Here is a 57,671-nt window from a genome sequence, read left to right as displayed (position 1 = left end):
TCTAAAATTAACATCTGCTCAAGATTCTCCAGTTGTGAGCCTATCTCGTATTGAGCAAATTGGCGTAGACCAGTTCGATGCTATTTATATTCCAGGTGGGCATGCGCCTATGCAAGATCTATTAAAAGATAAACAACTTGGAAAAGTACTTACTGCTTTCCATAAAGCTGGTAAACCTACTGCGTTGGTCTGTCATGGTCCAATTGCATTAATGTCTACTTTACCTAATGCTTCGGAAGCTATTAATCAACTTGAACAAGGCAAGCCAGTAAAAACCGGTTCATGGATATATAAAAATTATCGAATGACGGTGATTAGTAATCAGGAAGAAGAACAGGCTAAAGCTTTATTAAAAGGAGGAGAAATGAAGTTTTATCCTCAAACTGCATTACAGTCACTTGGAGGTAAGTATCAAAGTAATACCACTGCATGGACTCCAAACGTAGTAGTGGACCGTGAACTTATTACAGGGCAAAATCCAGCGTCGGCTATTTTGGTGGGCAAAACATTATTAGAAAAATTAAAATAACTAGGCTGAGCAAAGAGGTTTTTAAACAAAGCCTCTATTGTCCTATAGAGTAAAAAAGATGACTTATTATTTTCTACAGAACAGCCAAATTATAGGCAAGTAAATAAATCTTATTCGAAATCATTATATTTATACGCCTCTAGTTATTGGGAAAGTTGATGAATTGGCTGATTATATATGTCATTTAAGCAGCATAATCTGTAAACTATGCGCTATTTTTACGATTTTGCTTATCTTCTATACTTACATAGCGTTCGATAAGCTTTTTGGACTTTTGAGATATTTCCTCTTATGAAAGCGTCACTCCGTTTACGACTTGATCAACTCTGTGATCGACATGAAGAACTTACTGCATTGCTTGCAGATGCTGAAGTGATCTCCGATAACAAACGTTTCCGTAAATTGTCTCGTGAACATAGTGATTTATCTGAAATTACCGAAGTTTGGGGCAAATACCGTCAAGCAGAAGAAGATATTGAAACTGCTGAAATGATGAAGTCGGACCCAGACTTTAAAGATATGGCAGAAGAAGAAATTCAAGCGAATAAAGCATTGCTTGAAGAACTAGAAAGCCAGCTCAATATCTTGATGATTCCAAAAGATCCAAATGACTCTAATGCGGCTTATTTAGAAATCCGTGCTGGAACAGGTGGTGATGAGGCTGCAATTTTCTCTGGTGATTTGTTCCGTATGTACAGCAAATATGCCGAGACACAAGGTTGGCGTATTGAAGTCCTTTCTGAAAATGAAGGCGAACATGGTGGCTTTAAAGAAGTCATTTGCCGTGTAGATGGTGATGGCGTGTATGGCCGCTTGAAGTTTGAAAGTGGTGCGCATCGTGTGCAACGTGTTCCAGCGACTGAGTCACAAGGTCGTGTACATACTTCAGCTTGTACAGTTGCGATCTTGCCTGAAATTGATGTTGATACCAACGTTGAAATTAATCCGGCAGATTTACGTATCGATACTTACCGTGCATCAGGTGCGGGTGGTCAGCACATTAACAAAACCGATTCAGCGGTGCGTATTACTCACATTCCAACCGGTACAGTAGTTGAGTGTCAAGAAGAGCGTTCACAGCATAAAAACAAAGCTAAGGCGATGGCATTGTTAGTATCGCGTTTAGAAAATGCTAAACGTGCAGCAGCAGATGCAGCAACTTCAGAAATGCGCCGTGATTTGGTTGGTTCTGGTGACCGTTCTGAACGTATCCGTACTTATAACTACCCACAAGGTCGTATGACGGACCATCGTATTAACCTAACTTTATATAAGTTAGACGCGATTATGGAAGGTGATTTAACTGAATTGCTCGATAGCTTACATCGTGAATATCAGGCAGATCAGCTTGCGATGCTTGCACAGGAAAATGGCGGCTAATGAATATTGCTCAAGCGCTTGCAATTCGTGGTGAGTCTGACAGTTATGAACGGCAAGAAAATGCTTGGTTACTTGAGCATTTTCTAAAAATCAATTCGCTTGAATTAAAGTTTAGACTTGAGCAAGAGTTAACTGCCCAACAAGAGCAAGATTACTTGACTGGTCTAGAACGTATCCAAAATGGTGAGCCTTTAGCTTATGTGACGGGTTCACAGCCATTTTGGACACTCGATTTAAAAGTAACGTCTGATACTTTAGTGCCACGACCTGATACTGAAATTCTAGTTGAAACCGTTTTAAATCTAAATTTGCCAAATACTGCAAATATTGTTGATTTGGGAACGGGAACAGGTGCAATTGCGCTTGCATTAGCAAGTGAACGTCCAGATTGGCAAGTCACGGCAACTGATATTTATGCGCCTACTTTAGAAGTCGCAAAAATAAATGCACAAGTTCATAATTTGCAACGTGTGAAATTTGCCTGCGGCGCTTGGTTTGACGCACTTGAACCACAAAAGTTTGATTTAATTGTTTCTAATCCGCCGTACATTGACCCTGACGATGAACACATGCAAGCTTTGGCTACAGAACCACGCCGTGCATTGGTTGCAGATCATCAGGGACTGGCTGATATTGAAATTATTATTGCTCAAGGCAAAAACTGGTTAAAACTGCAAGGCTGGATTGCACTAGAGCATGGTTATGATCAGGGACAAGCTGTTCGAGATATTTTCACAGAGCATGGTTTTAGCCAAATTAAAACCATTCAAGACTATGGCCAAAATGATCGAGTCACTTTGGCATGCTGGATTTAAAATTACTTTTGTAGTGTATCCCGCCAACGTAATAACCAGTTTTCAATAAGTTTCATTAAGGTATCGGTTATTTTACCCAATAGGGCTAATAAAATAATTGCAATGATAACAATATCTGGTCGAGACGTTTCTCGGCCATCACTGAGTAAATAGCCAATCCCTTGAGTAGCTGCAATCAGTTCAGCTGCAATCATGAACATCCAAGATAAGCTTAAGCTGTTGCGTAAACCGGTTAAAATGCCCGGAGAGGCTGCTGGTAAAATAATAGATATAATCCGCTGAAAAGCATTAAGCCGATAAACTTTTCCAACTTCAATGAGCTTTCTATCTACATTATGGATTGCTGCAACTGTATTGGTATAGGTTGGAAAAAATGCTCCAATTGCAATCAATGTAATTTTTGAACCTTCGTCAATTCCTAACCAAAGTAATAACAATGGAATCCACGCAAGACTCGGGATCGACTTAATTGCTGAAAAGGTCGGTTCTAAATAAGCTTCTGCTTCTTTACTTAATCCCACCCAAATCGCAAAAATTAAACCTAAACCACTCCCTATAATAAAACCCAATAGAACACGCCACGTACTAATATAAATATGGGAAAATAGGTCGCTATGAGCTAAATCTAAAAAAGATTGCCATAAACTAGTCGGTGCAGGGAGTAGATAAGCATCGATATAGCCATTTTTGACTAAAAACTCACAAGCCGCTAAAAAGATGAGGGGAATGAGTAGCGCTTTAAACCACCGTGTAAATTTGTTGTTTAAATGCTTTTTCTGCGATTTTAAAGCCTGCTGAGCTAAGAAATGATTTAGCTCAGCTTTGTTAAGTGAATCACTCATATACTATTTCACGACTTTTTGAGCAAAACGTGGGTCTAACAACTGATCAACCACTTGATTGACGTTGGTACCTTTTCTAACCAAATCTTCTTCAGTCAAAATTTTCCCAGAACGTTTTAGCGCTTGTGCTTGAGTTGCTGATGGAATGCTTTGTTCGAAGTTAGTTCGGCTCAGTTGTAGTTTAGCCACAGGTAGAGGGAGTTTTGATTCTTGAGCTAAAAGTGCTGCCACTTTATCTGGATTGGCTTTTGCCCATTTTCGGGCTTGTTCGTAGGCTTTAATAACGGCTTCTACCGCTTCAGGGCTTTGCTTTGCAAAATCTTCTTTAACGCTCAGTACACTATAGCTATTAAACCCAACATTACGATAAAGCAATTTGGCACCCGATTGAATTTGAGCAGAAGCCATTAATGGATCAAGTCCAGCCCAAGCATCTACTTGGCTACGCTCTAATGCAGTCTTGCCGTCTGGATGTTGTAGATGAACCAGTTGTACATCACGTTTACTCAAACCGACTGTATCTAGTGCTTGTAGTGTAAATAAGAAAGGATCGGTTCCTTTGGTAGCTGCAATTTTTTTACCTTTTAAATCTTTTAGGCTTTTAATTGGTGAATTTTTTGCGATAACAAGCGCGGTCCATTCCGGTTGGCTTTGTACATACACAGTTTTAATTGGACTACCATTCGCTCGACTTAATACAGCAGCCAATCCAGCGGTAGAAGCAAAATCGATGCTATTACTGTTGAGATATTCTAATGAGCGGTTACTACCTTGACTGAAAACCCATTTAATTTGAGTATTTGGTAGAGCTTTCTCGAGAAGTTTTTGATCTTTAACGACTAAACTAGTTGGTGCATAGTAAGCATAATCAAGCTTAAGCGTAGTCGGAATTGCTGCAAAAGCAGATGAAGCAAATACAAACCCCAATGTTGATGCCAACAAAGTCTTTGGTAGAGAAAATTTTGATTTTAAAGACATGATAAAAATAAAACCGAAATGAAATAGGAGATCATCCTTTCACGTGTTTAGAGGCTTATAAACTTAGTTATTTTGATTTATAAATCAGTTTGAAAGATAAAAGTTTAAATAAAATGATAAATCACTGTTTTTATGACCATTATTAAATTTTAAATAATGCGTTTATCTGAAATATTGAATTTAAAAGACATAAATATCATAAGCTTAAACCCTAATACCTTACGCTTCATTGAGTGTGGATTTTATTACTTGTGTGCAGTTAAATTATCTCGATACGCACCTGGGCTGACACCTGTCCATTTTTTAAAAGCACGGTGAAATGCACTTGGGTCATGGAAGCTTAAATCTTCACTAATATCTTGAATTGAGTCATTCGTTTTGCTTAAGCGTTGAACAGCAATATCACAGCGGATTTCATTTTTAATTTGTTGATAGCTTACACCTTCATGTTTCAGTCTACGTTGAACGGTGGCTTCTGAAATATTGAGTTGGTGAGCTACATCTTTAAGTTCGGGCCATTGTGCAGGGTGGAGTTTCAATAAATGGCGACGAATAAGTACACTCAGGGCATTTTCATTTTTAAAGCGAACTAAAAGATTTTGCGGAGTTTGCTCTAAAAAATCATAAAGCGCTTTTTTATCTTTTTTAATTTTAATATCTAAATAGTGGGCATCGAACTCAACTCGATTTACTTCAGCATTAAATTGAATATCTTCACCAAAACGAACTAAATAGTCCTGAATATCGTTCGGTTTAGGACAACGTACCATAATAGTATTTAAACCAATTCGCTGGTCTACCAACCAACACATAAGTCCGTGTACTAATATTAAAAAGGTTGCGTAGGTAAACATGCGTTTAGGTTGTGTACGATCATGAATCACTAAATAAGCTTTGTCTTGCTCTCGAATGAGTTCTCCATGCATGTCATCTAGAACAAAGTTAAAAAACTTCAAAATATCGTAGAGTGCTTTTTCTAAAGTTTCAGCCGTACTGACGAGTTTAGTCAGTAATTTATAGCTTCCACGACGCATGGGGTGGCTATCCATCCCAAAAAACTCATCGTTCATGGCATTGGCAAGCTCTATCCACAATTGGGCATAGGTTGTAACAGGCACACGTGCCTTTGGCGACATCAGTAATTCAGCGGGGATGCCTGCTTTATTTAGAATTATTTGTGTATTTAGGCCTTTGGCATAAGCCGCACTCAGTGCTTCATGTACTAGTGCAATCGAAATTGTGCCTTTACTTAAAGAAGATTGGACAACCATGTCAAAGACTCATATTTTCTTCATATATTTCAAGTGAAATACTGCATATTTAAAATTTGGATTGATCAAAAGCTGCAAACATTTTGAGGCTTTTTGAAATTGTATCGGAAAACAACAACTTTTACTCTCACTACTAAGTTTAAAGAACATTTCTATAGGACATTACACAATGAAAATTCAAGGGAAACATTTCGTAATTACAGGTGGTGGGTCTGGTTTAGGTGCTGCAACAGCTGAGTATTTAGTCCAGCAAGGTGCTTCAGTTACCTTGGTAGACATGAATACAGAAGCAGGCGAGCAACAAGCAAAACAGTTGGGGCCAAAAGCTGACTTTGTAAAACTTGATGTGACCGATGAAGCTGCTGCTGAACAGTTCTTTAAAGATGTGTTGACAAAACATGGTCATTTGCATGGTTTGGTGAACTGTGCCGGTATTGGCCCTTCTGCGAAAGTGGTTGGCCGTGAGGGCGTTCATGACTTGGGATTATTTGCAAAGACTTTAAATATTAATGTTACAGGTACATTTAACATGCTGCGTTTTGCAGCAGATGCAATGAGTAAAAACACGGTTGAAGAAGGTGAAGAAGATCGTGGTGTAATTGTTAACACTGCTTCTGTTGCCGCATTTGATGGTCAAATTGGTCAGGCTGCGTATTCTGCATCAAAAGGCGCTATTGTTGCGATGACATTGCCGATTGCTCGTGAGCTTGCGCGACATGCTATTCGTATTATGACCATTGCACCGGGAATTATGGAAACCCCAATGCTTAAGGGTATGCCACAAAATGTACAAGATGCTTTGGGGCAAATGGTGCCGTACCCATCTCGTTTAGGAAAACCAGAAGAGTTTGCTCGTTTGGTGGCACATATTGCTGAAAACTCTTACTTAAATGGTGAAGTCATCCGTCTAGATGGTGCAATTCGTATGGCAGCAAAATAATAAAAATAAGGATGCTGAAATGATCTTAAATGCTGAACAAAGTATGGTTCAGGAGATGATGCGTAACTATGCGCAAAATCAGTTAAAGCCAACTGCTGCACATCGCGATAAAACTCATGAATTTCCAGCTCAGGAACTCAAAGATTTAGGTGCACTAGGCGCTATGGGGATGACCGTGCCCGATGAATGGGGCGGTGCCGGAATGGACTATGTATCTTTGGTACTCGCAATTGAGGAAATTGCCGCAGGCGATGGTGCTATTTCGACAATTGTAAGCGTACAAAACTCTTTGATTTGCGGTATTACACTGGCATACGGTTCAGAGCAGCAAAAACAAACCTATTTGCCAAAATTTGCCTCTGGCGAATGGCTAGGATGCTTTTGTTTAACTGAGCCACATGTCGGTTCCGATGCGAGCGCGATTTTATGTAAAGCCGAGCGAGATGGCGACCATTGGGTGCTTAATGGCGTAAAACAATTTATCACCAGTGGTAAAAATGCCCAAGTGGCTTTGGTGTTCGCGGTCACAGATAAACAAGCTGGTAAAAAAGGTATTTCGTGCTTTCTTGTACCCACCAATACACAAGGTTACTTGGTGACTCGTATTGAAGACAAAATGGGTCAACATGCTTCAGATACAGCGACCATTACTTTTGAGGACTGCCGAATTCCTTTAGAAAATTTGGTGGGGCAAGAGGGTGAAGGTTATAAAATTGCATTATCTAATTTGGCAGCTGGACGTATTGGTATTGCAGCTCAATCGGTAGGTATGGCAAGAGCGGCTTTTGATGCAGCGGTGCAATATGCAAATGAGCGTAAAGCTTTTGGAGTCGAATTAGTTCAGCATCAGGCGGTTGGTTTCCGTTTAGCCGATATGGCGACCCAGATTGAAGCGGCACATCAGTTGGTTTTGCATGCTGCAACTTTAAAAGATGCTGGGCTGCCTTGTTTAAAAGAAGCCTCAATGGCAAAGCTATTTGCGTCTACTATGGCTGAGCGAGTATGTTCGGATGCAATCCAGATTCATGGTGGTTATGGCTACGTGAGTGATTTCCCTGTAGAGAGAATTTATCGTGATGTTCGTGTAAGCCAGATTTATGAAGGTGCTTCTGATATTCAACGCTTGGTGATTGCTCGTGAAGTGGCTCAAGTTTAAATATTAGATTTTTAAAAAATGTTGTTGACTGCAAAAAACCGCAATTGTTATGCGGTTTTTTGCAATTAAATGAAACTCACTTTTTAAGGATTAAATTTGAGCTTTGACTTCCTCACCAATCAAATAAAAAGTTCCGCCTGCAATATAGTGCAGGCTGCGAAGTTCTTTTGGCGCATCTTGAAAATGCCAGTGCCCATCTCTAAAAACGCGGCTATCTGCCCATGCACCTACAACAGAACCAATAAATAAATCATGAGCTGACTGATTATGTGGTTCTGGAATAAGTTTACAGACAAGCCATGCAATGCAACCTGATACAAGCGGGCTGGTAAGGCCTTCTTGATAGAATAGCTCAACACCGCAATGCTCAAGTTTTTCTGGATCATCCAACTTACTAATGGTTCCAAGTTGATGAGTCAGATCGAGCTGTGCATAGCAGGGAACTTGTAGTGTGAAATAGCCACTTTGCTCAACGAGTTGTCGGGTTTTAGTGCTTTTGTCGAGAACTACGGACACTTTAGCTGGTTTGAACTCTAAGGCACATGCCCAAGCGGCAGCCATCACATTGCGGTCATCACCATGTTGTGCAGAAACAAGCACAGTTGGGCCATGATTTAATAAACGATAAGCTTTTTCTAACTCTACAGGTGCAATATATGATTGCGTCATATTTAGCCTAAGTAATAAAGAAAATAGATATTTCTATTGTTGCAGAAAGCTTGATAGATGCAATGTTGATAAATAAGCTTTATTAGAATAAAAAAGTTGTTTCTATTTTATAGCTTTCATAATAACGAACTTAATCATAAAATCATTTCGCTTCTAAGTGAAAGGATTAACGTGTGACCGAGCTTCAAGATATCGATTTTGTAGAGTTAAGTGATGAAGAAATGCATCTCTATAGCCGTCAGATTTTACTTGATGGATGGGATATTGAAGCTCAGGAAAAACTCAAACTTGCTAATGTGCTGATTGTAGGTGCTGGTGGAATAGGCTGTAGCAGTGCAGAGCTACTTGCGCGAGCAGGAGTTGGGAAAATTACACTGATTGATGCAGATACGATCGAGATAAGTAATTTACAGCGTCAAATTGCATTTGGTCATGAAGATATTGGACGTTATAAAGCTGAAGTTTTAGCTAAACGTTTACAGAAAATTAACCCTTATATCTGTGTTGAATACTATAACGAACGGTTAGACGAACATAACATTGATAGACTTGTTGAACACCAAGATGTGGTTTTAGATGGCTGTGATAATTTTACAACTCGCTATTTGGTAAACGCAGCTTGTAAGAAACATCAGGTCGCATTAATTAGCGCTTCAGCAATTGGTTTTCAGGCGCAAATGTTCATGGTTGAAGGAGATTCAGCTTGTTATGAATGTCTTTTTCCGAAAGAACAGCATAGCAATGAAGGGCTGCGCTGTGCAGAGTCAGGGGTACTTGCAACTACTCCTGTAATGATAGCGTCATTACAAGCACATCACACTTTGCTGTATTTAGGTTTAAATCGTGTACCTTTAAAGCAGAAACTATTATTGTGGGATGGTTTAAATATGACACAACGTATTGTTAGTTTTGATAAAGATGTAAATTGCCCACTTTGTCAGGCAAGCTAATCAGTAAATTAAACAAAATTTGCTACACTCAACCTGAATGATTTGGTTTTGAAGAAATATGAAAAAAAATATTTTGTTTGATGGGCTACGTTCAGTCGCCCGCATTGGTGAAACAGCAGTGGTTGCCGCCAAAGCTGGAATTAAATACGCAACTGAAAAACCAAGTAATGCCAAACTCATGCGAGAGACTTTTGAGTCCCTTGGCTCAACTTATATTAAGCTTGGTCAGTTTATTGCGAGTACGCCATCGCTTTTCCCACGTGAATATGTAGAAGAATTTCAAGGTTGTTTAGACCAGACACCAACACTACCATTTAGTTATATTCAAGGTGTGCTTGCATCTGAATTTGAAGGGCGCGATTTAAGCCAGATTTTTAGCTATATCGATGAAAAGCCATTAGCTTCTGCGTCAATTGCTCAGGTTCATGCAGCTAAGCTGACCACAGGTGAAGATGTTGTTATTAAAGTACAAAAGCCTGGCGTCGAAACCATTTTATATACGGACTTAAGTGTGGTGCATTGGGCTGCCAAGCTGCTTGAACGTGCAGTACCAAAGATCAAATTCGCTGCTCTTTCTGAAATTGTAGATGAAATTAAAAGCCGTATGGTCCGTGAAGTCGATTTCATTGAAGAAGCACAAAACCTAGATGATTTTGTGGAATATCTTAATATTTCACAAAATAAAGCAGCGACAGCACCTAAAGTTTATCATCAGTTTTCTACCCGCCGTGTTTTGACTATGCAACGTCTATATGGTGTGTCTTTGACTGACTTTAGTGTCGTAAAACAATATGCTAAAGATCCATCGCAAGTACTGATTACTGCCATGAATACATGGTTTGGTAGTCTCATGTTGTGTAAGAGTTTCCATGCCGACTTACATGCTGGGAACCTAATGTTGCTTGAAGATGGACGTATTGGTTTTATTGATTTTGGTATCGTCGGTCAGTTAAAGCCTGAAGTCTGGACAGCATGTATTGCGTTTATGGATGCCTTACAAAAGACTGATTATCAGGCAATGGCTGAAAATATGTTGAAGATGGGTATGACCCATAACAAAATTGACGTTCAGGTGTTGGCTCAAGATCTAGAGCGTTTGTTTAATGGCGTATTAATGGCCGATCCGCAACAGATCTTGTCTTCAAATCCAGCCGATTTAAATGACATCATGATGGATATGGTAGGTGTAGGCGAGCGCCACGGGATTAAATTCCCACGTGATTTTGCTTTATTATTTAAGCAAATGCTTTATTTCGATCGTTTTATGCGCGTACTCGCACCATATACTGATATTTATGCAGACCAACGTTTGAAAATGGTTCAAAATATGGAACCTGCTTCGTTGTTAAAGCACTAAGGTCAGTTTAAATTTATGGATGCCATTATTATTGAAGGCTTGAAAGTTGAGACAGTGATTGGCTGTTTCAACTGGGAAAGACAAATCATTCAACCTTTAATGTTGGATTTAACCATCCATAATGATTTGAGCCGAGCAGCAGAGTCTGACAAACTTGAGGACACTCTCAACTACGCGCAGATTTGTGAGTTATCGGCTCAAACCATTCAACAAGCTAAACCTGAATTAATCGAGCATGCAGCACATCTGGTTTTACAATGTTTGTTTGAAACCTTTCCATCAATTGAAAAAATTACCATAACCATCCGTAAGCCAGCCATCATTGCAGAAGCAAATGCTGTAGGAATTCGTCTTGAACGCACCAGAAACAATTTTTGCGCTCGCCCTAGCGAGTAATTTAGACGCAGATCAGCACTTTACTTTTGCTTATACGCAATTGGCAACATTGGGGAAAGTGCAGTTTTCATCTGTTTATCAAATTCCATGCCGAGATGGTATTGGAGATGATTATTGGAATTCGGCATGTCTATTAAGAAGCACTTTATCGTGTGACCAAATTGAATCTTTTCTAAAGAAACTTGAGTCAGATTCGGGTCGTGTTCGTCCGTCGCATCATATTTCTTTAGATGTAGATTTGATTGCATGGGGAAGTGATCTGGACCATATGCAATTTAATTCTAAAAAATTACCTTTGGCGCTTGATGTAAAAATTCCTTTATATGAACTTTGGCCTTGTGAAACCTTAAAGGCTGACAGCATGCTTTATCCAGTCGTTAATTTTAAAGTTTAAAGGCTTTCAAACTAGATTTTACGCAAACTTTACGCGGTCTTTAATTTCCTCAATAGAGAATTTACGGGCATTTTATCGATACTGAAATTCACTAAATTAGTGTTATTTCAGGACAATAAAGATGCTTATAAATTCTCAAATGCGCATCTTGCATCAGTCTGGCATTGTCTTATGCGGACTTAAAACAAATGATATTTCTCCATCTCTCCTTATTTCCAGTTTGGCAAATCAAGCCAAGGGGTATAGAGGAGAATAGCTATGTTAGAACTTATACTTGTTTTATTTATTGCTATTTTTCTAGCATGGTGCCTCAGTAAATATCTATCCAAAGTGATGGCAAATCAGCCGATGTGGGGTGATGGATTATTTCGTTGGATTGAAAATCCTGTATACCGCTTGTTAGGTGTATCTCCACAACAACAAATGAACTGGAAACAATATTCTTTAGCATTTGTTGTGAGCTGTATTTTTCTTGCTGTGGCTATTCTTGCTATTTTTATGACGCAAGCATGGCTACCATTAAACCCAAATCATGCACCAAATATGAGTTGGGATTTAGCACTACACACTGTTATTTCATTTTTAACAAACACCAACCAACAGCATTATTCTGGTCAGGCTCAGTTATCTTATTTGTCGCAAATGACAGGTATTGTAGGTTTGCAAGTCATTACTCCAATGATGGGGCTGGCTTTGGTTGTTGCGACATTAAGAGCTTTCCTTTATCAGCGTCCAAGCCATATTACGGCCGATGTTGCTGAGCAGCCAGATCAAATTTTAATTGGTAACTATTGGGCAGATGTAATTCGCCCTACAGTCCGATTCTTGCTTCCACTCTGTTTTGTCTGGTCATTGTTGCTTAACAGCCAAGGCGTGCCAGCAACTTTCCAAGGTGGGCCAGAAGTACAACTTATTGATAAAGCCAATACAGTACAAACCCAAAAAATTCCTTTAGGGCCAGTTGCGCCAATGGTAGCGATCAAGCAATTGGGTAGTAATGGTGGCGGTTGGTATGGTCCAAATAGTTCTGTGCCTTTAGAAAATCCAACACCATTTTCTAATTTACTAGAAATGATTGCGATCTTACTTATTCCAATCACAGTCATTTTTATGGTCGGGCATTTTACTCAGCGTAAAAAGTTTGCTTACTTTGTCTTTGGTAGCATGCTTTTCATGTCGATTATTTCAGGTGCAGCGGCTGTCTGGTCTGAAAGTATGTCATCGACAGCATCTCAATTTGCCGTAATGGAAGGTAAAGAACAACGTTTTGGACCAGCAGCATCAGCAGTTTGGGCAGCGCTTACTACACAGGTAAATAACGGCTCGGTCAATATGATGCATGATTCTTCTGCGCCGCTTACTGGTTTAGTCGAACTCATCAACATGTTGATTAATGCGATTTGGGGTGGTGTGGGCTGTGGTCTGCAACAGTTTATGATTTATCTATTACTTGCCGTATTTATTGCAGGTTTAATGACAGGCCGTACCCCTGAATTGTTCGGGCGCAAGATTGAAGCAGCAGAAATTAAGTTGCTCGCGATTATTATTTTGATTCAACCTTTAGTCATTCTTGCATTTACCGCATTAAGCCTCAGCGTTCCAGGCATATCTGGAATTAGTAATCCAGGACCACATGGTATTAGCCAAGTGTTCTACGAATATGTTTCTGCATTTGCAAACAATGGTTCAGGTTTCGAAGGTCTTGGAGACAACACTGTATGGTGGAATGTTACTTGTAGTATTGCTCTACTGTTAGGACGCTTCCCGACATTAATTTTGCCATTAATGATTGCAACACGTTTAGCAGCAAAAAGAAAAGCACCCGAAACAGCAGGTAGTCTTCAGGTTGAAACTCCAACCTTTGCTTTAACGCTGATTACGATTGTTGTGTTGCTTACCTTATTACAATTTATGCCAGTTCTTGTCCTTGGGCCTATTGCCGATCAACTTTTGTTGGTTAAAGGCTAAGGAGGCGAGTGAAAATGAATACACAAACTCATGTAAATAGCCATAAACAAACCATGGCAGTGCCAAATTTTGAAGTTTGGAAAAATGCATTTGTGAAACTGCTACCGCAGCATGCAATTAAAAACCCTGTGATGGCAATTGTATGGCTTGGAACAGTGGTTACTGCAATTAGTACAGTCTTGGGTTACACCACGCTATTATTTGGTTTCGTGGTTACAGCAATTCTGTTTATTACGATTTTATTTGCTAACTATGCCGAAGCAGTTGCAGAAGCTAGAGGCCGTGGGCAGGCATCTTCACTACGTGCAGCAAGAGAAAATTTAACAGCTCGAAGACTCAACTCTTTGACAGACCGTCAAGCGACTCAAGTTGCAGCGTCTGAACTTCATTTAAATGATTTTATTGAAGTACATGCAGGTGAGCTTGTTCCAGCCGACGGTGAGATTGTAGAAGGCTTTGCCACTATTAATGAATCAGCTGTTACAGGTGAGTCAGCACCTGTGCTACGTGAAGCTGGAACAGACCGTTCAGGCGTTATTGGTGGAACTAAAGTACTTACGGATCGTATTGTTGTGCAAGTAACTGCTGAATCTGGTCAAAGTTTCTTAGACCGCATGATTGCTTTGGTCGAAGGCTCAAATCGCCAGAAAACTCCGAATGAGATTGCGCTTGGCTTCTTGTTAATGGTAATGACAATCACGTTTTTAATTGTCGTGATTAGCTTGCCATTTATTGCCAAGTATTTGCATATTGAACTTGATCCAGTCGTGCTCGTGGCGTTATTGGTCTGCTTGATTCCTACAACCATTGGTGGCTTGTTACCTGCGATTGGGATTGCGGGTATGAACCGTGCACTTAAAGCCAATGTTTTGGCGAAATCGGGGAAAGCTGTCGAAGTTGCGGGTGACATTGATGTGCTTTTACTCGATAAAACAGGAACCATTACTTATGGTGACCGTCAAGCGACCTCTTTTTATCCTTTAACTTCGGTAACCGAGTCTGAGTTGAGAGCTGCTGCTTGGGTAAGTTCACTTGCCGACCCAACACCAGAAGGGAAATCGATTGTTAAGTTAGCAAAAGAGCAAGGGCTAAAACAGCAAGAACCTGAGCAAGCCGAATTTATCTCTTTTAATGCTTCTACCCGAATTTCTGGTGTGAATTTACCGAATGGTGACCAAATTCGTAAAGGTGCATTAGATGCAATCTTGAAATTTGTAGATGAGGATTATTCTCAAGATTTAGAATTAAAAGCGCGTGTTGAACAAGTTGCAAAAAAAGGAGCAACACCTTTAGTCGTCGCTAATCAACATCATGTGTTGGGTGTGATTGAACTCTCAGATGTGATTAAACACGGTATTAAAGAACGTTTTGCTCGTTTAAGAGAAATGGGTATTAAAACTGTCATGGTTACAGGTGATAACCCATTAACTGCGGCCGCGATTGCTGCTGAAGCTGGTGTAGATGATTATATTGCCGAAGCAAAACCAGAAGACAAATTAGCTTGTATTCGCACCGAACAACAACAAGGTCGTTTAGTTGCAATGGTCGGTGACGGAACCAACGATGCACCAGCATTAGCTCAAGCCGATATTGGCTTAGCCATGAATTCAGGTACACAAGCTGCAAAAGAAGCTGGCAATATGGTCGATTTAGACTCAGACCCAACCAAACTACTTGCTGTGGTCGAGATTGGGAAACAGCAGCTGATTACCCGTGGCGCTTTAACAACATTTTCGTTGGCAAACGACGTCTCTAAATACTTTGCCATTTTGCCTGCATTGTTCGCTGCTGCGATTCCACAAATGCAAGTATTGAATGTAATGCACTTGGCAAGTCCAAACAGCGCGATTTTATCTGCATTAATTTTTAACGCGATTATTATTCCGCTATTAATTCCAATCGCACTCCGAGGCGTCAAATTTAAACCTTCAACGGCAACTCAGTTATTACGTCGAAATATGTTGATTTATGGGGTGGGCGGTGTGGTTCTGCCATTCCTTGCCATTAAAGCAATTGATGTAGTGATTGTTCAATTATTTGGTTTGTAATCTGGAGTTTGAAATGAAAACTTATGTACAAAATTCAGAAGCAAATTTGGGTCAGACCTTAAGAGCATCTTTGGGATTATTAATTTTTACCTTAGTTGGCTGTGGCGCTGCTTATAGTGCTATCGCTACAGGTGCGGGACAGGTGTTATTTAACAATCAAGCGAATGGTAGTTTGATTGAAATAGATCATAGAGTTTTAGGGTCAAAATTAGTTGCTCAGCCATTTGTTGGAGAGGCTTATTTTCATCCGCGTCCTTCAGCAATTGCTTATGACCCGATGGCGATGGCAGGTACAAACTTAGCGCGTACTAATCCTGAACTACAGCAACAAATTGATGCTCAGATTCTTGCTGTGAAAAAACAAGATCACACGGGCAATACACCTATACCAAGTGATTTGGTGACTAAATCTGGTAGTGGTATTGATCCGCATATTAGTCCTGAATCTGCTCAGTTACAGGTTGCTCGAGTGGCTCAAGCTCGTCATTTAGATCCTAAGGTTGTGGAAGAGCTTTTGCAAAAGTATGTTGAACCGAAGCAGTTTGGTGTACTAGGGCAAGCTCGTGTTAATGTATTACAGCTCAATATTGCTTTAGATCAATTACAATCTACACATTAACTTAAAAATAAAGTTGTTAGTTTACCGGATGATATCAAGTGCAAAGCAATCGCGAAAATCAGGCTGAGGCCTTATTAAATCATGTCAACAGATATCAAGCCGGTCGACTAACGGTCTTTCTTGGTGCGGCACCTGGTGTAGGAAAAACTTATGCCATGCTCGCCCGCGCCAAAGAATTATTTCAACAGGGCACAGATGTTGTTGTTGGTATTGTTGAAACCCATGGAAGAATCGAAACTCTAAAAATTTTGGAAGGGTTGCCTCAGATTGCTAGAAAAGAAATGCAATATCAGGGGCATATTTTAGAAGAAATGGACTTGGATGCTATTTTACTCAGGCATCCGCAAATCGTTTTGGTTGATGAATTGGCTCATCGCAACGTTCCAAATAGTCGTCATGAACGACGGTGGCAAGATGTTAATGAGTTGCTAGACGCAGGTATTGATGTATTTACCACTATAAATATTCAACATTTAGAAAGCCTGAATGATGTGGTCTACCAAATTACGGGCATTCGAGTAAATGAAACGGTGCCAGATCGGGTATTTGATCGTATTCGAGATATTCGCTTAATTGATTTACCCGTCAGTGAACTCATTGAAAGGCTCCATCAAGGAAAAGTCTATGTACCAGAGCAAGCAAATCTGGCATTACAAGGCTTTTTTAGCATTTCAAATTTAACGGCATTACGTGAACTGGCAATGCAATGCGTTGCTGAGCATGTCGATTCAGACTTAAAAGAGAGTTATGCCTCAAAGGGTTTGAAATCTATATCGTTGCAAAATGAATTGATGATTGCGATAGATGGGCAACGCTCTTCTGAATATTTAGTGCGAGCAGGCTGCCGCTTAGCAGAACGTAATGGGGCTACATGGACTGTAGTGAATGTTGCTAGAAGTTTGGACTTTGGTCAGAGCTCAGTGAGTTCTTATAAAAAAGAATATATTGAGATCGATCGTGCGTTTGAGTTAGCTCGGCAACTCGGTGGTCGAACAGAAGTCTTATATGGGCATCGAGTTGCGTCAGTGTTAATGGATGCGGCCGTTGACCGAGGAATTTCGAATCTAGTCATTGGTAAAAGTATTTCACCGTGGTGGTTAAAGTTATTTAAGAAAAATTTAGCTCAGCAATTATTAAATCAAGAAAACTCGATTGCTTTAACCATTTTGCACCCAGAACAGGGCACTAAAAAGATTAATCAGTTCGGAAAACCTTCATTTTTATCATTAAAAGAAAGCATTTTTGTTTTAGCTGTGACGTGCGGTAGTATTTTTCTAGCTCACTTCGCCGAAGTTCTATTTGGTATTGAAGACTTCTCTGTCATCTTTATTATTTCTGTTTTAATTGTTGCAACGAAAACCCGAATGTTAGCTGCAGTAGTGGCTGCTCTTATTTGTTTCTTAGCCTATAATTTTTTCTTTATTGCCCCGCGTTATACCTTTCAGATTTCAGCACACCAAGGGGTAGTCACCGTTGTTGCTTTTTTTGCAGCAGCTTTAATTGCTGGCCGTTTAGCTTCTCAGTTACGCCAGCAAGTTTTGTCTTTAAAAGCTGCCAATGCTTACACTACGGTAATGCAAGACTTGGCACGTAAGCTTTCTAGTGCAGTAAATCTTGAAGAAGTCATGCAAACAGGACGTATGACTTTAGAAACACAACTTCAAACTAAAGTGTGGATTTCTATTCGAGATAAGGTAATTTCATCTGATATTGAGCTAAATGATAAAGAAAAAGTAGCCGCAGAATGGTGTTTGAAACACAAGCAGCCGTGTGGGCGTTTTACCGATACTCTGAGTCAGTCAAACTGGTGGTTTTTACCTCTTTTAGAACAAAAAAATAGCCTAGGTATTGTGGGAATTTACTTTAAGGATGAAGTGGTTTCCTTAAATTTTGAGCAAAAAAAATTGACTGAAAGTGTAATTGAGTACATTGCACAGGCAGTACTTCGAACCCAATTGGTCAATGAGCTAGAACAAGTAAAAGTCACCAGTGAAACAGAGCGCTTACGTTCTGCTTTATTATCTTCGGTATCGCATGATTTACGCTCACCACTTGCTTCTATCATTGGGGCAGCAGACACACTTGCCAATTTTAAAGCTGATATGTCCGAACAAGACCAGCAAGATCTGCTTGAAACAATTCATTTAGAAGGTGAGCGCTTAGACCGTTATATTCAAAACTTGCTTGATATGACCCGTTTGGGGCACGAGGGTCTAACTTTAAAAAGAGACTGGATTGGCGTAGATGAATTAATTGGTTCGGCAACCCGCCGTTTAAAGCGTTATAAACCAGATACGCAAATATTAGTCCAGTTACCTGAGCAACCAATTAGTTTGTATGTTCACCCAGCACTGGTAGAGCAAGCTATTTTTAATGTTTTAGAAAATGCCGCAAACTTTTCACCTCCAGATGAACCAGTCATGATTCGTACTCATCTTGTGTCAGAAGATGAGGTGAAAATAGAAATTGAAGATAGAGGTGCTGGAATCCCCGAAGACGAAAGACATCGTATTTTCGATATGTTTTACACGATGGAACGAGGAGACCGTGGAAAGTTTGGTACTGGTTTAGGGCTTACAATCGTAAAAGCGATTATTGGTGCTCATATGGGTACAATAGAAGCATTTTCAGGGCGCCAAAATAAAGGTACTTTAATTCAAATCAGATTACCCATTCACCCAGTAAAAGAATAAGTTGTAAATTCATGATAAGTTCCGAAACCTCACCTGTAGAAACACGTATTGTGATTATTGATGATGAGCCTCAAATTCGTAAATTTCTAGACATTGCTTTAAGAACTCAAAAATATAAAACCACGCTCTGCGAAACGGGTTACAAAGGCCTAGAGGCTTTGGCAACCCAAGGGGCTGATTTGGTTATTTTAGACTTAGGCTTACCCGATTTAGATGGAAAAGAAGTGCTTCAAGAATTACGTAGCTGGTCGAACGTTCCCATTATTGTGTTATCTGTACGTGCTGATGAATATGAAAAAGTTGCCTTGCTAGACGCAGGCGCAAATGACTACATGACCAAGCCTTTTAGTGTGCAAGAGCTTTTGGCGCGCATACGTGTCATTCTAAGAAATCAACCAATCCAGCAAGAAGCACATGTGTATGACGATGGTTATCTTAAAGTCGATGTCATGCAACGTTTAGTTTGGATCGAGCAACAACCAATTACTTTAACTCGAAAAGAGTTTCAACTTTTGACACTATTAATGCGCTATCAAGGGCAGCTTTTAACACAGCCTCAGCTCTTAAAAGAGCTATGGGGACCCACCCATCAGGAAGATACGCACTATTTACGTATTTTAGTGGGCAAGTTACGCAGTAAACTGGGGGATAACGCGATTCAGCCACGTTATATTGCTACTGAACCAGGTGTTGGGTTACGTTTTTTAGCTAAACAGAAAAATCATTAATTAGATATAAAAAAAACCTTAGGGTATTTCTCCCTAAGGGTTTGCAAAGTGGTTTATAGTTTTTTTGCTCTTTTTATTTATATATCCCAATGTTGTTCTGCTTCAGTCATTTGACTGTAAATATTTTGATATTCAGCCTGTTTAACCGTGTACCAATGTTCTACAAAGTCTGCCCCTAAATACCCTTTTAAAATAAGACTTCCTTTAAATATTTTTAAGGCTTCCGGCTGATTGTTGGCTAATAAAATGTGCTCGTCTTGAAATTTTAAAAGATGTGCAGGTTTTGGCAGCGGTAACTTATGAGATAAGCCATAAGACACGCCAGCTAAAATAGTCGCTGCAACCAAATAGGGGTTACAGTCGGCTCCAGCAACCCGATATTCTAAGCGTTGATTTTGTACATCTGAGCATGGAATTCGGATTGCAACATTTCGGTTGTTAGTATCCCAATTGGCTTCTAATGGCACGTGATGACCAATTTTAAAACGTCTATAAGAATTAATATTAGGCGCTAAAATCGCCATAGATGCAGGCATTAACTCAATTAGGCCACTAATCGCGCTCAATAATTTGGCTGAAAGCTCATCTTTTTCTATTTCTGAACTAAATATATTTTTATGGTATTGATTAAGCATGCTCATATGAAAATGCATGCCACTACCAGCCTTTGCCAAGTTTGGTTTCGCCATGAAACAAGCGGTTAAGTCATGCTTTCTTGCGACTTGTTTTACAATTCTTTTTAAAGCATTAATTTGATCGCAGAGCTTTAAAATATCATGGCTGTGTTGAAGATTTAATTCGTATTGTCCAGGGGATGATTCCGCAACAATAGCGGTAATTTCAATAGATTGAAGTAGGGCTGCTTTCTCAACTTCATCTAGGACTTGCTGATAATTATTCGGTGCATCTATATCAAAACATTGGTTTTCTAAACATGTCTCGGATTGATGCTGAGGTGAGAAAAGGTAAAACTCTAGCTCGGCAGCCATGACAGGGAAATAATTATTAGCATGTAACTGATTTAATAATTTTTTTAATATATTACGTGGTTCATAGCGACAGTCTGAACCATCTTCTTCTTGCATTGATAGGTAAAGCTGAGCATTTAATTCTGGGGATAAGGCACTAGGTTGCAAGCTGCCTAAAATGGGCAGGCAAAGTCTATCTGGTTCACCAATATATTTTCCCAGGCCTGTTTCTTCAATCACTTTTCCATCAAGGCTCATTGCATAAACAGAAAGAGGAAAATAACATCCATTAGATAGATTTTTCAAACTCTTAACGTCAATACGTTTGCCACGAATATGCCCGTTTAAGTCATGTAGACAAATATCAATGTGCTGAGTGTGAGGATATAAACTTAAATATTCATCAACTTCTTTTAAAAAAAGCTCTGAGTTGAACGTATGAATTTGCGTTTGTGGAATAAAATCATCTGATATTTTAAATGCCTTAAAGTGAGAATTTTGTAAGTTTAAATTTGGGTAAATATGCGTACTCATTATAAAAAACCTTGGTGGTTATTTAGCTAAAATCCTAACGTAGCCTTTGAAGTTAATCTCGTAAAAAAAGAGTAAAATAATGAAAGGTTTTTTTATGGGGTTTATTGTTTTTATTTATTAATAATCAATCTCTTGAGTTTGATTTTTATAATCAATTTTTAAAGTAAAATTAGCGTATAAGAGCAGTCGGCGCATTATAAAATTCTACGGATTTCTCTTTTTAAAATTAAACAAAGCTAAAAATTTTAGCTTCTCATTTGGTGAGATGGTCAAACTGCTTTAAACTTAAATGCTTATCCAGTTAAACATTTATTTATAAATCTTGAATTGAGCAAGGCTTATATAGCACATGTACTGGAATTTTATTTTTTGCGTTTTTTAATTTTATTTTTGAGTTTTCTTAATATGAAAAATATCGGTTTAGCCATTTTAGCAATCAGCCTTTCAGGTTGTGCTGCAATGAGCGTAGAAGAATGCAAGACTGCGAATTGGTCATTAGTGGGTGAGAAAGATGGTTCAAAGGGGTCTTCGCCACGTTTAGATCAATATTACAAAGCGTGTGGAAAAGCCAATATTGTTCCAGATCAAAAGTCATATGAACGTGGGTATAAAGAGGGCTTAGGGTATTATTGCCAGCCATCAAATATTTTTTATAACGCTTTAGAGGGTAACGGCAATATTAATGTATGCCCAATCGAGCAGCGTAATCGTTTAAGACCTTATTATCGAGCAGCTTCCGATTACTACAATGCAAAAAATGAATATGACCGTTATGATGAAAAGTTTAAGCAATATTCTGATAGTGCTTATAACGAAAAATTAAAGCCAGAAGAGCGTGAGCGTTATCGTAAGCTTTTAAGAGAATTACAAATTGATCGTGACCGTATTAACAGAAACTATTGGAATTCAATTCGAGATATCGAACGTTTCAAATATGATCACGGCTTAAAATAATATTTTAAACAGGATTGATCTGAATGAGATCAATCCTTTGGTTTTTAAAGATAATAACTCGTTTTTGTCATTAACTTTGAAATAGCAGTCATCGTAATTTTTACTGCATACGGTAATTCAACACCGCCTGCTTCAAGTGCAGTATGACGGTGATGCAATTCATCTTCATTCATTTGCTCTAAAATTTTACGAGAACGTTCATCTTGAGCGGGTAACTGGTTTAAGTGATCTTGTAAATGCATGCTTACCTGACGCTCAGTTTCAGCAACAAAACCTAAGCTATATTTATCACCTGCAATACCAGCAAGGGCACCCATGCCATATGACAACCCGTACCAGATTGGGTTTAACAAACTTGTATGACTGTTTAATTCTTTTAAACGATCTTCACACCAAGCTAAATGATCTTGTTCTTCAATCGCTGCTTGTTGCATTTCTTGGCGTACATTTGGCAATTTCGCCGTTAATGCTTGCCCATGGTAAAGTGCTTGAGCACATACTTCTCCACTGTGGTTAACACGCATTAAACCTGCGACATGGCGAGCATCTTCTACACCAAGTTTTGTTTCTACTGTTTCAGCTGGATTTTGACGCTGTGCTGCTGTTGCACCTGGAACAAGACTACGCAATGCCTGATCAAATGAGTTAATAAGTTGATCAATTCCAGTATAGTGGCGCATAAATTAGTCCTCTAAAGAAAGGTGGGCTGTGGCAAGCATTGGTTTTAGTCTAGCGAGAAGCCAGATACTAAAGATTGCACTAAGTACAGCTGTAATAATAAATAGTATTTTAATATCAATTTTTAAAACACTTAAGATTAAGATTGAAAAAATTGCAGAAGAAACCATGAATACAGCATTTAAAATGTTATTCGCTGCAACAACACGTGCACGATGTGAACGTGGTGAATAAGCCTGCATCATGGCATATAGGGGAACAATATAAAAACCGCCACTAATACCCAATAAAGTCACAGCAATCATGACATGGTAGTAAACCCAGCCTTGGGTAAAAACGTCTTTTAAGGTAAGTAATGCTCCGGTTCTTTCTGGTACAAAAGCTAAACTGGCAGCAAGGTAGAGCGCAAAAACAGTAAGGCCAATTGCACCAATCGGCACCATTTTAATATTAATTTCTGAACCACCAATTTTACGGCAAAGAAGAGAACCCACACCAATACCGACTGAAAAGAAAGTCAGTAACAGGCTTACGACATTTTCTGATGCATGAAGGTTTTGCTGGGTAAGCTGCGGAATTTGAGTTAAATAAGTCGCGCCATAAAACCAGTACCATGAGTTGCCTAGCAAAATTGTGAATACTAGCGGTAAGCTTTTGGCATATTTAATGGTTTGAAAGCTTGTACGGATAAAATTCCAGTCAATCTTTAAGTCAGGTGCAGCAACTTTTTGCGGCAAAATGAAGCGACTAAATAAATAGCCTATGCAAGCAATAGCCACTACGGTGATACTAATCCACAATAAATTACCATCTGATGAGGCAATTACGGCACCACCTAAGATCATCCCGAACAAGATCGCCATGGATGTGCCGGATTGAAATAGCGCATTACCCGACATTAACTCGTTCGGTTTTAAGATTTCAGGCAAAATTGCGTATTTAATCGGGCCGAAGAATGTCGAATGTGTCCCCATCAAAAATAAAGCAAAAAGAAGTAGCCATAAGTTTCCTAATAGGAAACCCGCAGTACCAATGAGCATAATGATGATTTCTAAAATTTTAATACCACGGACGAGTTGAGATCGTTCGTATTTGTCGGCGATTTGTCCAGCTGTGGCTGAAAAAAAGAAATAGGGCAGAATAAACAAGAGGGCTGCCAAATTATTAAGAGTACTTACAGGAGCAGATTGTTGCTGAATCCATCCATAAGTAATCACCAATAATAAAGCTTGCTTAAAAACGTTATCATTTAATGCGCCAAAAAACTGGGTAAAAAACATCGGTACAAACCGACGTGAGGTCATCAGGTGCTCATCTTGTTTCATCATGTGCAAACTTCATTGTGTTTTATAAAAAAATGTGACCGAGTGTTAATTTGCATCGAAAACCATGTATGATATTTTTAACGCTTGATTAAATGAAAAATCAATGGTTTTGAGTGAGTTTTACACTCACATTGGTGCGTTTTATTAAAAAATAAGTCTAGAGTTTTCTATGCCTTCTAAAATTAAGTTTAAACAGTCAACTCTCTCACATTCTATGCATTTAATTTTAAAAATGCAGGGCATTCCTAAACTTATTTGTAGCAGCTTGTTGTTAAGCGTTTGCGTAACGCCAAGTTTTGCTCAAACTTCTGTTGAGAATAGTTCATCAACAACTTTAAACCAGACAGTATCTGATGAGTCAACTGAACAATCAGCTCAGGTTAATGAGCAATATACTGCTCCAGTTACAGATATCGCTACACTTGTAACCCAAGCTCAGCAGCAACAAGATAGCTTGGCTATATTGCAACAACAAGAACAATTTCCAAATCAAATTGATGAATTTAAGCCAATTACTCTTGATAACCTTGAAGATTTACCTGATATGCCTGTTGATCAGAACATGGCAAATGAAATTTATAGGGTAGCGGAAGAAGCAAAGAATGAAGCACAGAACTTTCAAAATGGGACTCAGAAACTCCCTGAAGTTACTGTAAGCGATGCAACTCAATCTGAATTAAATCAAATTAATCAGGCGCCTGTAAATATTGATCAGCTTATGCAAGAGATTAAGTCTGACAGTAAGATTGTAGTTGAAGCCAATGAGACTGGAAAAACACTGCCTGAATTGACACCAGAGGCCGAAGAACCACCTGAGCAAGCTGGTTTCTTTAAACGTATTTTAAATAAAGTACGTCCGCCGCGTGCAATTCCGATGGAACAAGTACCGCGTATTAGCGCAGAGGTAGAAGGCGCTTCAGATGTGTTAGCTAAAAATATTAAAGGTAAGCTTTCAACTTTTACTCAAGAATCTTTTGAAGACTTTAATGCTGCTTTACCTCAGCTTAGAACATTAAGTAATCAGGCTGCTCAAGCTGTTGGTTACTATAATGCTGAGTTCCGATTTGAAAAATTAAGTCCGAGTCGTGTGCGTGTCAGGGTGACACCAAATGAACCAGTACGAATTAATGAGCAAAATATTGAGTTTACAGGTCCAGGCGAAAAGCAGCCGCAATTTCAGGTTATTCGCTTAGTTCCTGATCAAGATGTTGGTGATATCTTTAATCACGGTTTATATGAAACCACTAAAACCCGTATTGTCGATGCAGCATCTGATAACGGTTATTTTGATGCTTATTGGCGATTGCATGATGTAAAAGTAAGTCAGCCAGAAAATAAGGCCGATATTAATTTACGCTACGAGACAGGTGAGCGTTATAAATTAGATAAGGTCGAGTTTCGTATGAGCGATCCTTCGAAACCTTTGCCATTAAATCAAAATATCTTAGAAAGTATGGCACCTTGGAAAGAAGGTGATGACTATGCTTTCTGGCGTGTAAATGTGCTCGCGAATAACCTAACCAACTCGCGTTATTTTAATTACACCTTGGTTGATAGCATTAAGCCAGATCCAATTGAAAAGCCACTTGAATTACCGCCAGATTTACAAGCTTTGGTCGATGAGCAAAATATTGATGTTGATGAGTCTAATTTACTTTCACCAGAACAACGACAACTTGCGAAAGCACGTCAATTAGCGACATCCAATAAAGAAGTTACGCAAAACGTAGTCGATGAAAAACAGTTTGCTGGAACACAAAATGCAAAACAGGCAGAGCCTCAAACTGCGATGTTGCAAAGCGCCGCAGCTCAGCATGATGAACAGGAAACTGAACAGGATCGTTTACAAGCTCAAGCACGTGAAACAAAAAGAATTCCAGTTATTGTGACTTTAAATGCTGATAAGCTAAATAGTTTGGAAACTGGTATTGGTTATGGAACCGATACGGGGGCGCGTTTACGTAGTCAATATCGCCGTTCTATCGTAAATAAATATGGCCATTCTTTTGATGCCAACTTAGAAGTTTCTGAAATTCGTCAATCGATTGATGGTCGATATAGTATTCCCTATAAACATCCGTTAAATGACTATTTTAATATCGTTGGCGGTTATGAACGTGAAACACGGGATGATATTGGTCCGGATGTAAGCCTGTTAACCGAATCTGCTGTTGTGGGCGGGGAGCGGGTAATCAAACGTCCATTAGGAAATTGGCAGCATACTATTGGTGTTCGTTATCGTTTAGATCGTTTGACCCAAAAAGGTAATGTTGATATTTCTGAATTACCAGATGCTTTTAAAACAGCTGCATCTGAGCAAGAAGCATTATTGTTTAGTTATGAAACATCTAAAACTTCAAGTAATACACGTTTAAACCCAACAAAAGCTTTTAAACAAACTTATAAATTAGAATTAGGCAGCGAGAGTTTACTGTCTGATGCCAATATGGCAATTGCGAGTGCAGGCTGGAGATTTATTTATTCTCTAGGTAAAAATGATGATCACCAATTTGTTGGAAGATCTGACCTTAGTTATATTTTTACAGATGACTTTGACAAAGTTCCATACAATCTTAGATTCTTTACGGGTGGTGACCAAACGATTCGTGGATTTGACTATAAAAGTCTTTCTCCAGAAGTAGATGGATATAAAATTGGGGGCCAAGCTTTAGCTGTAGGTTCTTTAGAATATAACTATCAGTTCAAAGATGGATGGCGAGCAGCTGTTTTCTCTGACTTTGGTAATGCTTACGATAAAGTTTTCAGTAATCCAGCAGCTTATAGTGTTGGGGTCGGAATTCGCTGGAAGTCTCCAATTGGGCCAATCCGTTTAGATGTCGCTTCGGGTATTTCAGATGAGAACCATCCGATTCGTTTACATTTCTTTATAGGCCCACAACTTTAAAAATAAAATTTTATTAGGTTTATTTTATGGCGGAAGTAGAACAGCAGCCCACTTCGGCACCAAGCTCTCCTAAGAAGAAGCGTCGCATTTTGCGTAGCTTCTTGCTGACGATATTGATCATATTGTTATTATTGGCTTCTTCGTTAGTCATCATGATGTCAACGGATCGCGGAAGCCGTTTTTTATTAGATCGGGTTTTAGAAGCTCAGAAAATAATTAAATATGAATACGAAGGCGGGAACTTATTGCGAGGCATTATTCTCAAAAATGTGTTGGTGCAATTAAAAGACGTTGATGTTTCATTAGATCGAGCTGATGTAGGTTTAGGATGGCGTTCTTTATTATTAGAAAAAGAAGTGCATTTAAGCCATGCAGATGTACGCAACTTACGTATTATTAATAAAACTCCGCCCTCTGGTAAACCCTTTGAATTTAAACCAATCAAGTTACCCTTTGTTTTACGCGTAGATGAAGGTGATGTTGATCATTTAGAAATTAAGTTGGCAACCTCAGATGTAAGTTTTCATGACGTTCATTTGCAGGATGCACTTTGGTCAGAGACCAAACTAGAATTTGAAAAATCCAGTATGGATATGGGCTATCTTTCAGTCCACAACGCCACAGGCGAAATGGACTTTAGTGGTAAATATCCATTAGATGCCACAGCAGATTTAAGAATCCCATCTTTAAAAAGTTTAAATATTCAGAATATTAAAGTCGTAGCTCGGGGAAGTTTAGATACTATAAAAGCTGGGGTTGCAACAACTACTCCTGATCTATTAACAGGTTGGGTTGTATTGCACCCTGTTCGTGATGAAGTTCCGATGCACGGTGAATTATTACTAAAAAACTATCACTTACCTTTATTACAAGAGCAGAAACTCTTTGCAAAAAATGGCGTGATCAAGTTTCAGGGTGATATTAAACAGCTTAATTTGGCACTTGATACAGATTTAAAAGGTGAGAATTTACCTGAAGGTCAATACAACGCTTTGATGAATACTGATCTAGTTCATCAGCTTAATATTACCGATTTCAACGGCCAAGTTATGAAAGGTGCCGTTAACCTTAAAGGTTTGGTGAATTGGAAAGATCATGTGACTTGGGATATTAAAGGCCGTTTAGATCGCATTAATCCTAAAGACAAAGCAATTCCTCAGGTAGTTCAAGACTTTTTACCGCCAAGTTTAGATGCTGCTGTTGCCTCAACTGGGTCTTTGGAAAAAGGTACAGAAGTATTTGCTAATATTGACTTTGACCGTTATGAGTCGTGGAAACTCAAACTTAATCAGGCGCCAGAAAAGAATAATAAACCTCAACCGATGCTTATGAATGTAGCTTGGGCAAATATAGACCGTGCAATGCCTTATATTGGATGGTTAAGTAGTGATAATGGTCAAGTCGATTTAACATTACGTGACGGTCAACAAGATATTAAGGTTGCTACAAAAGTATATCAGCATGAAAAAACTTTATTGCCAGCAGGACAATATCTAGCCAACCTGAATGTTAAAGATAATATCTTAAATGTGCCTAATTTTAGTTTTGCTGCTGAAAAAGGTAGCTTAACAGGTCAGGCTAAAGTTTTATTACCTACTGAAAAACGTCAGCTGGCTTGGAATGCTTTATTAAATGCAAAAGATTTTAATCCACAAAGTATTCATGCAGCAGCGCCGGTCAATCTATTAAACGGTTCGATTAAGGCAAATGGTTTCGCTAAACCAAACCAGCAAATTATTCAGTTTGAGAAAATTGATTTAACGGGTCGATTGGCTCAAGCAGGTCAAGAAACTGTAAGTTTAGGCGGAAAAAGTACAGCAGCATTATTATTTCATGATGTTAAAGCTGGTGGCGGTTTTAAAGGTTTTGCGGTTAATTATGACGGATCTTTAAAAGCCTTAAAACAGGCAAATGGTTTGTTGAAGTTTTCTATAGCGGGCACGCCAGATTTTATTCGAATTAGCCAATTACAACACGATGGTGTGGCTGGAAAAATCTATGCTACTGGTTCTGTAAATTTAAAAGACCGCATTGCATGGGATATTAATAGTTCATTAGTACGCTTTAAGCCTCAATATTTTGCCTCAACTGTTAAAGGTGAAATTTCAGGAAACCTGAAAACTCAAGGGGTTTGGTCTGATCATTTGAAGCGAATTAATATTCAACAATTGAATCTTGCAGGCTTTTTAAATAATAAACCTGTTCGGGGCAAGGGTAATCTATCTCTATTGATGGATTCCAATCAAAATGGCTTTTTACCTCAGCAATTTGAAGCAAATAACTTATTTTTAGTGTATGGACAGAACCAGCTACAAGCTACTGGCAATGCACAAAATCTAAAAATTAAGTTGAATGCACCAGCACTCTACGAGTTATATCCGGGACTGCGCGGTCGAGCTTATGGTGATTTGAATGTTCAATCACAACCACGTTTAAAAGCAACAGCGAATATTGCCGTAGATAATTTTGCTTTTAATACACTTGTAAGTGTGAAGAGATTGAGTATTCAGGGTGAGCTTCCAACATCGGAAATAACACCGACTCAATTAACCGCAAAATTAAATAATCTGCGTAGCGGAAATAGAGAAATCCAGTCTGCTGAAGTGAATTTGACAGGAACAAGAAAAGCACATTTATTGAAAGTACTTGGCAATAACAGTGTTTCCAAGTTCTATGTTCAGTTGGCAGGTGGATTTAATCAAAAGAATGATTGGTTAGGTCAAATCCAGAAAGGAAGTTTTGATTCACGACGAATTCGTCTGGCACAAAATCAAAATGCTCCAGTAATTTTTTCTTCGGCAAAATCTGAGCTATATGTGGGCCAACATTGCTGGCAAAGTACCAATAGTCAGCTCTGTTTTGATCAGCCTGTAAGAGTGAGTAAAGCACGAGGTAATGTTTCTTTTGTAACTCAGAACATGGATTTAAGCGACTTCGCAGCATTTATGCCAGAAGGCTTAGCCATGACTGGACAATTAAATGGTTACGCTAAAGCATCGTGGGTAAATGGCGGTAATCCAAAACTTGATGCGCGTTTAATTACGCGTAAAGGTGAAATCGGTTTAGCTGCTGAAGATCCACAAGATCCTGCAACGACTTTGGCTTATGATGAGTTAGGGGTAATTGCAAAAAGTGTATCAGAGGGTCTGTTGTTCCGTGTTGATGTGAAAACACCGGATATTGGTACGGGTTATGCGAATGTTATTATCAACCCATTCCAGTCATCAATGCCAATGCATGGTGAAGTGGCCTTTAATGATGTTCAATTAAAAGTCTTGAAACCATTTATTCAAGATGTTCGCTCAATGAGTGGGACGTTAGCCTTGGCTGGTAAAGTCAACGGTACATTAACTCAACCTCAATTTACTGGTGAAATGCGCCTGAAGAATGGTGCGATCAGCATGATTTCTCTGCCAGTAAATCTAACTAATGTGCAGGTATATTCATCAATTCGTCAGGATATGGCAACAATTGATGGAGCATTTAATAGTGGGCAAGGTGTAGGCTTGCTTAAAGGTAGTTTTGAGTGGAAAGATGCGCCACGCCTTCAATTAAATCTGAAAGGTGATAATTTACTGGTACGTCAAGCGCCATTAATTACAGCAATTGCCAACCCGAATCTGACACTTGATATGTATCCTTTTGATAAGCGTTTAAGCTTAAAAGGATCTGTAGATGTTCCTCGTGCACGTATTTCAATGCCAGAAACAACTGCTCCAATTATTAATACTTCATCAGATGTTCGCATCGTGCGCCAAGGTCAAGATCCACTTGCAATTTTACGGGCCGCTAAACCTTGGGATATTCGAGCTGATATTTCTGTTAATATTGGAAAACAAGTGATCTTCCAAGGCTTTAACAGTAATATTCCGTTAGTTGGTCGTCTAAACTTAAGCCAACGTGGCTATGAGACCGCAATGAGAGCTAACGGAGCGATTGGTGTTAGCCAAAAAGTGAAAATTGAAGCTTATGGACAAAGTCTAGACTTGAACCGAGCAATTGCCCGTTTTAATGGACCATTGGCTAACCCGACTTTAGATATCGATGCGAATAAAAATGTTCAGGGAAGCATGGTTGGCGTACGTGTTACAGGTACTGCGACATCGCCAAACATTCAGGTTTATAACGATGCAGGTTTATCTGAGCAAGAAGCATTGAATGCGCTTGTTACTGGTCGTATTAATGAAGGTTCGAGTGGCTTGAGTAATGCAGAAGGTTTTAAATCTGATGTAAACAACACCATCGCAGCTGCAGGTATTAGTATGGGCTTAGGTGGTACACGTGCTTTAACTAACCAGATTGGACGTACGTTTGGTTTGAGCGGTTTAGCTTTAGATGCACAAGGTACAGGTGATGATACGCAAGTGAGTTTAACGGGTTATATCACACCAGATCTGTTTATTCGCTATGGTGTTGGGGTGTTTACTCCTGTAAACAAACTCACTTTACGTTATCAAATGAATCGACGTTTATATTTAGAAGCAAGTCAATCTCTAGAAAGAGCAATCGATCTTTTCTACAACTGGCGCTTTTAGTTAGTTGAAACTAATAATGAATGAATTAAGAGCTCACTATTGTGGGCTTTTAATTTAATAACGTCTTCATAACATTTAAAAAAGTTTAGTATTTATGATTTAAAGTATCGCTTCTCTTAAGAGTAAAGAAGCCTTGGATAGGTATTGATTAAAGAAAATTCACTTGAAAATTGCTGTTTTATAAATTAGTTTTCAGAAACATTAAATGAAATTAGATTGATATACCTTGTTGATAAATGCAAATAAGGTGGGTTTTTTCAAGGATATAGTAGTGAATATAGATACTTATGTTGAAATTAAAAATGGCAAGGAAAACGATATCAACGTTAAATATCGTGGCCTAATTCAAAAATTAACAGCAACATTGTCATTGACGCTCTTGTCATTTGGATGGTGCTCCACCGTAAATGCTGCACAACAACAAATTGCTTTAGTAGGAACATGGACATCAATTCCTAATGCACCGCTTGCGCAAAAACCAAAACAAGCCAGTGAAGGTTTGTACCAGCTTCAAGTGAATAAGGATGGAACTTTAACTCCTGTTAAAGTGTTGAAAATGAAAAGTCCTTCTTGGATTGTGAAATCGAAAGATGGCCGTTTTGCTTATACCACAAATGAAGAAAACGAAGGTGCGGTGACTGCATTATCTATTCAAAACGGAAAGGTGGAAGTGTTGAACACAGTAGATAGTCATGGTGGACATCCAACACATGCAACAATCAGTTTAGATGGTAAATTCCTGTTTGTGTCGAACTATTCAGCGTTCGATAAAGGGCGAGGTGGTGTGGCTGTTTTACCAATTTTGTCAAACGGTCATTTAGGTGAAAAAGTACAAAATATTGTTTTTGAGGAAGGTTCTGGTCACGTCAAGGGCCGCCAAGAAAGTGGACATGCTCATTCCACAACTTTTAGTCCAGATGGTAAGTATTTATATGCCAGCGATCTTGGTAATGACAAAGTCTATGCATTCCGTTATAACCCGAACAAGGCTCAGCCACTCGAAGCGGACACCAACCGCGATGTGACTTTTACTCATGGTTCTGGCCCGCGCCATATGGTTTTTTCACCAAATGGAAAACATGCATATGTTACCGCAGAAATGCGAAGTGAGATTGTGACATTTAACGTGCAGGATGGCCATTTGAAAAAAGTGGCTGAGCTAAAACTGATCCATGAGGACAAAACACCTGAATTTAAGAGTGCGAGTGGAATTATTCTTAGCCCAAATGGTAAATATGTGATTGCTGCCAATCGAGGTGCAGACAACAAACTTTTAGTATTTAAAATCCAACAAAATGGATTGCTAGGTAAGCCAGTTGTTTATAAAGCGAATGGTATTGAACCACGTGCTTTCTCATTCGATGCATCTGGTAAATATCTATATGTAACCAATGTTTATAGTAATAATATAAGTTTATTCCGTTTTGATGAAAAAAATGGGACCTTAAAACCAGCTGGTGATGCAGCAAAAATATCAACACCTACGGATATCAAATTCTTTAATTAATCCAAATCATGAAACTGGCATTTCTAATGCTTAATATAAAAGACCGAGATTTTGTTATCTCGGTTTTTTATAGCAGTTTTGGCAAAAATGATGATTTTCCGTATGATATAGACAGCAATAATTAGTGTAGTGAAATGATGAAAAAGATTTTATTGATTGCAATGAGTTTGCTCTTTGTTGGTTGTTCGGAAAAGAAACCATTAACACCAGAAGAGCAGTGGCATGGCTTTTGTACTAGCGTAGGAAATGCTGCAAGAAGTATTGTTTTTGATCGTCAGCAAGCAATTGAAAAAACGCAGGCAGTTGAGCATGCAAATAAGATTGAAGATGAGATAACTAAAAAATTCATTCTTAATATTATTGAAAAAGTTTATGCGATTCCAAAAGAAGAACTGACAAAAGATCCTCAAACAATTCAAGAAAAAGTTAGAAAGCAAATGACGGATGAATGTTTGGCAACACCTCATGACAAAATGCCAAAATATAAATCATTCTAATTGTGGATGAGGTTATTGAATTTTCATCTGGCTGAAGCTCTTTTTGCTTAAAAATTACTCAATTTCGCCCAATGTGCTCATTCTTTAAACACAGGTATTTAGATACAAAATAATGGGCATCACGGAGAAACACCCCGCGCTCATTAACTTTTACCTTGAACTCTAGTAAACTTTTGTAGTCCATATTACTTGTGAAGCTTTTAAGAAAGCTGGAATTCGCAAGTAATTTTTCAAAAAAAGAGGAATGAACACCGTGCTAGAAGCTTACCGCCAACACGTTGAAGAACGTGCCGCACTCGGAGTCCCACCGAAGCCACTTGATGATGCTCAAACAGCTCAGCTTGTTGAACTATTAAAAAATCCACCAGCAGGCGAAGAAGCGTTCTTGGTTGATTTGCTTGAAAACCGTGTTCCTGCAGGTGTTGACCAAGCAGCTTACGTAAAGGCAGCGTTCTTGGCAGCGATTGCAAAAGGCGAAGCAACTTCACCACTCGTTTCTAAAGAACGTGCAGTTTACTTACTAGGCACAATGCTTGGTGGTTACAACGTAGCACCACTTGTTGAGCTTCTTGACGATGCTGAACTTGCAAACCTAGCTGCTGAAGCATTAAAGAAAACACTTCTTGTATTTGATGCATTCCATGACGTAGCAGATAAAGCAAAAGCTGGTAACGCTGCGGCTAAAGCTGTTTTACAATCTTGGGCAGAAGCAGAATGGTTCACTAGCCGTCCTGATGTTCCAGAAGAAATCAAAATCACTGTATTCAAAGTAACTGGTGAAACAAATACTGATGACTTGTCTCCAGCTCAAGATGCTTGGAGCCGTCCAGATATCCCATTACATGCAAATGCAATGTTGAAAAACGAGCGTGATGGTATCAACCCTGAAAAACCAGGTGAAGTTGGCCCATTAAGCCAAATCAAAGAACTCATCGCGAAAGGCAACCAAGTTGCTTATGTTGGTGACGTTGTTGGTACAGGTTCTTCTCGTAAATCTGCAACTAACTCTGTACTTTGGTTCTTCGGTGACGAACTTCCACACATTCCAAACAAAAAAGATGGTGGTGTGTGCTTAGGTTCTAAAATCGCTCCAATTTTCTTTAATACAATGGAAGATGCAGGTGCATTACCTGTAGAAATCGACGTTGCTAACATGAATATGGGCGACGAAGTTGTATTGAAAATTGACCACGCTGCTGCAAAAGTTACTGCTTTTAAAGATGGCGTACAAATTTCAGAAGCAGAACTTAAAACTCCAGTACTTTTAGACGAAGTACGTGCTGGTGGTCGTATTAATTTGATCATTGGTCGTGGTTTAACTGCTAAAGCGCGTGAAGAATTAGGTCTTGCACCTTCTACATTGTTCCGTACACCTGTACAACCTGCTGACACTGGCAAAGGCTTCACGCAAGCTCAGAAAATGGTTGGTCGTGCATGTGGTTTAGCTGAAGGTCAAGGTATCCGTCCAGGTACTTACTGTGAACCTAAGATGACTACAGTTGGTTCTCAAGATACAACTGGTCCAATGACTCGTGACGAGTTAAAAGACTTAGCTTGCTTGGGCTTCTCTGCTGACTTGGTAATGCAGTCTTTCTGTCACACTGCTGCGTATCCAAAACCAGTTGACGTAACAACTCACCATACATTACCTGACTTTATCATGAACCGTGGTGGTGTATCTTTACGTCCAGGTGACGGTATTATCCACTCTTGGTTAAACCGTATGTTACTTCCAGATACAGTTGGTACTGGTGGTGACTCACATACACGTTTCCCAATCGGTATTTCATTCCCAGCGGGTTCTGGTCTTGTTGCGTTCGCAGCTGCAACTGGTGTTATGCCACTTGACATGCCAGAGTCTGTACTTGTTAAGTTCAAAGGTAAAATGCAACCTGGTATCACTTTACGTGACCTTGTACATGCAATTCCTTACTACGCAATTCAAGCGGGTGACTTAACTGTAGAGAAGAAAGGTAAGAAAAACATCTTCTCTGGTCGTATCCTTGAGATTGATTTGTCAGAAATGGAAAATGACTTGACTGTTGAGCAAGCATTCGAACTTTCTGATGCTTCTGCTGAACGTTCTGCTGCTGGCTGTTCAATCACACTTTCTGAAGAGAAAGTTGCTGAATACTTGCGTTCTAACATCACCATGTTGAAGTGGATGATCGCAGAAGGTTATGGCGATGCTCGTACAATGGCGCGCCGTGCTGAAAACATGCAGAAGTGGTTAGACAACCCAAGCTTGTTAAAAGCTGATGCTGATGCAGAATACTTAAAAGTTTACGAAATCGATCTTGCTGACATCAAAGAACCAATTCTTTGCTGCCCGAACGATCCAGACGACGCGAAACTTCTTTCTGACGTTCAAGGCGACAAAATTGATGAAGTATTCATCGGTTCTTGTATGACGAACATCGGTCACTTCCGTGCAGCGGGTCAGTTACTTGATAAAGTACCTGGTGGTTCATTGTCTACTCGTTTATGGTTGGCTCCACCAACTCGTATGGACGAGCACCAATTAATGGAAGAAGGCTTGTATAACATCTATGGTCGTGCTGGTGCGCGTACAGAGATGCCAGGCTGTTCATTATGTATGGGTAACCAAGCACGTGTAGCGCCGAACACAACATGTGTATCGACTTCTACTCGTAACTTCCCGAACCGTTTAGGTCAAGGTGCAAACGTTTACTTAGCGTCTGCTGAGCTTGCATCTGTAGCTGCTGTTCTTGGTAAATTACCAAGCCCAGAAGAATATCAACAGTACGCGTCGCAAATCGACAGCGCTTCTGCTGACATCTACAAGTATTTAAACTTCGACAAGATGAGCGAATATACTAAAGAAGCTGATCAAGTTGATACTAAGAAAATCCAAGCTGCTCAATTGACTTAATATGTCGATTTAGTACAAAAAAGGAGCTGATTATTCAGCTCCTTTTTATTTTAAATGAGACTTTGTAGATTATTAGACTTAGAAAATAATAAATAGATCAAATTTTATTTAATGAAAATGTAAAAATAAATATTACTCTAGATATTAAATTGATTTTTGTTTTAAAATATTTGAACGAACTTAAAAATAATTAAAAAAAATATGAGTATTTTATATAGGGAACTTAAGAATGCTAAAGACAATTGTTGAATTTAAATTTGATGATTATCAATTATATGACCAAAAAACTTATGCTGATGAAGGTGGTATTTTAGTTCAAAAAACTGAAGATATTGCACAATATATTTTTAGTATATTAAAGAATAGATATCATTTAAATGTAGAGTTATACAGTGAAAGCTGGGGGTGGGAAATTGAGATTCCCTTAGCTGAAATAACGATGTATCTCGGAATTAGTGTTTATGAAGAATATAGTAATGGATTTGCAATTTTTATTTCTCCAAATACTCCGATTTTAAGAAAATTTCTATTTAGAAAAATTGATATTACTCATCATATTATGGTGTTGCAAAATTATATAAATATTATCTTAAAATCGCATCCAGGCATCTATGATGTGATGTGGTGGGAAGAGAATGAATTTCGATGTGTAGCCACGAATTGATGAAAAAATTTAAGGCTCAAATATTGGGGTAAGTAAAACAAAAATTGTTAGAGACGATATTGGTGAATAGAGGCGATGAGCTTACTATATCTACAATATTAAGTGGTCAGATCAATATGCATAATTCAGCTTGGAAGGGATTACGTAAGTTTTTTTATAATAATCTTCACAACCATGACTATGAAACGACGGTAAGTAAATGCATTAACTATTTTTTAGTTATTTTAATTATTGGTAACGTCGCTGCTGTTTTATTGGAAACAGTAAATGATTTGTACTCAAATTATCGTATTTGGTTTGACTACTTTGAGAATGTTTCAATCCTAATTTTTAGTATTGAGTATTTATTAAGGTTATGGAGTGTTGCAGATCGAGATACGACGCAATCCGCATGGAAAACCCGCTTGAATTGGATGAAAAGTGGAGAAGCAATTATTGATTTGATGGCAATTTTGCCAGCTTACCTGAATTTCTTTGTACGAATCGATCTTCGTATGCTTCGGATTTTACGTTTACTTCGTTTATTAAAATTAACGCGCTATTTCGTCTCACTACAAATATTGTTATGTGTGATTAAACGTGAGAAGGGATCTTTTCAAGCAGTTATCTTTATTTTAATTATCATGATTATTATGACTGCTTCTGGAATTTATGTGGTTGAAAACAAGGCTCAGCCAGAAGCTTTTAGTTCAATACCTCAATCTATGTGGTGGGCTGTGGTTACCTTAACTACAGTGGGGTATGGCGATGTCACTCCTGTAACTAGCCTAGGAAAGTTATTAGGGGCGCTTATTACTATTTTAGGTGTGGGTATTGCAGCATTGCCTGCTGGTATTTTGGCGTCTGGACTTGCAAATGAGCTTAATCAACGGAATCAGAGACTAGAGCAAGAGTTTCGTGAGCTACTTCAAGCACGAGGTATTGATATTTTACATGATGAAGTTGAAATTGAGCGGGTCCGTCAAAAAGTAGGATTGCCAAAAGAGCAAGCGCATAACCTGATTATTCAAATTATGCGTGAAAAAGTATTAGAGGAAGAAGAGTCCGTCCGAGAGAAAAAATGTTATTGCCCACACTGTGGTGGAAAGCTAACTGATTAGAAGTAATAAGTTAGCCTTTTCTTTAATTAAGCTTTTTTGCTGGCTTTTTCTACTGTAAATGCGATAAGTAAAATAACCAGACCGCCAAGGCTTAAAACAAAACCTACCCAGATTGGAGCGATCCAACCCATTTGGTGACTGAGTACCCAGCCCCCTAAAAATGCACCTAATGCATTGGCCATATTAAATGCAGAGTGGTTGAGTGAGGCAGCTAAAGTTTGGGCGTCACCTGCGACATCCATTAGACGAGTTTGTAATGCTCCACCTAACCCCATTACCGTGAGACCAATTAAAAATAAAGATGCGATGGCAGTATAGATATTACTCATTAAAAAACTAGCGACAACAAAAGCGATAGCTGAGCTAATTAATACACCTACTATAGTTTTGTTGAGATTTTTATCTGCAAGCCATCCTGCCGCTAAACCACCAATAACCATACCTATACCCCAGATAGCTAAAGCGATAGGAACGATTTGGATATTAACTTCTGTGTATTCGGTCAAAATTGGTGAGACATAGCTATAAACTGAAAACATGCCTCCAAAACCGATTGCACCCACTGCTAGTGTTAACCACATATTGATATTTTTAAGGCCAGCTAATTCAGTTTTTATACTGGCAGTAGCTTGAACTGGGATATTGGGTACAAAGAAGCCAACAGCAATTAAAGTGACGAAAGCAATAGTTGCTGAAAACTCAAAACCTGCTCTCCAGCCAAAGTTTTGACCTAACCAAGTTGCTAAAGGAACACCAATGACAGTTGCGACTGTAAGCCCCATCATCATTTGGGCGACTGCAGAAGCTCTTCTTGACGGACCCGCTAGTTCAGCTGCAACTAACGCACCGACTCCAAAATATGCTCCGTGTGGTAAACCTGCAATGAAACGTGAGATTAAAACAGTTTCAGGTGTATGAGCTAAAGCAGTACAGGCATTCGCAACACCATAAAACAGCATTAAGCCGAGCAATAAAGTTTTTCTAGGTACTTTGGCTCCGAGAATAGCGATGATAGGAGCACCAATAACTACACCCAATGCATAAGCACTAATAAAGTGACCAGCTTCAGGTACTGTAATATTTAAATTATTTGCAATTTCCTGAATCAGTCCCATTGCGACGAATTCAGTGGTTCCAATACAAAAACCACCTACAGCGAGTGAGAAAATTGCTAAAAAGAGAGAGTAATGTTGAGGTGTGGAAAGAGGAGATTGCGGGGACGCCATAATAAGTTAAAGCAAGACTCAAAAAGAGAAGTATAAGGGAAAAGAGAACAGAATAATAAAAAACTAAAATATTGAGAGAAAGATTACGTATTTCTTTTTAAAGTAAAATTAAATTTATTAATGATAATAAGAATTATTTTTATTTGTGTATACTGTATCCGCTTATATTTTGTCTGAAATTTTTAACTTTGCGTATAACAGGATTTTGTAATAATGAATAGATTTCTAATGACGTCACTTGCATTGATATGTACAACAGGCTTTGCTCATGAACCTTATGTAGCTCCTGTAGCTTATAAAACTGAACAGACTCAAGTACCCGTAATTGCTGGTTATGCGGAAGAAGCATTAAATAGTGAATATGCTTTAAAGGATGCTAAGCTTACTGTAATTACACCTAAAAATGAGCTTAAAACCATCAATTCAGAAGCCCTGCATAAGTCTGCTACTGTTTTTGATGTAGATCTACCTGAAGAAGGCACATACATTGTTCAAACTCAGGCAAGTTATCCTTTGAAATATGTATACGACCAAAAAGCATGGCATTTATTTTTTGATATGCCAGCTGATAAAGCTCCACCGAAAGCAGAACGTGAATATTTGATTCCGACTGACCTTAAAACAAAAACAATTAAAACAGAACAAGTGACACGTGAGTGGATATTGCAGAGTTATCTTTCTAAAGGAAAAGTTTCAGATATTCAACTTCCGAATACACCGATTAAAGTTAGTTTCTCTGTACATCCTAACCAGATTAAAGCTGTTCAACCTGTTAAATTAACCATAACTGAAAAAGGACATCCTTTAGCTTATGCTGAAGTGAATTTAAGAGAAAAGGGTGCAACTGACAAGCAAGCGCAGCAGTTTAAGGCGGGAGGCAACGGTCAAGTCGAACTTACGTTTCCAAAAGTTGGAGAGTACCTAGTAGAAGTAACAGCTCCTCTAAATTTGAAATTAAAACCTAAAGATCAGAGCTATACGATTATTAGCTTAAATGTTTTAGCGCAATAGTTTTTAGTGTTTTAAAAAATAGGTCTTTATTAGGCCTATTTTTAGTTTTCATATTCTTACTCATTAAAAAAACTTCATTAAAACGTTTAATTTCACTTTAGTTTCAGAGGAAACAAAAATTCATTGCAAGTAAAAGATAATGAAATAAAATTCATGTTGAGACAAACTAACTAATTTTATGTTAAAGTGAATAAAATTCATTAATAAAGATTTGTCGAAAGTTTTATGGAAAAGCAAAGATGAGCTTTATCCATTTATAGATAAATCTGTTTTTTAGGCTTGGGCCCATGTTAGAAATACGCCACCTTAAAACTTTAGTTGCTTTACGTGAGCATGGTTCATTAGTTTCCGCAGCTAATGACCTTTGTTTGACGCCATCTGCTATTTCCCATCAATTAAAAGAATTAGATCATTGGTACGGGGTGGAAGTAGTTAATCGTCGAAGTAGACCTGTTAGTTTTTCTAATGTTGGACAGCGCTTATTAAAATTGGCTGATGATGTTTTACCACAAATCCAGATTACACATAGTGATATCACACGCATTGTGCATGGACAGACAGGTAGAATTATTTTTTCATCGGAATGCCATAGTTGCTTTGACTGGTTAATGCCTTTATTAAATCAGTATCGCCAGCAATATCCTGACGTCGATTTAGACTTTGCATCAGGTTTTGAAGCCAATCCGCATGAACTCTTACAAAATGCAGAATTTGATTTACTGATTACAGCTGACCCAATCGCGTTAAAAGGAATTGAGTATTTTCCGATTTTTGAATATGAGTCACGGTTAGTCTTATCAAATACTCACCCTTTGGTGCGGGCTGAAAATATTACAGTTCAAGAGTTGGCCGAAGAAGTTTTAATTACTTATCCGGTTGATAAGCACCGTTTAGATATTATGTCTAAACTTTTCATCCCCGCGAATATTCAGCCTAAACAAATACGGACAACAGATTTAACTCAAATGCTTATTCAACTCGTTGCAAGTGGACGAGGTATTGCTGCTTTACCTGATTGGGTAGTCAATGAATATGAACAAAAGGGATGGGTTACTAGTCGTCGTTTAGATTGTGTTTCTCCTACAGGTTTAAGACGAACTTTATATGCAGGCTACCGAACTGAAGAAAAAGAGAAAAGTTATTTTGAAGGCTTTTTAAAGCAGTTGGAAAAGTTCTCTTTAAAACGAAACGCCTATTATTCTGGCTAAAAAATAATTTAGCCTAAGTCTTAAAAAGGTGCTTTATTGCACCTTTTTCATGTTGATTTTTTATTTGCCAATAAATAAAGAGAGTAAGCCTGCTGCAATTAGAGGACCGACTGGTACACCACGGAGTAAGGCGACGCCAGCAACTGTACCAATGAGTAAACCTGCAACCACGTCAGGTTGGCTCGACATTAGTTTTACTCCGCGACCACCTAGCCAGGCGACTAACAGGCCAATTGCGATAGCCATAATAGACTTAACACTAATAAAGGATTTTAAAATACTCTCTCCACTGAGTTTCCCACTGGCAATTGGAGTGAGTACGCCAATGGTTAAAATAAGAATTCCTAAATTAAGACCATGAGCTTGAATATAAGGGAAAAACTCATTTAATGGTGTGATTTTAACGACAATCAATACACCTGCTGCAATAGTTACAGCTGCATTTTGACTTAATAAGCCGCAGACAAGCAGAACGAGTAGAACAACTAAATTAACATCAAATTGGGCAAGCATGGCGAACGGAGGGCGTTATAAATAAATGGAATTGTATAATATTTAAGAGTTGGAATGTGAAAGCTTTAAAAGATACAGCTGATTTCAGCTCTTCTTAATTAAAAATTGAGTGTATATCTCTCAATGATAAGGAGTTTTAATTTTTGGTTACGCTTGGACACAATGTTATATAAATTAACAAGTTAAAAATTATAGTGTTTAAAAATTATGATATAAAAATAATCATTACTCATGAGTACGGGATATTTTTATGGACATTATAGATATCAAGATCAAAGATCAGTTTGATAAGATTCATGATGCAAAAGCACAACTAAAGAAAAATTTAGTGGAACATGAAAATGAATCTTTAAAACTAAGCCAACGTATTGAGCATATTATTGTTGATAATGAAATTATTTTGCCTACTACAGAATTATTATTTGAAAGCGAACAGAACGAAAATATTTATCGAGTCGTTGAAGAGTAAGGTTGCGAGCTAGTTCAAGTAGATGAAAACAGTAGCGAGTAGTGTTTAGTAAAAAATGGAAACTACGTTAAAATAACAGCTTAGTTCTAATGAGAAAACTTCATGCTGCTGGAAAAAATTTTACAATCACAAGGGTTTGGTTCTCGTAAATATTGTCAGCAGTTAATAAAAAACGGATCTGTAAGTATTGATGGAGAGGTTGTAAGTGACCTTAAAAAGCAATTCTCTCCAGAAAATTTAGAATTTTCTCTTTTTGGGGAAACTTATCAATATCGAGAAAAAGTTTATCTTGCGCTAAAAAAACCGAAAGGTTTTGAATGTTCACACCAACCTCACCATCATCAAAGCGTGTTTAGCCTTTTACCGGAAATCATGATTCAACGTGGTGTGCAAGCCATTGGCCGTCTAGATCAAGATACAACTGGCTTACTTTTGCTTACCGATGATGGTAAATATCTTCAAGCTTTAACTCATCCCCGTAAGCATGTTCCAAAGGTTTATCATGTTACGACCATAGATCCGGTTACACCTGAGCAAATTGAAATGCTGAGCCAAGGTGTGAGCCTACATCAAGAAAAAGGCGTTTTCGCTGCAACGGATGTAGCGATATTAGAAACGCATCAATTAACCATGACGATTCATCAAGGTGTTTATCATCAAGTAAAAAGAATGATTGCAGCTGTAGGAAATAAGGTAGAAGCATTACATCGCCATCAAATCGGGCAATTGGTTTTGCCTGAACTTGAAGATGGTGAATGGGTTTATTTATCTGAACAACAAAAACAGCTCGCTCAAAATATCATTTGAGAAAACAATGAAAAGTTTGGAACTCACTATCGCGAATGAATCCCATTTGTTCATATAAACGATGAGATTCATGGTTGTTACTTTGAGTTTCTAAACTAATCCGCAAAGCATTTTCTTGTTTTGCAAATAAGATTGCTGTATCGATTAGCTGTTTAGCAGAACCTTGACGACGAAAAACGGGCGTAACATATACATCATCTAAGATATAGTAAGTTGAACAAGCAACTGAAGAAAAACCTAAATAGAGTAAAATAAAACCCGTAATTTTATCGTCTTTAATATGAATGAAGAACACACTTTCTCTATTCTCAAAACGTTGTTTTAGAAAGTGAAGTGATTCATTAAAATTAGAAGAGGCCCCATAAAATTGGCGATATTCATCAAATAAAACGGCGAGTTGCTCTAAATCTTCAAAAGTCGCTCGTCTAACGATCATTTGGCACTCCTTGTAACTTATCATTATGTTTTTACAAAGAGAGCATAACGAAAAAAAGAGCTTTTTGACGTTAAAACTTGTTTATAAATGCAACAGTGTTAAGTTTTGTCGCTTTCACCAAGAAGTGCATTCAACTCTTCAAATAAATCTTCATGGTCATCATCTTCAGCTATAGTTGATGAGTTTTGGTTTAATGAAGATGCTTTTGCTTTTCTCAGTTTTAATAATTGTTCCATATTAATATTCTGATTTTCGATCGCAAAAGGAATAGATTTAGTTAATACGACCTGTTTAAAAAAAAGTCGTACTGCTTGGGCAGGGGTAATTCCCAGTTGTTTAAAAACAGCAAAAGCCTGCTTTTTTTCTTGGGAGTCAAGTCGAACCTGATAAACTTCTGTTTTTCGCATGAATAACAAAACCAAATGATTTTAATTTTTAGGAATTTATTTTAAACCATCGCAATGTAATTTCAATGCTTTTTGGCATAAAAAATAATCTTTTTGTCATTACGGTTACATTACAATGTCAATTCAAACTCGGAATTAAAAGACATTCCCTCTTTTGTGAGGGGGTCTGTAAATGAAATATGCTTAGCCAGAAGCTGTAATGGTTCTGAAAAATCATCTTCAGCTTTGTGCTGAACTACGGGATAAAATGGATCATTTTTAATCGGAATTTCTAAATAATTAAGATGCACGCGAAGTTGATGCTGTTTCCCCGTTGTAGGAGTTAAACGATATTTTGCCCAAATCTGGTTGTGCTCTATAAGCTCAATATAAGTCTGGGTATTGGCTTTCGTATTTTCTATAACCTGCATCGTATAAAAAGGATGACCTTTATCTAAATGCAAATGTAATGTCTGAGGAAAATTTAAATCTTTTTTATAAGGTGCAATAGCGTAATAAATTTTATTGACTTGGCGCTCGGCAAATAATTGTTGATAAATACCACGCGACTCAACCCGCTTGCAAAATAGAACAACACCCGCGGTTTCGCGGTCTAAGCGATGAATAGGGGTTAAAAATTCATTGCCAGTTTGTTTTTTTAGCCGCACTAAAAGAGTTTCTTGAACATATTGTCCTGTCGGGCTAATTGTTAAAAAATGTGGTTTATCGACCACTAATAAATCATCATTCTCAAATAAAATCCGATGTTCAAATGGAACGTGGACTTCATAAGCAAGAAATCGATAATAAAAAATATGCGTATTACTTTGGTATGGACTATCTAATGTTAGTTTTTGTCCATTTGCTGCATATATAAGACCGTCTTGAAATCTTTGTTCCCATTCTTCAGTTTTAATATGTGAAAAGTGACCACAGAGATACTCATAAATCGTTTGGGCATCTGTTTGCATAGGAAGATAGACTTGACTCGCACTTACTCCATCAATCATGGGCGGCAGAAATTCGTTTGGACTAGACATAAGAAAGTGTGAATATTTAAGAAAATTGATATAAAAAAAAGCCAACTTCTAGGGCTTAAGTAGGCTTTTAAGGCAGGGCAATGTTATCATATCGATTATTTTGAATCATGTTATGTGTGCTATGTCGTATTCATTGAAATTGGTCTTAAATCATGAAGAAGATACTGAGCGTCTAGCTCGAGCTTTGGCGCAGCATGTTCAGTCGGGTGTAATTTATTTAATTGGGGACTTGGGCGCGGGTAAAACCACACTTACGCGCTATTTCTTACAGGCTTTGGGCCACAAAGGCTCTGTTAAAAGTCCAACTTATACGCTTGTTGAGCCGTATAAAATTAATGATAAAGAAATTTTTCATTTTGACTTATATCGTTTGAATGACCCCTACGAACTTGAATTAATGGGAATCCGTGACTATTTAGATATCACTGATGCATTATTTTTATTTGAATGGCCTTCTAAAGGTGGTGATGAAATTCCACAGGCGGATATCATCATTGACATTCAAAAGTCAGATGATGAGTTGACTCGTTTAGTAACGTTAACTTTACCAACAGAAAATTTATACCAGACTTTGCAGGAACAGCTTCATGACTGATGAAAAGCTAACACAACGTCGTATTCATACATTAGACGCAGCGTTAGCGAACCAGATTGCAGCAGGTGAGGTGATTGAGCGTCCTTCTTCTGTGGTCAAAGAATTATTAGAAAACTCAATTGATGCAGGTGCAACTGAGCTGATTGTACGGATTGCTCAAGGTGGTTCGACTTTAATCGAAATCATTGATAATGGGCATGGTATTCATCCGGATGATTTAGCCCTTGCTGTCATGCGTCATGCCACAAGTAAGATTAAAACTGCTGAAGATTTACATGCGATTGTGAGTTTGGGGTTCCGTGGGGAAGCTTTAGCTTCGATTGCTGCGGTTTCAAGATTGACTTTGACCAGTAGCCAAGATGAAAGTGGTATTGGTCATCAAGTTGAAGTAAATGGAACAGCATTTGATCATCAAGAGGTACAAGCTGTTGCAGCGCAAAAGGGTACCCATATTCGAGTTCAAGACTTATTTTTTAATGTTCCTGCGCGCCGTAAATTTTTAAAAAAACCAACTACAGAATTTGGTCATATTGAAGAGATTGTTCGTCGTTTGGCTCTAACACATTTCGATATACGTTTTGTGCTTGAACATAATGATAATATACGAATTAATTTACCTATAGCGGATAGCGGAGAGCTACGTTTTCAGCGAGTTCAGCAATTATTAGGCTCGCAATTTGTACAAAATGCATATTGGATTGACGCTGAAAGTATCAGTATGCGTTTATCAGGTTGGCTTGGTCATCCTTCAGATGCACGTGCACAGGCCGATATGCAATATGTCTATGTAAATGGTCGTATTGTCAAAGATAAAACGATTTCGCATGCGCTACGCATGGCCTATGACGGTATTTTACATGGTCATCAACATTCATCTTATTTACTTTTTTTAGAAGTTGACCCTGAAAATATTGATGTCAATGTCCATCCTACTAAACATGAGATTCGATTTTTAAATCAAAGAGAAGTGCATGAGTTTGTAAGACATTATACAAAAGAAACTCTCGCACAATTTCAGACAGCGAGTGCTGATCTAGCTCAAGCGATGAAAGCGGATGAAAGCTCAGATTATTCAGTACAACCTCAGCCCAAATATCAAGAACAATTTTCATTGCACCGTGCAAATGAAACTTTAAATTCAGACAGTGAAGCACGAACTCACCCTGCACCGACAGAATTATTAACTGATTTTAACGCTAGTCGTCCGCAAGCTATTCACTATGCAGATCAAACACCAAAATATAATGGTTCTGCTCAACTAAATAATGCTTTAAAAACTTATTTAGCCCCACTTCGCGACCAACCTACTAGTTTTTCGGTAAATGAGAATGTTGAGCCAGCTGCTAAAGTAGATGAATTTCCATTAGGTATCGCAATTGCTCAACTGCATGGAATTTATATTTTAGCGCAGAATACTGAAGGGCTTATTATTGTTGATATGCATGCGGCACATGAACGTATTTTATTACAGCAAATGAAAAATGCTTGGGATAAACCTGAATTTTGGACATCTCAGCAACTGCTTATACCTAAGGTGATTTCTATTAGCCGTATGCAAGCTGTTAGGGTCGAAGAACTAAAACCTCAGCTTGAGCGCTTAGGTTTGGAAATTGATTTATATGGTGATGAGCAAGTTATTGTTCGCGGTGTGCCAGCCATATTACAAAAAGCTGATTTTGAAAATCTTATTCCAGAGCTTTTAAATGATTTAGATCCAAATGATGAAGCACAAGGATTACTTCAAAAAAGAGATGAGTTGTTAGCGGGAATGGCATGTCATGGGGCAGTGCGCGCACATCGACAACTCAGCCTTTCAGAAATGAATGCTTTACTTCGTCAAATGGAACAAACCGAATTTGCGAGCCAATGTAACCATGGGCGGCCAACTTGGCGTGCATTTCCATTATCTCAACTAGATAAATTATTTGCTCGAGGAGAGTAGTTTTACATGTCAAATCAATTGCCCGTCATCAATTTAATGGGACCAACTGCGAGTGGGAAAACCGCTTTGGCATGTGAATTATACGAGCGTGGAAATTTTGAACTAATTTCTGTTGATTCCGCTCTTGTCTATAAAGATATGGATATTGGCACGGCTAAACCAACTCGTGAAGAGCAAGAACTCTATCCTCATCATCTTATTGATATTATTACTCCTCTTGAAGTTTACTCAGCTGCTCAGTTTGTTGATGATTCCTGCAAATTAATTGATGACATGCATTCACGTGGGAAAACTCCTATTTTAGTAGGAGGGACAATGTTGTACTTTAAGGCATTGTTAGAAGGATTATCTGGTAATTTACCAAGTGCTGATGCTGAAGTTCGGGCAACAATTGAACAAAAAGCGTTAAACGAAGGATGGCAAGCGGTTTATGATGAACTGGTTTCTGTAGATCCTGCTGCCGCTATAAAGTTTAATGTAACTGATAAGCAACGAATTATTCGGGCTCTGGAAGTTTATAAAATTACGGGTGAACCAATCACTAAATTGCAGGCAGAACAACCCAAAAACGTACCATATCGATACATATTTCATAACTACGCTTTACTTCCAGATCGGGTAGAATTACATCAACGCATTGAGCAAAGATTAAGCAAAATGTGGGATATCGGTTTTTTGAGTGAAGTTGAAGCTCTAATTGAAAAATACGATTTAGATGAAAATTTACCCTCAATGCGTTCGGTGGGTTATCGACAAGCACTAGAATTTCTATTAAAAAGTGACTTAAGTCTCAAAAGTAAACGTGAAATGGAGGATAAAGCTTTATTTGCAACACGACAACTTGCCAAACGTCAATATACGTGGTTACGTTCTTTGCAAGAAATACACGATTTTAAAACTTACTTGACGATAAAGCAGGCGAAAGAAGACTTGCGAAACTCTTATGGATAAAGCAAAATTTGCACACTGTCTTTTTATAATTTTTAGTTGAAAAATAAAGATAGTTTTTTTGCGCTGATTTAAAAATTTTTTTTGGAGTTAAAAATGTCTAAAGGTCAAACTTTACAAGATCCGTTCTTAAATTCTCTCCGTAAAGAACGTATCCCTGTTTCTATTTTCCTTGTGAACGGTATTAAATTACAGGGTCATATTGAATCTTTTGACCAATATGTTGTTCTATTAAAAAATACTGTAAGTCAAATGGTTTACAAGCACGCGATTTCAACTGTTGTTCCAGCACGTAATCCACGTCCAGCAGGCGCACAAGGTACAGGCTTCCCAGCACAAGGCGGCACTCAAGGCGGTTTTGGTGGTCAAGGTAGCGGCTTTGGCGGCGCTCAAGGTGGCTTCGGTGGCGCTCAAGGCGGCTTCGGTGGCGCTCAAGGTGGCTTCGGTGGTCAAGGTGGTTTCGGTGGTCAAGGCGGTGGCTTTGGTGGTCAAGGTGGCTTCGGTGGTCAAGGTGGCTTCGGCGGCCAAGGCGGCTTCGGCGGTCATCAAGGTGGTTTTGACAACGATTCTAAATTTGAAGATGGTCAAGACGACGAAAATAATCGTTAATTGAAATCTAAAAAAGAAGCCAGTCAGATAATGACTGGTTTTTTTATGTGTATTTAAAAGTTAATCCAAAGCATTTAAACGGTCATGGATAGCGATTTGGCCATGATGACTAATTTTATTTAAATAAATAGGGCTTTAATGAATGCTATTAATATTAGCTGCTGCTTTTAGCAGCGTCTTGGTATCTATCCTATTAAAAAATTTAAAGAGAAAAGGTTATCAACCACTACAAATGATTGCGTGGAACTATGCAAGCGCAAGTCTTCTTTGTTTTTGGTGGTTTCAGCCTGATATTCAACATGTTTCAATACAACATACTCCTTGGTGGTTAATCTTTGCTTTAGGAATAATTTTACCTAGTATTTTTTTATGTCTTGCTAAATCATTAGAGTATGCAGGAATTGTGAGAACCGAACTTGCACAGCGTCTTTCAGTTGTTCTTTCCTTACTTGCGGCATATTTCTTTTTTCATGAACAATTTAATACCTTAAAACTGTGGGGTGTAGGCCTAGGGATTTGTGCAGTCTTACTCGTATTATTTGGGCAAATCAATTCTTCAGCAAATCACCAATCTCGAAAAGCGATCTTTGCTCTTTTAAGTGTATGGTGTGGTTATGCTGCAGTAGATATTCTCTTGAAATATACAAGTAGTTTAGGTCTGCAGTTTACACTCACTTTAAATCTTATTTTTATTACTGCTTTTATATTGTCGATTTCATATTTATTGCTACAGAAGACTCAAAAGTGGCAGTTTAAAAGTACGATAGCTGGGTTAATATTAGGAATACTCAATTTTTCAAATATTGCTTTATATGTAAAAGCTCATATTCTTTTAAAAGATTCTCCTGCAATTGTTTTTGCGAGCATGAATATTCTTGTTGTGTTATTGGGAATTTTAAGCGGAGTGATTTTATATAAAGAAAAATTAAAATGGCCTACCATTTTGGGGATTCTTTTAGGAATAAGTGGAGTAGTTTGTTTAGCTAGCGCAATGGTTTGATAGTTCAAGAGAATAGAATCTCTTGAACTATAGAGATTTTTATAAATATGTGAAAATCACTTCATCTGGCAGACGTGATTTAGGAAGCTTAGCATTAAAGTCATTTTCACTGCGATAGCCTAAAGAAACGATTACAGAGCTTCGTAAACCTTTTTCAGTTAAACTGAGCTCGGTATTTAGAACTTCTTCATCAAATCCCCCCATCGGAGTTGCATCGATATCTTCCAAGCCAGCAGCAAACAATAACTGTCCTAAAGCAATGAATGTTTGATTTTCCATCCATCCAAATAAATTTTTCTGTTCATTTCTATAAAATTCGACATAACCATGGCGAGTGTCTTTTTGCCCTAATTTTGCTTTTTCATCTTTAAAACGGCCACTTAAATCATCTTGTTCAAGCAATTGATTTAAGTACTCAGATGAAATGTCTGTTTTTGTACAGAATACAAGTGTATGTGATGACTCAAGCACTTTGGGTGCATTGTAAGCATATTTACCTGTTAGTGCTTTTGCGATTCGTTCTTTAGCTGCAAGATTGTCTGCAACTACGAAATGCCAAGGCTGAATATTCACTGAGGAAGGGGTAAAACGTAAAATTTCTAATAATTTAGTGAGTTTTTCTTGAGGGATTTTCTTTTCAGGATCATATGCTTTTGTTGTGTAGCGACTTTTAACCGTATTTAATAAATCCATACTTTACTCCATATCAATCTTATTGCAATTGAGAGACTTTAATCTTTGCCATCATACGCTATTTTATTCAAAGATATTTGCTCTTTAATTTGATAAAAAATGTATTGCAGTAATATAGAAATTAAATATTTTTTTATAAATATATATTTCTAAATTAGTATGTCCAGTCAATTAACTTTAGCTGTGGAGCATTGTCAGTAGGATCAATTTCCAAAATCTGGGCTTGATGCTCTCTCCAATCGCCAAGTACGATGCGTTGCTTATGTTGTAATTTATGAATTGAAGGGCGGTGGGTATGACCATGAATAAGTGTATCTATATCTGCTAAAGCAGAAATAACAGCTTGTTCATTCACATCCATAATTTCATAGCTTTTTTGCTGTTTATCTGCGGAGCTTCTTTTTCGAAAGCCATTAACTAGTTTGCTGCGAAAACTCAGGGGTGTACGGCGTAAAAAAGCCACTAAAAGTGGATTTCGAATAATTTTTCTAAATCTTTGATAGGAAATGTCATCTGTACATAGTGCATCACCGTGTTCTAGGCGGTACTGATGTCCAGCAATATTAAGATAATAAATGTCAGGTAGTAATACACCGTTAAATTTATTGAGGAAAATCTGATTTAAAGCAAAATCACGGTTACCTACTTGGAAGTAAACCCGATTTCCTTTTTTGTTAAAGTCTTTTAATGCCTCAATAATTTCATCGAGCCATGGTGCTGAGTAATCATCGCCAATCCAAGCGTTAAACCAGTCACCTAAAATATAAAGCTGTGTTTGTTTATTTTGATAATGCACCAATAAATCTAAAAACCCTCGAACAAGTCGAGGGTGTTCAGGTGACAAGTGTAAATCTGAAATAAACAGATAAGTCACAGCTTATTCCTAAAATTATTCAGAAATAATTTTAGCAGATTCGATTACAACGTTTTCTAAAGGAACGTCAGCGTGGTAACCACGGTTACCTGTGCGAACACCTTTGATCGCTTCAACAACATCCATACCTTCAACAACTTTACCAAATACAGCATAACCCCAACCTTGAGCGGTTTTAGAGGTATGATTTAAGAAAGAGTTGTTTTTTACGTTAATGAAGAACTGTGCAGAAGCAGAGTGAGGTGCTTGAGTACGTGCCATAGCAATCGTACCAACATCATTGCTTAAACCATTGTCAGCTTCGTTTTCGATAGAATCACGAGTTGCTTTTTCTTTGAAGTTTTCATCCATCCCGCCACCTTGGATCATGAAACCATCAATGACACGGTGGAAAATAACGCCGTCATAAAAACCGTCACGTACATATTCTAAAAAGTTTGCTACTGTTTTTGGTGCTTTTTCAGTATTTAGTTCAAGAACAATACGACCTTTATTGGTGTTTAATTCGACTTGAGGAAAACTCATTACATTAATCTCCTAAACATGGGCTTATGACCATGGGTTTTTGGTTGAGAGAAGCATAAGCAAACTGTAAACTACAAGGCAAGTAAAAAACGTTAAAATCTTTGTGAAAAATGAAGATAGCGTTTAAATTTTTCGAAATTTATCTACAAAGAAGTGATTGATACACTATGAAGCCTAATGATGTTGTCTCGAACCTGCCAAATAACCCGACACCGAATACTCATGCCTCTGTCGATTCTGCGCAGCAAGAACAACAGGCTGGCTTAGATTTTGTTCGCCAAGTCATTACTGATGATTTAGCAACGGGACGTGCAAAGCAGATCGTAACGCGTTTTCCACCAGAACCAAATGGCTATTTACATATTGGCCATGTAAAAGCGATTTGCTTGAACTTTGGTGTGGCTGAAGAGTTTGATGGTTTGTGTAATTTGCGTTTTGACGATACAAACCCTGATGCTGAAGAACAAGAGTATGTTGATGGTATTGCTAACGATGTGAAATGGCTTGGTTTTAACTGGAATGGTGAACCACGCTATGCATCAGGTTATTTTGATCAATTATATGCATGGGCAGTTCAACTTATTGAACAAGGCGATGCATATGTAGATTTACAATCTCCAGAAGAAATTAAGTTAAACCGCGGTAGCTTTGTTGAGCCAGGTAAAAACTCTCCATACCGTGATGCATCTATTGAAGAGAATCTTGCTCGCTTTGAAAAAATGCGTAGCGGTGAGTTTAAAGAGGGTGAAGCGGTTTTACGTGCCAAGATTGATATGGCAAGTACAAATGTACATATGCGTGATCCAATTTTATATCGCGTATTGCATTCAGAGCATCACCAAACTGGCGATAAATGGAAAATCTATCCAATGTATGACTATGCTCATCCATTGTCTGATGCCATTGAAGGAATTACCCATTCGCTTTGTACATTAGAGTTCCAAGATCACCGTCCGTTTTATGACTGGATTGTTGAAAAAGTAAAATCTAAAGCTGTTCCGCATCAGTACGAATCTTCACGTTTAAACGTGGATTACACTATTACTTCAAAACGTAAATTACGTAAATTGGTGGAAGGTGCATATGTAAATGGTTGGGATGACCCACGTATGCCAACCGTAGTCGGTATGCGCCGTCGTGGTTTTACTCCTGAAGGCTTACGTGATTTTTGTAAGCGTGTAGGCGTGTCAAAAACTGACGGTATTGTTGATGTTGCAATGCTTGAGTTCTGTATTCGTCAATCTTTAGAAAATACTGCTGCGCGTGGTATGGCTGTTTTAAGTCCACTTAAAGTGACTTTAACTAATTTACCTGAAGATATGGATCTTACGCATGCTCGCCATCCTAATGTTGATATGGGTGATCGTGTGATTCCTTTAACCAAGGAAATCTATATTGATCGTAAAGATTTTGAAGAAGTACCGCCAAAAGGCTTTAAACGTTTAATTCCTGACGGTGAAGTGCGTTTACGCCATGCTTACGTGATTAAATGTGATGAAGTCATTAAAGATGCAAATGGTGAAGTGATTGAACTGAAATGTTCAATTGACCCTGAAACTCTAGGAAAGAATCCGGAAGGCCGTAAAGTTAAAGGCGTGATTCACTGGGTATCTGCGACTAAAGGGATTCCTGCTGAAGTGCGTATTTACGATCGTTTGTTTACTGAAGCCGCACCTGATGCAGATGATGACTTCTTGGCAAATCTTAATCCTGAATCATTGAAAGTGGTACAAGCTGTCATTGAGCCAGCTTTGGCACAAGCGAATCCTGAAGATCGTTTCCAATTTGAGCGTGAAGGCTATTTTGTTGCTGATCAACATGATCATTCACCAGAGAAACCAGTTTTCAACCGTATTCTTGATTTGAAAGATAGTTTCAAGCCTGAGAAAAAGTAAGAGATTGATTATCTCTTACTTTTTCGCAAGACGAACAACATGTTGTGAGTAAACAGCCGAGATTGATTATCTCTTACTTTTTCTCAAGACGAGCAACACGTTGTGAGTAAATAGAAAATATTAAAAAAGCCCAACTATAAGGTTGGGCTTTTTTTCGGAGGTCTTCTCATCATAATATTCTTTTTCTTTATGATTTCGCTTCCTTGGCAAACAAGCTTAGGTAGGACTAATCACATAAAAATAAAGAACTAATAATAGAAGAAGCATAGTTGAAAGCATTAAATAAGTATTAACCGTATTAAAGCTTTTAATAAACTTCCAGATATCCATAGTAAATCAGCGTATATTTTATGTTACAAATTAATAATACACTGAAATTTTTCTGAAATGTTTCTAAAAATAAAATATAAAGTTTTTTTGTTTAAAAAATAATCATAAAATACCAAGTGTTAAAAAATAATAATCATGAAACATTAGAAACCACTTCATTTAGGTACTATAACCAATTCTTTTTAAGTATTTTTGAATTACTTCAAAAGCAGCATGTTCGAGGTTTTGAGCATATTTTTTATTTTCTTCACGAAGTGTCTGAATCGAAATATTGGCATTACGAAGTTCGCATGTATGGCCAATTAACCATTTCTCAAAATTTTCTTCTGTTGTTTCAATATGAAACTGCAACGCGAGAATATTATTTCCAACTTCAAATGCTTGATTGGTATAAATCTCTGAACTAGCTAATAACACCGCGTTTTCAGGGAGGTCGAAAGTGTCACCATGCCAATGTAGAACATGGACATTATTAAGCAAAGCAGATAATACCTGATTAGGACGTAAACTTAAGCTCAATGGACCCCAGCCAATTTCTTTTTGATGTCCTGCATATACTTTTGCACCAAGCGCATGAGCAATAAGCTGTGCACCCAAACAAATACCAAGTGTAGGTTTATCTGCTGCTAAACGTTGTTTGAGTAAAGCAATTTCATCTTTTAAAAATGGATAATCTTCAGTTTCATAAACCCCGATTGGACCACCTAAAATAATAGTTAATCCATCGTGTGCAAAAGCAGCAGTTAAATCATCTACACCTGCTTCAAAATAACGGACGCGAAATCCGAGTTGATAAAAGACATCTTCTAATGAACCTAAGTCTTCGAAAGCAAGATGCTGAATGGCATAAATAGTTTTAGGGAAGGCGTTTGTTGTGTTCATACAAATGATTCATAGAAGATCAATAGGTGGAGTATAGCGATAAATATAAAGAAGAAAATATCTGTATAAATCGTCAATACCTGAAAATTGATATTTTTCGTTAAGATAATATTGTTATGCAAAGGATTATCTATTTTCCAATAAATCTCTTTGCATATTCCATTGCTTAAAATAATAGCTTTTGAGTTTCTTCAAAATCTATATTTGAAAGTTGATGTTCATCTTTTAGATTAACTCCTGAGAAACCAAGTTGTTTGGATTTTTTCATTAAAGCGATTAAACGTTGTACTGCAACTGGAATACTTAAACCTGTTGAGCGAACATTAGAAATACAATTACGTTTGGCATCGAGGCAGCCTGAATATGCATTCCATGTGTAGTAAATTCCCATACTGTCAGGAGAGCTTAAACCAGGGCGCTCACCGATGAGCATCACAAGCATGGATGCTTTAAATATTTCTGCGACTTCATCACCTAATGCAACCCGACTGCCTGTCGCAATTGCAATTGGTGCAAGGCTCCAGTTTTCTTGCTGAATTTGTTCATTCAGCATTGTAATGAATGAGATAGCATTCGCTTCAATCGCTCTTGCAGAGAGGCCATCACCAACTACAATACAAACATCATACTGTTGCGTGTTTTCTGCATACTTCTTAATTAAGACTTCTTTTGATAGGTTTGAAAGCTGACGACCTAAATCTGGACGTTTAAGATAAATTTCTTTATTAGGTGCATTACTTTGGACATGAAGACTTTGCAGCTGTTTTTGCGTTAATTGCTCAGATAAATATGAAACATTCATGTCTTGATAAACCGCATCTTTTGCTTGTGCATGCGACAACTGAAATTCAAGTAAGGCTCGTGTTGGGATACTACAACCCGCACGCCCCAGAGCAATACGGGCATCGGTAAACTGTTTAAGTTTTTCCCACTGATCTTGATGGGTAGAAGATGGATATTGAATATCAGGGTTCAGTTTCATGGTGTTCTCCCTAGTTCATGAGCAGACGAGAGAATTGGTCAGGCATGTGGTCTGCCCAACAGATTTGAGAGTTTTGTTGTTTAAAAATACCTTGCTGTTCAAGCCATGCTGAAAACTCAGGAGCGGGTTTTAAACCGAGGAGTTGTCTTAAATAGAGGGCATCATGGAATGAAGTGGTTTGATAGTTGAGCATGACATCGTCTGAACCCGGAATCCCCATAATAAAGTTAATACCCGCGGCGCCAAATAGAGTAAGAAGAACATCCATATCATTTTGGTCGGCATCGGCATGGTTGGTATAACAAATGTCGCAGCCCATTGGCACGCCAAGCAACTTACCGCAGAAGTGATCTTCTAGTCCCGCACGTATAATTTGTTTACCGTTAAAAAGGTATTCAGGACCAATAAAGCCAACGACTGTATTCACTAAAAGCGGATTATATTTACGGGCGACTGCATAAGCGCGAGTTTCTAATGTTTGTTGGTCCACTCCGTGATGTGCATTGCTGGATAACGCACTGCCTTGACCCGTTTCAAAGTACATGACGTTTTGTCCAATGGTTCCGCGCTTGAGTGCAAGTGTGGCTTCATATCCTTCTTGTAGTAAATCGAGTGAAATTCCAAATCCTTCGTTTGCTAGCTGGGTACCAGCGATTGATTGAAACATTAAATCAATCGGCACATTTTTTTCAGCCAGTTGAATACCTGAGCTGATATGAGTGAGTACACAAGATTGTGTCGGAATTTGATATTCCTGAATGACATGATCAAGTAATTTTAGTAGCTCTGACAAATTATGAAGATTATCTGTGGCGGGGTTAATGCCAATTACGGCATCGCCATTGCCATACATTAAACCATCTAAAATACTCGCAGAAATACCGAGCACATCATCGGTCGGGTGATTGGGTTGTAAACGGGTAGAAAGATGACCTTTTAAACCGATTGTGTTGCGAAATTGGGTGACCACTTCGCATTTGCTGGCGACATAAATCAAATCTTGATTG

50 protein-coding genes (2 of these 50 cut by a window edge) are annotated in these 57,671 nt (G+C 38.2%); 32 read left to right on the top strand and 18 right to left on the bottom strand.

Translation table 11 applies throughout. The annotated features are described in order from the left end of the window. The 3 genes from MKL33_RS03850 to prmC all read left to right on the top strand — a co-directional run. Positions 1–529: the 3' portion of a type 1 glutamine amidotransferase domain-containing protein gene (locus MKL33_RS03850; RefSeq protein ID WP_270906484.1), read on the top strand. It extends 311 nt beyond the left edge of the window; only the last 529 of its 840 coding nucleotides appear in the window; its start codon lies off the left edge, out of view; its stop codon occupies positions 527–529. A gap of 291 nt (positions 530–820) precedes the next feature. Continuing rightward, a complete protein-coding gene (prfA, locus tag MKL33_RS03845) occupies positions 821–1,909 on the top strand; it encodes a peptide chain release factor 1 (protein ID WP_004700863.1) in 1,089 nt (362 codons plus the stop codon). Continuing rightward, positions 1,909–2,724, top strand: coding sequence for a peptide chain release factor N(5)-glutamine methyltransferase (gene prmC, locus MKL33_RS03840; protein ID WP_206260216.1), 816 nt, complete (start codon positions 1,909–1,911; stop codon positions 2,722–2,724). The genes prfA and prmC overlap by 1 nt, the downstream gene beginning before the upstream one ends. A 2-nt stretch (positions 2,725–2,726) precedes the next feature. Here prmC and MKL33_RS03835 read toward each other — a convergent pair whose 3' ends face one another. From MKL33_RS03835 to MKL33_RS03825, 3 genes are all read right to left on the bottom strand, one after another. Continuing rightward, positions 2,727–3,566 (bottom strand): ABC transporter permease, encoded by an 840-nt coding sequence (locus MKL33_RS03835; protein WP_270906483.1) that lies wholly within the window; start codon positions 3,564–3,566, stop codon positions 2,727–2,729. A gap of 3 nt (positions 3,567–3,569) precedes the next feature. Continuing rightward, entirely contained in the window at positions 3,570–4,544 is a 975-nt protein-coding gene (locus MKL33_RS03830; RefSeq protein ID WP_270906482.1) for an aliphatic sulfonate ABC transporter substrate-binding protein, read from the bottom strand. Positions 4,545–4,789: 245 nt separating this feature from the next. Beyond that, positions 4,790–5,815, bottom strand: a complete 1,026-nt coding sequence (locus MKL33_RS03825; RefSeq protein ID WP_270906481.1) for an AraC family transcriptional regulator — start codon at positions 5,813–5,815, stop codon at positions 4,790–4,792. Positions 5,816–5,984: 169 nt separating this feature from the next. Here MKL33_RS03825 and MKL33_RS03820 point away from each other — a divergent pair, with 169 nt between their 5' ends. After that, complete coding sequence (locus tag MKL33_RS03820) at positions 5,985–6,755, top strand: 3-hydroxyacyl-CoA dehydrogenase (protein ID WP_017385444.1); 771 nt, start codon at positions 5,985–5,987, stop codon at positions 6,753–6,755. A 19-nt stretch (positions 6,756–6,774) separates the two neighbouring features. Continuing rightward, the gene (locus tag MKL33_RS03815; protein WP_064785188.1) at positions 6,775–7,911 is read left to right on the top strand and encodes an acyl-CoA dehydrogenase family protein; all 1,137 of its coding nucleotides are present in this window, start codon (positions 6,775–6,777) and stop codon (positions 7,909–7,911) included. Between the two features lie 90 nt (positions 7,912–8,001). Here the strand turns inward: MKL33_RS03815 and MKL33_RS03810 are convergent, their stop codons facing one another. Beyond that, positions 8,002–8,580 (bottom strand): flavin reductase family protein, encoded by a 579-nt coding sequence (locus MKL33_RS03810; RefSeq protein ID WP_017385442.1) that lies wholly within the window; start codon positions 8,578–8,580, stop codon positions 8,002–8,004. Positions 8,581–8,753: 173 nt separating this feature from the next. Between MKL33_RS03810 and MKL33_RS03805 the strand changes: the two genes are divergently transcribed. The 9 genes from MKL33_RS03805 to MKL33_RS03765 all read left to right on the top strand — a co-directional run bounded on the left by MKL33_RS03805 (position 8,754) and on the right by MKL33_RS03765 (position 19,733). Beyond that, positions 8,754–9,530 (top strand): HesA/MoeB/ThiF family protein, encoded by a 777-nt coding sequence (locus tag MKL33_RS03805; RefSeq protein WP_032004720.1) that lies wholly within the window; start codon positions 8,754–8,756, stop codon positions 9,528–9,530. Between the two features lie 58 nt (positions 9,531–9,588). Then, on the top strand, positions 9,589–10,887 hold the full coding sequence (locus tag MKL33_RS03800) for an ABC1 kinase family protein (RefSeq protein WP_002119658.1): 1,299 nt from the start codon (positions 9,589–9,591) through the stop codon (positions 10,885–10,887). Between the two features lie 15 nt (positions 10,888–10,902). Continuing rightward, positions 10,903–11,283, top strand: a complete 381-nt coding sequence (folB, locus tag MKL33_RS03795) for a dihydroneopterin aldolase (protein WP_000338783.1) — start codon at positions 10,903–10,905, stop codon at positions 11,281–11,283. Next, a complete protein-coding gene (locus tag MKL33_RS03790; protein WP_270906480.1) occupies positions 11,240–11,677 on the top strand; it encodes a 2-amino-4-hydroxy-6-hydroxymethyldihydropteridine diphosphokinase in 438 nt (145 codons plus the stop codon). Before folB ends, MKL33_RS03790 begins: the two co-directional genes overlap by 44 nt. Before the next feature lie 258 nt (positions 11,678–11,935). Continuing rightward, a complete protein-coding gene (gene kdpA / locus MKL33_RS03785; protein WP_270906479.1) occupies positions 11,936–13,645 on the top strand; it encodes a potassium-transporting ATPase subunit KdpA in 1,710 nt (569 codons plus the stop codon). An 8-nt stretch (positions 13,646–13,653) separates the two neighbouring features. After that, on the top strand, positions 13,654–15,693 hold the full coding sequence (gene kdpB, locus MKL33_RS03780; protein WP_081035555.1) for a potassium-transporting ATPase subunit KdpB: 2,040 nt from the start codon (positions 13,654–13,656) through the stop codon (positions 15,691–15,693). Positions 15,694–15,706: 13 nt separating this feature from the next. Then, entirely contained in the window at positions 15,707–16,312 is a 606-nt protein-coding gene (gene kdpC, locus MKL33_RS03775; protein WP_202732230.1) for a potassium-transporting ATPase subunit KdpC, read from the top strand. Between the two features lie 38 nt (positions 16,313–16,350). Continuing rightward, positions 16,351–19,005, top strand: coding sequence for a sensor histidine kinase (locus tag MKL33_RS03770; RefSeq protein ID WP_270906478.1), 2,655 nt, complete (start codon positions 16,351–16,353; stop codon positions 19,003–19,005). An 11-nt stretch (positions 19,006–19,016) separates the two neighbouring features. Further along, positions 19,017–19,733: a response regulator gene (locus tag MKL33_RS03765; RefSeq protein WP_238517041.1), complete on the top strand. Its 717-nt coding sequence runs from the start codon at positions 19,017–19,019 to the stop codon at positions 19,731–19,733. A 77-nt stretch (positions 19,734–19,810) separates the two neighbouring features. Here MKL33_RS03765 and MKL33_RS03760 read toward each other — a convergent pair whose 3' ends face one another. After that, a complete protein-coding gene (locus MKL33_RS03760) occupies positions 19,811–21,235 on the bottom strand; it encodes a glutamine synthetase family protein (RefSeq protein ID WP_068557329.1) in 1,425 nt (474 codons plus the stop codon). A gap of 405 nt (positions 21,236–21,640) precedes the next feature. Between MKL33_RS03760 and MKL33_RS03755 the strand changes: the two genes are divergently transcribed. Next, positions 21,641–22,189, top strand: coding sequence for a DUF2799 domain-containing protein (locus MKL33_RS03755; protein ID WP_005073618.1), 549 nt, complete (start codon positions 21,641–21,643; stop codon positions 22,187–22,189). A 44-nt stretch (positions 22,190–22,233) separates the two neighbouring features. Here MKL33_RS03755 and coq7 read toward each other — a convergent pair whose 3' ends face one another. After that, complete coding sequence (coq7, locus tag MKL33_RS03750; RefSeq protein WP_262451376.1) at positions 22,234–22,869, bottom strand: 2-polyprenyl-3-methyl-6-methoxy-1,4-benzoquinone monooxygenase; 636 nt, start codon at positions 22,867–22,869, stop codon at positions 22,234–22,236. Between the two features lie 3 nt (positions 22,870–22,872). Then, a complete protein-coding gene (locus MKL33_RS03745) occupies positions 22,873–24,195 on the bottom strand; it encodes an MFS transporter (RefSeq protein WP_014207111.1) in 1,323 nt (440 codons plus the stop codon). 166 nt (positions 24,196–24,361) lie between these two features. Here MKL33_RS03745 and MKL33_RS03740 point away from each other — a divergent pair, with 166 nt between their 5' ends. From MKL33_RS03740 to MKL33_RS03710, 7 genes are all read left to right on the top strand, one after another. Continuing rightward, positions 24,362–27,097 (top strand): autotransporter assembly complex protein TamA, encoded by a 2,736-nt coding sequence (locus MKL33_RS03740; protein ID WP_214285180.1) that lies wholly within the window; start codon positions 24,362–24,364, stop codon positions 27,095–27,097. Between the two features lie 26 nt (positions 27,098–27,123). Continuing rightward, complete coding sequence (locus MKL33_RS03735; RefSeq protein ID WP_270906477.1) at positions 27,124–31,632, top strand: translocation/assembly module TamB domain-containing protein; 4,509 nt, start codon at positions 27,124–27,126, stop codon at positions 31,630–31,632. A gap of 271 nt (positions 31,633–31,903) precedes the next feature. Further along, a complete protein-coding gene (locus MKL33_RS03730) occupies positions 31,904–33,139 on the top strand; it encodes a lactonase family protein (RefSeq protein WP_199112851.1) in 1,236 nt (411 codons plus the stop codon). Between the two features lie 134 nt (positions 33,140–33,273). After that, on the top strand, positions 33,274–33,636 hold the full coding sequence (locus MKL33_RS03725) for a hypothetical protein (RefSeq protein ID WP_130118840.1): 363 nt from the start codon (positions 33,274–33,276) through the stop codon (positions 33,634–33,636). Positions 33,637–33,889: 253 nt separating this feature from the next. After that, positions 33,890–36,529 (top strand): bifunctional aconitate hydratase 2/2-methylisocitrate dehydratase, encoded by a 2,640-nt coding sequence (locus tag MKL33_RS03720; protein ID WP_005306651.1) that lies wholly within the window; start codon positions 33,890–33,892, stop codon positions 36,527–36,529. A gap of 229 nt (positions 36,530–36,758) precedes the next feature. Next, positions 36,759–37,193, top strand: a complete 435-nt coding sequence (locus tag MKL33_RS03715; protein WP_005068573.1) for a hypothetical protein — start codon at positions 36,759–36,761, stop codon at positions 37,191–37,193. Between the two features lie 116 nt (positions 37,194–37,309). Next, the gene (locus MKL33_RS03710; RefSeq protein ID WP_270906476.1) at positions 37,310–38,293 is read left to right on the top strand and encodes an ion transporter; all 984 of its coding nucleotides are present in this window, start codon (positions 37,310–37,312) and stop codon (positions 38,291–38,293) included. A gap of 26 nt (positions 38,294–38,319) precedes the next feature. On the opposite strand, the gene MKL33_RS03705 is transcribed toward MKL33_RS03710, so the two are convergent. After that, a complete protein-coding gene (locus tag MKL33_RS03705; RefSeq protein WP_270906475.1) occupies positions 38,320–39,519 on the bottom strand; it encodes an MFS transporter in 1,200 nt (399 codons plus the stop codon). 213 nt (positions 39,520–39,732) lie between these two features. Between MKL33_RS03705 and MKL33_RS03700 the strand changes: the two genes are divergently transcribed. Beyond that, positions 39,733–40,530 (top strand): DUF4198 domain-containing protein, encoded by a 798-nt coding sequence (locus MKL33_RS03700; protein ID WP_032005499.1) that lies wholly within the window; start codon positions 39,733–39,735, stop codon positions 40,528–40,530. Between the two features lie 287 nt (positions 40,531–40,817). Beyond that, complete coding sequence (locus MKL33_RS03695; RefSeq protein WP_002122195.1) at positions 40,818–41,738, top strand: LysR family transcriptional regulator; 921 nt, start codon at positions 40,818–40,820, stop codon at positions 41,736–41,738. A gap of 60 nt (positions 41,739–41,798) precedes the next feature. Here the strand turns inward: MKL33_RS03695 and MKL33_RS03690 are convergent, their stop codons facing one another. Then, a complete protein-coding gene (locus tag MKL33_RS03690; protein ID WP_017480868.1) occupies positions 41,799–42,251 on the bottom strand; it encodes a DUF441 domain-containing protein in 453 nt (150 codons plus the stop codon). Positions 42,252–42,501: 250 nt separating this feature from the next. On the opposite strand from MKL33_RS03690, the gene MKL33_RS03685 reads away from it, so the two are divergent. Both MKL33_RS03685 and MKL33_RS03680 read left to right on the top strand, forming a co-directional pair. Beyond that, on the top strand, positions 42,502–42,720 hold the full coding sequence (locus MKL33_RS03685; RefSeq protein ID WP_002122273.1) for a hypothetical protein: 219 nt from the start codon (positions 42,502–42,504) through the stop codon (positions 42,718–42,720). 102 nt (positions 42,721–42,822) lie between these two features. Next, a complete protein-coding gene (locus tag MKL33_RS03680; RefSeq protein WP_141314501.1) occupies positions 42,823–43,527 on the top strand; it encodes a pseudouridine synthase in 705 nt (234 codons plus the stop codon). On the opposite strand, the gene MKL33_RS03675 is transcribed toward MKL33_RS03680, so the two are convergent. From MKL33_RS03675 to MKL33_RS03665, 3 genes are all read right to left on the bottom strand, one after another. Further along, on the bottom strand, positions 43,520–43,963 hold the full coding sequence (locus MKL33_RS03675; RefSeq protein WP_002122286.1) for a GNAT family N-acetyltransferase: 444 nt from the start codon (positions 43,961–43,963) through the stop codon (positions 43,520–43,522). The two genes, MKL33_RS03680 and MKL33_RS03675, sit on opposite strands and share 8 nt — an antisense overlap. Before the next feature lie 98 nt (positions 43,964–44,061). Further along, complete coding sequence (locus MKL33_RS03670; protein ID WP_005068595.1) at positions 44,062–44,370, bottom strand: type II toxin-antitoxin system RelB/DinJ family antitoxin; 309 nt, start codon at positions 44,368–44,370, stop codon at positions 44,062–44,064. A gap of 110 nt (positions 44,371–44,480) precedes the next feature. After that, positions 44,481–45,389 (bottom strand): pseudouridine synthase, encoded by a 909-nt coding sequence (locus tag MKL33_RS03665; RefSeq protein ID WP_270906474.1) that lies wholly within the window; start codon positions 45,387–45,389, stop codon positions 44,481–44,483. Positions 45,390–45,510: 121 nt separating this feature from the next. Between MKL33_RS03665 and tsaE the strand changes: the two genes are divergently transcribed. From tsaE to MKL33_RS03640, 5 genes are all read left to right on the top strand, one after another. Next, positions 45,511–45,984, top strand: a complete 474-nt coding sequence (gene tsaE / locus MKL33_RS03660; RefSeq protein WP_005068599.1) for a tRNA (adenosine(37)-N6)-threonylcarbamoyltransferase complex ATPase subunit type 1 TsaE — start codon at positions 45,511–45,513, stop codon at positions 45,982–45,984. Beyond that, positions 45,977–47,926: a DNA mismatch repair endonuclease MutL gene (mutL, locus tag MKL33_RS03655; protein ID WP_270906473.1), complete on the top strand. Its 1,950-nt coding sequence runs from the start codon at positions 45,977–45,979 to the stop codon at positions 47,924–47,926. The genes tsaE and mutL overlap by 8 nt, the downstream gene beginning before the upstream one ends. 6 nt (positions 47,927–47,932) lie before the next feature. Then, positions 47,933–48,877, top strand: coding sequence for a tRNA (adenosine(37)-N6)-dimethylallyltransferase MiaA (miaA, locus tag MKL33_RS03650; RefSeq protein WP_014207098.1), 945 nt, complete (start codon positions 47,933–47,935; stop codon positions 48,875–48,877). 93 nt (positions 48,878–48,970) lie between these two features. After that, complete coding sequence (hfq, locus tag MKL33_RS03645) at positions 48,971–49,483, top strand: RNA chaperone Hfq (RefSeq protein ID WP_068557462.1); 513 nt, start codon at positions 48,971–48,973, stop codon at positions 49,481–49,483. Between the two features lie 142 nt (positions 49,484–49,625). After that, a complete protein-coding gene (locus MKL33_RS03640; RefSeq protein ID WP_017385411.1) occupies positions 49,626–50,483 on the top strand; it encodes a DMT family transporter in 858 nt (285 codons plus the stop codon). Between the two features lie 39 nt (positions 50,484–50,522). Here MKL33_RS03640 and nfsB read toward each other — a convergent pair whose 3' ends face one another. The 3 genes from nfsB to MKL33_RS03625 form a co-directional block, all read right to left on the bottom strand. Next, positions 50,523–51,176, bottom strand: coding sequence for an oxygen-insensitive NAD(P)H nitroreductase (gene nfsB, locus MKL33_RS03635; RefSeq protein WP_182917939.1), 654 nt, complete (start codon positions 51,174–51,176; stop codon positions 50,523–50,525). A 154-nt stretch (positions 51,177–51,330) separates the two neighbouring features. Further along, a complete protein-coding gene (locus MKL33_RS03630; protein WP_270906472.1) occupies positions 51,331–52,050 on the bottom strand; it encodes a UDP-2,3-diacylglucosamine diphosphatase in 720 nt (239 codons plus the stop codon). A gap of 15 nt (positions 52,051–52,065) precedes the next feature. Then, positions 52,066–52,575 (bottom strand): peptidylprolyl isomerase, encoded by a 510-nt coding sequence (locus MKL33_RS03625; RefSeq protein WP_002122280.1) that lies wholly within the window; start codon positions 52,573–52,575, stop codon positions 52,066–52,068. Positions 52,576–52,742: 167 nt separating this feature from the next. Here MKL33_RS03625 and MKL33_RS03620 point away from each other — a divergent pair, with 167 nt between their 5' ends. Continuing rightward, on the top strand, positions 52,743–54,470 hold the full coding sequence (locus tag MKL33_RS03620) for a glutamine--tRNA ligase/YqeY domain fusion protein (RefSeq protein WP_270906471.1): 1,728 nt from the start codon (positions 52,743–52,745) through the stop codon (positions 54,468–54,470). Between the two features lie 489 nt (positions 54,471–54,959). Here MKL33_RS03620 and MKL33_RS03615 read toward each other — a convergent pair whose 3' ends face one another. The 3 genes from MKL33_RS03615 to MKL33_RS03605 all read right to left on the bottom strand — a co-directional run. Next, positions 54,960–55,682, bottom strand: a complete 723-nt coding sequence (locus tag MKL33_RS03615; RefSeq protein WP_270906470.1) for a glutamine amidotransferase — start codon at positions 55,680–55,682, stop codon at positions 54,960–54,962. A 166-nt stretch (positions 55,683–55,848) separates the two neighbouring features. Beyond that, positions 55,849–56,664 (bottom strand): ethanolamine ammonia-lyase subunit EutC, encoded by an 816-nt coding sequence (gene eutC, locus MKL33_RS03610; RefSeq protein ID WP_270906469.1) that lies wholly within the window; start codon positions 56,662–56,664, stop codon positions 55,849–55,851. Positions 56,665–56,674: 10 nt separating this feature from the next. Beyond that, positions 56,675–57,671: the 3' portion of an ethanolamine ammonia-lyase subunit EutB gene (locus MKL33_RS03605; protein ID WP_005046422.1), read on the bottom strand. It continues 389 nt past the right edge of the window; only the last 997 of its 1,386 coding nucleotides appear in the window; its start codon lies beyond the right edge, outside the window — the gene reads right to left on this strand; it ends in the stop codon at positions 56,675–56,677.

The sequence above is a fragment of the Acinetobacter sp. AOR43_HL genome (assembly GCF_027854635.1).
Lineage (GTDB): Bacteria > Pseudomonadota > Gammaproteobacteria > Pseudomonadales > Moraxellaceae > Acinetobacter > Acinetobacter pittii.
This window is presented reverse-complemented; position numbering and strand designations above follow the sequence as displayed.

Coding starts and splice junctions, on each gene's coding strand:
- MKL33_RS03755 (WP_005073618.1), top strand. CDS start 21,641: ATGAAAAATATCGGTTTAGCCATTTTAGCAATCAGCCTTTCAGGTTGT.
- MKL33_RS03625 (WP_002122280.1), bottom strand. CDS start 52,575: ATGAGTTTTCCTCAAGTCGAATTAAACACCAATAAAGGTCGTATTGTT.
- MKL33_RS03680 (WP_141314501.1), top strand. CDS start 42,823: ATGCTGCTGGAAAAAATTTTACAATCACAAGGGTTTGGTTCTCGTAAA.
- MKL33_RS03735 (WP_270906477.1), top strand. CDS start 27,124: ATGGCGGAAGTAGAACAGCAGCCCACTTCGGCACCAAGCTCTCCTAAG.
- MKL33_RS03835 (WP_270906483.1), bottom strand. CDS start 3,566: ATGAGTGATTCACTTAACAAAGCTGAGCTAAATCATTTCTTAGCTCAG.
- MKL33_RS03700 (WP_032005499.1), top strand. CDS start 39,733: ATGAATAGATTTCTAATGACGTCACTTGCATTGATATGTACAACAGGC.
- tsaE (WP_005068599.1), top strand. CDS start 45,511: ATGTCGTATTCATTGAAATTGGTCTTAAATCATGAAGAAGATACTGAG.
- MKL33_RS03830 (WP_270906482.1), bottom strand. CDS start 4,544: ATGTCTTTAAAATCAAAATTTTCTCTACCAAAGACTTTGTTGGCATCA.
- hfq (WP_068557462.1), top strand. CDS start 48,971: ATGTCTAAAGGTCAAACTTTACAAGATCCGTTCTTAAATTCTCTCCGT.
- MKL33_RS03665 (WP_270906474.1), bottom strand. CDS start 45,389: ATGTCTAGTCCAAACGAATTTCTGCCGCCCATGATTGATGGAGTAAGT.
- MKL33_RS03670 (WP_005068595.1), bottom strand. CDS start 44,370: ATGCGAAAAACAGAAGTTTATCAGGTTCGACTTGACTCCCAAGAAAAA.
- mutL (WP_270906473.1), top strand. CDS start 45,977: ATGACTGATGAAAAGCTAACACAACGTCGTATTCATACATTAGACGCA.
- MKL33_RS03620 (WP_270906471.1), top strand. CDS start 52,743: ATGAAGCCTAATGATGTTGTCTCGAACCTGCCAAATAACCCGACACCG.
- MKL33_RS03715 (WP_005068573.1), top strand. CDS start 36,759: ATGCTAAAGACAATTGTTGAATTTAAATTTGATGATTATCAATTATAT.
- MKL33_RS03675 (WP_002122286.1), bottom strand. CDS start 43,963: ATGATCGTTAGACGAGCGACTTTTGAAGATTTAGAGCAACTCGCCGTT.
- MKL33_RS03710 (WP_270906476.1), top strand. CDS start 37,310: ATGCATAATTCAGCTTGGAAGGGATTACGTAAGTTTTTTTATAATAAT.
- MKL33_RS03740 (WP_214285180.1), top strand. CDS start 24,362: ATGCCTTCTAAAATTAAGTTTAAACAGTCAACTCTCTCACATTCTATG.
- MKL33_RS03825 (WP_270906481.1), bottom strand. CDS start 5,815: ATGGTTGTCCAATCTTCTTTAAGTAAAGGCACAATTTCGATTGCACTA.
- MKL33_RS03705 (WP_270906475.1), bottom strand. CDS start 39,519: ATGGCGTCCCCGCAATCTCCTCTTTCCACACCTCAACATTACTCTCTC.
- MKL33_RS03695 (WP_002122195.1), top strand. CDS start 40,818: ATGTTAGAAATACGCCACCTTAAAACTTTAGTTGCTTTACGTGAGCAT.
- nfsB (WP_182917939.1), bottom strand. CDS start 51,176: ATGGATTTATTAAATACGGTTAAAAGTCGCTACACAACAAAAGCATAT.
- MKL33_RS03615 (WP_270906470.1), bottom strand. CDS start 55,682: ATGAACACAACAAACGCCTTCCCTAAAACTATTTATGCCATTCAGCAT.
- MKL33_RS03765 (WP_238517041.1), top strand. CDS start 19,017: ATGATAAGTTCCGAAACCTCACCTGTAGAAACACGTATTGTGATTATT.
- prfA (WP_004700863.1), top strand. CDS start 821: ATGAAAGCGTCACTCCGTTTACGACTTGATCAACTCTGTGATCGACAT.
- folB (WP_000338783.1), top strand. CDS start 10,903: ATGGATGCCATTATTATTGAAGGCTTGAAAGTTGAGACAGTGATTGGC.
- MKL33_RS03820 (WP_017385444.1), top strand. CDS start 5,985: ATGAAAATTCAAGGGAAACATTTCGTAATTACAGGTGGTGGGTCTGGT.
- MKL33_RS03760 (WP_068557329.1), bottom strand. CDS start 21,235: ATGAGTACGCATATTTACCCAAATTTAAACTTACAAAATTCTCACTTT.
- coq7 (WP_262451376.1), bottom strand. CDS start 22,869: ATGCGCCACTATACTGGAATTGATCAACTTATTAACTCATTTGATCAG.
- MKL33_RS03800 (WP_002119658.1), top strand. CDS start 9,589: ATGAAAAAAAATATTTTGTTTGATGGGCTACGTTCAGTCGCCCGCATT.
- eutC (WP_270906469.1), bottom strand. CDS start 56,664: ATGAAACTGAACCCTGATATTCAATATCCATCTTCTACCCATCAAGAT.
- miaA (WP_014207098.1), top strand. CDS start 47,933: ATGTCAAATCAATTGCCCGTCATCAATTTAATGGGACCAACTGCGAGT.
- MKL33_RS03815 (WP_064785188.1), top strand. CDS start 6,775: ATGATCTTAAATGCTGAACAAAGTATGGTTCAGGAGATGATGCGTAAC.
- prmC (WP_206260216.1), top strand. CDS start 1,909: ATGAATATTGCTCAAGCGCTTGCAATTCGTGGTGAGTCTGACAGTTAT.
- MKL33_RS03685 (WP_002122273.1), top strand. CDS start 42,502: ATGGACATTATAGATATCAAGATCAAAGATCAGTTTGATAAGATTCAT.
- kdpC (WP_202732230.1), top strand. CDS start 15,707: ATGAAAACTTATGTACAAAATTCAGAAGCAAATTTGGGTCAGACCTTA.
- MKL33_RS03810 (WP_017385442.1), bottom strand. CDS start 8,580: ATGACGCAATCATATATTGCACCTGTAGAGTTAGAAAAAGCTTATCGT.
- MKL33_RS03640 (WP_017385411.1), top strand. CDS start 49,626: ATGCTATTAATATTAGCTGCTGCTTTTAGCAGCGTCTTGGTATCTATC.
- MKL33_RS03725 (WP_130118840.1), top strand. CDS start 33,274: ATGATGAAAAAGATTTTATTGATTGCAATGAGTTTGCTCTTTGTTGGT.
- MKL33_RS03745 (WP_014207111.1), bottom strand. CDS start 24,195: ATGATGAAACAAGATGAGCACCTGATGACCTCACGTCGGTTTGTACCG.
- kdpA (WP_270906479.1), top strand. CDS start 11,936: ATGTTAGAACTTATACTTGTTTTATTTATTGCTATTTTTCTAGCATGG.
- MKL33_RS03690 (WP_017480868.1), bottom strand. CDS start 42,251: ATGCTTGCCCAATTTGATGTTAATTTAGTTGTTCTACTCGTTCTGCTT.